29 protein-coding genes and 1 pseudogene (2 of these 30 only partly in view) are annotated in these 57,671 nt (G+C 74.4%); 9 read left to right on the top strand and 21 right to left on the bottom strand.

Annotation, left to right across the window (positions count from 1 at the left end; genetic code table 11):
* Window positions 1-772, top strand: a pseudogene (locus AB0F89_RS15930) (helicase-associated domain-containing protein); its annotated part reaches 818 nt to the left of the window's first position; the annotation flags it as partial.
* Between the two features lie 594 nt (window positions 773-1,366).
* Here the strand turns inward: AB0F89_RS15930 and AB0F89_RS15925 are convergent.
* Genes AB0F89_RS15925 through AB0F89_RS15900 form a run of 6 tightly spaced genes read right to left on the bottom strand, consistent with a single transcriptional unit; the run spans window position 1,367 to window position 28,993 of the window.
* Window positions 1,367-2,914 carry an aspartate aminotransferase family protein gene (locus AB0F89_RS15925; protein WP_367136899.1) on the bottom strand — a complete coding sequence of 516 codons (1,548 nt, stop codon included), beginning with the start codon at window positions 2,912-2,914 and terminating at the stop codon, window positions 1,367-1,369.
* A 27-nt stretch (window positions 2,915-2,941) separates the two neighbouring features.
* Window positions 2,942-3,124, bottom strand: a complete 183-nt coding sequence (locus AB0F89_RS15920) for an acyl-CoA carboxylase epsilon subunit (RefSeq protein WP_367136897.1) — start codon at window positions 3,122-3,124, stop codon at window positions 2,942-2,944.
* Complete coding sequence (locus AB0F89_RS15915) at window positions 3,121-4,695, bottom strand: acyl-CoA carboxylase subunit beta (protein WP_367136895.1); 1,575 nt, start codon at window positions 4,693-4,695, stop codon at window positions 3,121-3,123. The genes AB0F89_RS15920 and AB0F89_RS15915 overlap by 4 nt, the downstream gene beginning before the upstream one ends.
* A gap of 7 nt (window positions 4,696-4,702) precedes the next feature.
* A complete protein-coding gene (locus AB0F89_RS15910) occupies window positions 4,703-10,777 on the bottom strand; it encodes a thioester reductase domain-containing protein (RefSeq protein WP_367136893.1) in 6,075 nt (2,024 codons plus the stop codon).
* A 23-nt stretch (window positions 10,778-10,800) separates the two neighbouring features.
* Complete coding sequence (locus tag AB0F89_RS15905) at window positions 10,801-15,870, bottom strand: SDR family NAD(P)-dependent oxidoreductase (protein ID WP_367136891.1); 5,070 nt, start codon at window positions 15,868-15,870, stop codon at window positions 10,801-10,803.
* A 4-nt stretch (window positions 15,871-15,874) separates the two neighbouring features.
* Window positions 15,875-28,993: an SDR family NAD(P)-dependent oxidoreductase gene (locus tag AB0F89_RS15900; RefSeq protein WP_367136889.1), complete on the bottom strand. Its 13,119-nt coding sequence runs from the start codon at window positions 28,991-28,993 to the stop codon at window positions 15,875-15,877.
* Window positions 28,994-29,415: 422 nt separating this feature from the next.
* On the opposite strand from AB0F89_RS15900, the gene AB0F89_RS15895 reads away from it, so the two are divergent.
* On the top strand, window positions 29,416-29,814 hold the full coding sequence (locus tag AB0F89_RS15895; protein ID WP_367136887.1) for a DUF4440 domain-containing protein: 399 nt from the start codon (window positions 29,416-29,418) through the stop codon (window positions 29,812-29,814).
* A 93-nt stretch (window positions 29,815-29,907) separates the two neighbouring features.
* Window positions 29,908-30,324 carry a nuclear transport factor 2 family protein gene (locus AB0F89_RS15890; RefSeq protein ID WP_367136885.1) on the top strand — a complete coding sequence of 139 codons (417 nt, stop codon included), beginning with the start codon at window positions 29,908-29,910 and terminating at the stop codon, window positions 30,322-30,324.
* A gap of 82 nt (window positions 30,325-30,406) precedes the next feature.
* Here AB0F89_RS15890 and AB0F89_RS15885 read toward each other — a convergent pair whose 3' ends face one another.
* Together AB0F89_RS15885 and AB0F89_RS15880 are read right to left on the bottom strand one after the other, a co-directional pair.
* Window positions 30,407-30,910, bottom strand: coding sequence for a flavin reductase family protein (locus AB0F89_RS15885; protein ID WP_367136883.1), 504 nt, complete (start codon window positions 30,908-30,910; stop codon window positions 30,407-30,409).
* A 63-nt stretch (window positions 30,911-30,973) separates the two neighbouring features.
* On the bottom strand, window positions 30,974-31,648 hold the full coding sequence (locus AB0F89_RS15880) for a TIGR03086 family metal-binding protein (RefSeq protein WP_367136881.1): 675 nt from the start codon (window positions 31,646-31,648) through the stop codon (window positions 30,974-30,976).
* Between the two features lie 166 nt (window positions 31,649-31,814).
* On the opposite strand from AB0F89_RS15880, the gene AB0F89_RS15875 reads away from it, so the two are divergent.
* A complete protein-coding gene (locus AB0F89_RS15875) occupies window positions 31,815-33,404 on the top strand; it encodes an MFS transporter (RefSeq protein ID WP_367136879.1) in 1,590 nt (529 codons plus the stop codon).
* 121 nt (window positions 33,405-33,525) lie between these two features.
* Here the strand turns inward: AB0F89_RS15875 and AB0F89_RS15870 are convergent, their stop codons facing one another.
* Together AB0F89_RS15870 and AB0F89_RS15865 are read right to left on the bottom strand one after the other, a co-directional pair.
* A complete protein-coding gene (locus AB0F89_RS15870; protein ID WP_367136877.1) occupies window positions 33,526-34,959 on the bottom strand; it encodes a flavin monoamine oxidase family protein in 1,434 nt (477 codons plus the stop codon).
* Window positions 34,960-35,013: 54 nt separating this feature from the next.
* Window positions 35,014-36,054 carry a helix-turn-helix domain-containing protein gene (locus AB0F89_RS15865; protein WP_367136876.1) on the bottom strand — a complete coding sequence of 347 codons (1,041 nt, stop codon included), beginning with the start codon at window positions 36,052-36,054 and terminating at the stop codon, window positions 35,014-35,016.
* Between the two features lie 138 nt (window positions 36,055-36,192).
* Here AB0F89_RS15865 and AB0F89_RS15860 point away from each other — a divergent pair, with 138 nt between their 5' ends.
* Window positions 36,193-36,783, top strand: a complete 591-nt coding sequence (locus AB0F89_RS15860; RefSeq protein ID WP_367136875.1) for a maleylpyruvate isomerase N-terminal domain-containing protein — start codon at window positions 36,193-36,195, stop codon at window positions 36,781-36,783.
* A gap of 90 nt (window positions 36,784-36,873) precedes the next feature.
* On the opposite strand, the gene AB0F89_RS15855 is transcribed toward AB0F89_RS15860, so the two are convergent.
* Window positions 36,874-37,086, bottom strand: a complete 213-nt coding sequence (locus AB0F89_RS15855; RefSeq protein ID WP_367136874.1) for a ferredoxin — start codon at window positions 37,084-37,086, stop codon at window positions 36,874-36,876.
* On the bottom strand, window positions 37,083-38,297 hold the full coding sequence (locus tag AB0F89_RS15850; RefSeq protein WP_367136872.1) for a cytochrome P450: 1,215 nt from the start codon (window positions 38,295-38,297) through the stop codon (window positions 37,083-37,085). The genes AB0F89_RS15855 and AB0F89_RS15850 overlap by 4 nt, the downstream gene beginning before the upstream one ends.
* Window positions 38,298-38,610: 313 nt before the next feature.
* Here AB0F89_RS15850 and AB0F89_RS15845 point away from each other — a divergent pair, with 313 nt between their 5' ends.
* A complete protein-coding gene (locus AB0F89_RS15845; RefSeq protein WP_367136870.1) occupies window positions 38,611-39,786 on the top strand; it encodes an acyl-CoA dehydrogenase family protein in 1,176 nt (391 codons plus the stop codon).
* Window positions 39,787-39,890: 104 nt separating this feature from the next.
* Here the strand turns inward: AB0F89_RS15845 and AB0F89_RS15840 are convergent, their stop codons facing one another.
* Window positions 39,891-41,615 carry a BTAD domain-containing putative transcriptional regulator gene (locus tag AB0F89_RS15840; RefSeq protein ID WP_367136868.1) on the bottom strand — a complete coding sequence of 575 codons (1,725 nt, stop codon included), beginning with the start codon at window positions 41,613-41,615 and terminating at the stop codon, window positions 39,891-39,893.
* Window positions 41,616-42,693: 1,078 nt separating this feature from the next.
* Between AB0F89_RS15840 and AB0F89_RS15835 the strand changes: the two genes are divergently transcribed.
* A complete protein-coding gene (locus tag AB0F89_RS15835; RefSeq protein WP_367136866.1) occupies window positions 42,694-43,659 on the top strand; it encodes an RNA polymerase subunit sigma-70 in 966 nt (321 codons plus the stop codon).
* 52 nt (window positions 43,660-43,711) lie between these two features.
* Here the strand turns inward: AB0F89_RS15835 and AB0F89_RS15830 are convergent, their stop codons facing one another.
* From AB0F89_RS15830 to dctA, 4 genes are all read right to left on the bottom strand, one after another.
* A complete protein-coding gene (locus AB0F89_RS15830; RefSeq protein ID WP_367136864.1) occupies window positions 43,712-45,127 on the bottom strand; it encodes a flavin monoamine oxidase family protein in 1,416 nt (471 codons plus the stop codon).
* Between the two features lie 222 nt (window positions 45,128-45,349).
* Window positions 45,350-46,855, bottom strand: coding sequence for a glutamate synthase subunit beta (locus AB0F89_RS15825; protein ID WP_367136862.1), 1,506 nt, complete (start codon window positions 46,853-46,855; stop codon window positions 45,350-45,352).
* Window positions 46,848-51,386, bottom strand: coding sequence for a glutamate synthase large subunit (gltB, locus tag AB0F89_RS15820; protein WP_367136860.1), 4,539 nt, complete (start codon window positions 51,384-51,386; stop codon window positions 46,848-46,850). The genes AB0F89_RS15825 and gltB overlap by 8 nt, the downstream gene beginning before the upstream one ends.
* Before the next feature lie 373 nt (window positions 51,387-51,759).
* Complete coding sequence (gene dctA, locus AB0F89_RS15815) at window positions 51,760-53,130, bottom strand: C4-dicarboxylate transporter DctA (protein ID WP_367136858.1); 1,371 nt, start codon at window positions 53,128-53,130, stop codon at window positions 51,760-51,762.
* Between the two features lie 140 nt (window positions 53,131-53,270).
* Between dctA and AB0F89_RS15810 the strand changes: the two genes are divergently transcribed.
* The gene (locus tag AB0F89_RS15810; protein ID WP_367136856.1) at window positions 53,271-54,203 is read left to right on the top strand and encodes a TAXI family TRAP transporter solute-binding subunit; all 933 of its coding nucleotides are present in this window, start codon (window positions 53,271-53,273) and stop codon (window positions 54,201-54,203) included.
* A gap of 228 nt (window positions 54,204-54,431) precedes the next feature.
* Here AB0F89_RS15810 and AB0F89_RS15805 read toward each other — a convergent pair whose 3' ends face one another.
* Together AB0F89_RS15805 and AB0F89_RS15800 are read right to left on the bottom strand one after the other, a co-directional pair.
* A complete protein-coding gene (locus AB0F89_RS15805) occupies window positions 54,432-54,788 on the bottom strand; it encodes a hypothetical protein (RefSeq protein ID WP_367136854.1) in 357 nt (118 codons plus the stop codon).
* A 106-nt stretch (window positions 54,789-54,894) separates the two neighbouring features.
* Window positions 54,895-56,250 (bottom strand): ATP-binding protein, encoded by a 1,356-nt coding sequence (locus AB0F89_RS15800; protein WP_367136852.1) that lies wholly within the window; start codon window positions 56,248-56,250, stop codon window positions 54,895-54,897.
* Between the two features lie 73 nt (window positions 56,251-56,323).
* Here AB0F89_RS15800 and AB0F89_RS15795 point away from each other — a divergent pair, with 73 nt between their 5' ends.
* Window positions 56,324-56,854, top strand: coding sequence for a hypothetical protein (locus tag AB0F89_RS15795; RefSeq protein WP_367136850.1), 531 nt, complete (start codon window positions 56,324-56,326; stop codon window positions 56,852-56,854).
* Here AB0F89_RS15795 and AB0F89_RS15790 read toward each other — a convergent pair whose 3' ends face one another.
* Complete coding sequence (locus AB0F89_RS15790; RefSeq protein WP_367136848.1) at window positions 56,855-57,529, bottom strand: response regulator transcription factor; 675 nt, start codon at window positions 57,527-57,529, stop codon at window positions 56,855-56,857.
* Window positions 57,530-57,534: 5 nt separating this feature from the next.
* On the bottom strand, window positions 57,535-57,671 hold the final stretch of the coding sequence (gene lgt / locus AB0F89_RS15785; RefSeq protein WP_367138878.1) for a prolipoprotein diacylglyceryl transferase. It continues 883 nt past the right edge of the window; only the last 137 of its 1,020 coding nucleotides appear in the window; its start codon lies off the right edge, out of view — the gene reads right to left on this strand; it ends in the stop codon at window positions 57,535-57,537.

Here is a 57,671-nt window from a genome sequence, read left to right as displayed (position 1 = left end):
GCGGCTGCTCGCGGTGGACGACGGCCGGCTGGTGCCGACCAGCCCGTCGGACGCCTGGCGCGCGTCCTCGCCCGCGGACCGGTTGACCGCGCTGGCGCGGGCGTGGCCGCGGCTGACGTGGACGCCGGGCAGGCAGGGCCCGGCGTCGGCGGAGCCGTCCTCCTCGGACGTGGGCGACCGCACCAGGCGCGGCCTGCTGGAGCGGTACGCGGAGCTGGGTGAGGACGAGGCGTTCGAGCACCGGCACGAGGTGGTGGCGGACCTGGTGTGGGCGCGCCCCGCCGCGCACAGCCGGTCGGCGACCGAGGCGGCCCTGGTGGAGGCCGAGTCGGTCGGGTTGGTGGCGCTGGGCGCGGCGACCGCGCTCGGCCGGGCGGTGCTGGCGGACGACGTGGCCGGGGTGGCGGGCCGGTTCGTGCCGCCGGCGGCGGCGACGGCGCACCTGCGGCCGGACCTGACCGCCGCGGTGGCCGGGCTGCCGAGCCGCGGGCTGAGCGAGGTGCTGGACCTGGCCGCGGACGGCGCGACGGGCGGGTGGCGGTTCAGCGGCGAGAGCGTGCGGCGGGCGCTGGACGCGGGGCACGCGCCGGACGAGCTGCTGGCGCGGCTGGCGTCGGTGGCCGAGCACGGCGTGCCGCCGACCTTGGAGCACCTGGTCCGAGAGGTGGCGCGGCAGCACGGGCGGATCACGGTGACGCCGGTGGCGTGCTGCGTGCGGACCGAGGACCCGGTGCTGCTCGGCGAGATCGCCCGGCACCGGTCGTTGGCGCCGCTGTCGCTGCAGCCGCTGGGTCCGACGGTGCTGGCGTCGGCGAAGCCCGTCGGCGAGACGTTGGCGCTGTTGCGGGCGGCCGGTTACGCGCCGACGACGGCCGGCGCGGACGGCGCGGCGGTGATCGAGCGGGCGCCCCGGCGCCGGGCCGAGCCGCCACCGCCGGTGGTACGGGTGGGCGTCGACGGGTGGAGGGCGCCGCTGACCGGGCAGGAGCTGGCGAAGCTGGCGGCGGCGCTGGTGGAGCGGGAACGGCCGCGGCCGACGTTCGTGCTGCCGCCGGCGGAGTCGCAGCGGGTCGGCGCGGTGCGGCTGCTGCGGGACCAGTCGCTGGTGCTGCGCGACTCGGAGGTCGTGCTGCTGGCGGACGCGCTGGTGAGCCGGACGTCGGTGGAGATCGCGGTGGCGAGCGGCCCGCGGACCACGGTGAAGCACGTCATCACGCCGGTGGACCACGCGGCGGGCAACCTGAAGGCCGACTGCGGGCCGTGCGGCGGGCACCGCGAGTTCCTGGTCAGCCACATCCGCTCGGTGCGGGCGGTGGCCGGGGCCGGGGCCGGCCCCTCCCGGCGCGCGGAAGGGGCCGGGCCGCGGTCAGGACGTCGCGAACCCCCCGTCCGGCTGGGCGCGCAGGATCTCGCACACCGCGCGGAGGGCGGCGTCCAGGCTGCCGATCTCGGCGTCGGTCAGCAGGATCGACGGTTCGAACCGCAGCGTGGTCACGGCGCTCGCGGTCGGGAAGGTGCGGATGTCGTGGGCCTGGAGCAGGTAGCCGGCGATCACGTAGCCGAGCAGGCCCGCGTTCGCGCGGATCGACGGTGACGCCGCCCCGACCTGCGAGTGGAACTCCAGCCCCAGCATCAGGCCCCGGCCGCGCACGTCCTTCACGACGTCCGGGTAGTCCGATCGCACGGCGCGCAGCGCGGCCGTCAGCTTCCCGCCCAGTTCCGCCGCCTGCCGGTAGGCCCGGCCGTCGTCGGCCTCCAGCAGGTCCAGCACCGTCGCCGCGATGTGGCAGGAGAACGCGTCCTTCGCGAACGTCGAGCTGTGCACCAGCTCGAAGTCGGGCCGGTACCGCGATTCGCGCACCAGCAGCACCGACGCCTTCGCCACACCGCCGCCGAGGCTCTTGGCCAGCGCGTAGTAGTCGCCGCGCAGCCCCACCAGCGAACTCGCCAGGAACGCGCCGGACCGGCCCATGCCGCTCTGGATCTCGTCGACCACGACCGGCGCGCCGAGGTCGGCGCACACCTGCTGGATCTCGCCCGCCAGCTCGGCGGACACCACCTTGATGCCGCCCTCGCCCTGGATGGGTTCCACCAGGAACGCGGCGACCACCGGGTAGTCGCGCTCGACCACCCGCGCCTCGCCGCCCTCGACCACGACGTCCAGCACGGTCGCGCGCACCTCGTCCGCGACGGCCTTCGCCGCGCCGGGCCGGTCGAGCGGCACGAACCGCGCCTGCGCCGCGAGCGCCGCGAACGGCGTGCGGTAGTCGGCGTTGTGGGTGAGCTGCACGCTGCCCGCCAGCTTCCCGTGGAACGAGCCCTCCAGCGTCAGGAACACCGGCGGGCGGGCGGTGACCTCGGCGTTGTGCCGGGCGATCGCGGCCAGCAGCCCGGCCCGCCCGGACGCGGGCGTGCTGCCGACCCGCTCGTGCGCGCTCGCCGCGATCGGGCCGGACAACGCCGCCAGGTTGGCCTCGACGTCGGCCATCAGCTCGGCCGCGCGCAGCACGCGGTCCAGCTCGGCGTGCTTGATCGCCGCTTCGACGGCCTCCGCGCCGCTGTTGGCGAAGATCGCCGAGAACGCCTCGTCGTCGTCCAGCTCGCGCCGGATGATCCGGTTGAGCCGGTTGGCCACCTCGTTGGCGTACGGGTGCCGGGAGAACTGGGCGTGGATCGGCGTCCCCGCGGCCAGCAGCTCCCGGGCGCGCGCCACGATCGCGGGGTGGTTGTGCCCGAGCATCAACGAGCCGTAGCCGCCCGCGAAGTCGAGCACCGGCACCTCGCGACCGTCTTCGGCGCGCCGGTAGAGCGTGTTCCCCTCGGCCCGGACGTACTCGACGTCCAGGCCGATGCTCGACAACCACCCGAGCAGGTGCGGTTCGGCGAGTTCACGTTCACTGTGGACGGCGGTCACCGGAGACCTCTTCTCCTGGGAGGGACATCAGTTCCACGCGCCGGGCGCGCGGTAGGGCTTCGCGGTCCACGTGGACGCGGAAGTGGGTGGCGGTGCGGTCTTCTCGGCACGCGACAGGGCGTGCAGGGCGTGCAGGGCGACCGCGACGGCCGCCAGCTCCTCGGGGCTGGGCTCGCCGCGGTCCACCCGCAGGAACGGCGCGCCCGTCACGTCGGCGGGTTCCCGTGCTTGCGGGACGGGAGGTCGACGCGCTTGGCGCGCAGCACGGCCAGCGCGTCGATCAGCGTGGACCGGGTGTGCGCCGGGTCGATGACGTCGTCGACCAGACCGCGCTCGGCCGCGTAGTACGGGTGCACCAGCTCGCGCTGGTACTCCTTGATCCGCTGCGCCCGCGCCACCTCCGGGTCGGGGGCGGTGGCGATCTCGCGGCGGAACACGACGTTCGCCGCGCCCTCGGCGCCCATCACCGCGATCTCGTTGATGGGCCAGGCGAACGACAGGTCGGCGCCGATCGACCGGGAGTCCATCACGATGTACGCGCCGCCGTAAGCCTTACGCAGGATCACCTGGATGCGGGGCACGGTCGCCGCGCAGTACGCGTAGAGCAGCTTCGCGCCGTGCCGGATGATCCCGCCGTGCTCCTGCTCGCGACCCGGCAGGAAGCCGGGCACGTCGACCAGCGTCACCAGCGGGATGCTGAACGAGTCGCACGTCTGCACGAACCGCGCCGCCTTCTCCGAGGCGTGGATGTCGAGCACGCCCGCGAGGGAGGCCGGTTGGTTGGCCACGATGCCGACCACGTGCCCGTCGAGCCGGGCGAGGCCGCAGACGATGTTGGTCGCCCAGTTGGCGTGCACCTCGAACAGGTCGCCGTCGTCCACGACGTCCTCGATCACCGCGCGCATGTCGTAGGCCCGGTTCGGGTCGGCGGGCACGAGGTCGAGCAGCGCGGTGTTCTCCCGGTCGGCCGGGTCGTCCGGCGCCACGACCGGTGGCAGCTCGCGGTTGTTCGCGGGCAGCATCGACACCAGGTGCCGGACGTCGGCCAGGCACTCGACCTCGTCGTCGTAGAGGAACTGCGCCGCGCCCGACACGCCGGCGTGCGCGTCCGCGCCGCCCAGCTGCTCGTGCGTGATGTCCTCGCCGGTCACCGACCGCACCACGTCCGGCCCGGTGATGAACATCTGCGAGATCCCGCGCACCATGAACACGAAGTCGGTCAGCGCGGGCGAGTACGTCGCGCCGCCCGCGCACGGCCCGAGCATCACGCTGATCTGCGGGATCACCCCGGACGCCCGGACGTTGCGGCGGAAGATGCCGCCGTAGCCCGCGAGCGCGGAGACGCCCTCCTGGATGCGCGCGCCCGCGCCGTCGCTGAGGCTGATGATGGGCGCGCCCGCCGACTCGGCGAGGTCCATCACCTTGTGGATCTTCTCGGCGTGCGCCTCGCCGAGCGACCCGCCGAAGATGCGGAAGTCGTGCGCGTAGACGAACGCGGTGCGGCCGTGGACGCGGCCCCAGCCGGTGACCACGCCGTCGGTGTGCGGCCGGCGGTCCTCCAGGCCGAACCCGGTGGCCCGGTGCCGGCGCAGCGGTTCGATCTCGCGGAACGTGCCCTCGTCGAACAGCAGGTCGAGGCGTTCCCGCACGGTCAGCTTGCCGCGGTCGTGCTGCGCCCGCGACGCCTTCGCGAGCGGTCCCGGCTCGACCTGCTCGCGCAACGCGCGCAGTTCGGCGACGCGGGCGCGCAGGTCGCGCGGCGCTTCATCGGTGACAGTCATGGTCCCCTCAATCCAGAGTTCGCGACGGGGCGGGCGGGAGGTACCCGGCGCGCACGAAGAAGTCGACGTACTTGGCGAACAGGTCCTCCCCGACGACCGGGCAGCGCACCCCGGCGGGTTCCAGCGCCGCGTCGGTCTCGGTGGTGTCGATGGGCGGGTAGAAGGCGTCGCTGTCCGCGGCCATCAGCTCGAACGCGTCCAGCAGCGGCAGCAGGGCGTTGTCGCGGTCGGCGCGCACGTGCGCGCGGAAGGCGTCGCGGTCCACCTCGCGCAACGGGTAGCCCAACGTCCTCAGGTGCTCCACGAAGTCGCCGAAGCCCTGGTGGCCGGGGTTGTGGAAGTGGAACGTGCGGCCGTGCTCCCGGCGGGCGAGCGCGGTGATGCCCGCGGAGACGTAGTCGACCGGCACCATGTGCACGGCGCCCTTCAGGCCCGCCGGCACGGCCCGCGCCTGCACCAGGCCCTTCAGCCCGAGCCAGACGAAGTCGCGCGTCTGGCAGGCGCCGTTGTCCTGGTCGCCGGAGATCACGTCCACCCGGTAGACGGAGACCGGCAGGCCGCGGTCGCGGGCGAGGTCGACCACCCGCTCGGCGACCCACTTGGTGCGCAGGTAGTTGCTGGGCAGGGCTTCGGCCGGGCCGGTCGGGTCGCCGACCTTGAGCGGCACGCCCGGTTCGACCACGGCCGGGAACACGCCGACCGTGGACACGTGGTGCACGGGGACCGTGCGGTGCCGCGCGGCCAGCCGCAGCACCTCCTCGGTGCCGCGCACGTTGGGGACCTTCAGCTCGTCGTAGGAGCGCAGCCAGTTGACCGTCGCGCCGGCGTGGAAGACGACGTCGACCGCGGCGGCCAGCCCGTCGAACCGCTCCTCGGTGAGCCCCAGGCGGGGCGCGGCCAGGTCGCCGACGACGACGGACACCCTGGAGCGGTCGACGTCCACCTGGTACCAGCGGAGGTTCGCGTCGAGCTTTTCCCGGGCCTGCTCCTCGCTGTCCGCGCGCACGAGGCAGTGCACGCGGGCGTCGGTGTCGCGGAGGAGGTCGCGCAGCAGGAAGGCGCCCAGGAAGCCGGTCGCGCCGGTGAGGAAGACCTCGCGCGGGTCGACCGCGACCCGGACGACCTCGGCGGCCGGGCGGATGTCGTCGGCCAGCGCGATGTCGGCGGTGTAGTCGACCTCGTCGGCCGCTCCCGCGGGGTCCTCCCCCTCGGCCATCCCCGCGTGCAGGTGGTCGGCGAGCGCGGCCGGCGTGGGGTGGTCGAACACCAGCGTGGCGGGCAGCGCCAGGCCGGTGGCCGCGGCCAGCCGGTTGCGCAGCTCGACCGAGGTGAGCGAGTCGAACCCGAGGTCGGCCAGGTTCCGGTCGGGCTCGATGCCCGCGGTGTGGCCGAGCACCTGCGCCGCCTCGGCGCGCACCACGTCCAGCACGGCCTCCCGGCGCCGGGCCCCGGTCAGGTCGGCCAGGTCGGGGGCGGCGTCCGCCCGGTCGGCGGCCTTCGGCCGCGCGGTGGCGCGGGTGAGGCCGGAGAGGATCGCGGGCGCCCGGTCCGGCCGGGCCCGCAGGGTCGGCACGTCGATCGGCGTGGCGACCACCGCGGGGACGCAACTGGCCAGCGCCGCGTCCAGCAGGCCGGGCCCGGTCTCGGCGGTCACCGGCAGGAACCCGGTGCGGGCGATGCGCTTGAGGTCGGCCTCCTCCAGGTGCCCGCCGAGGCCGCCGACGCCCGCCCACAGGCCCCAGGCGATCGACGTCGCCGGGAGGCCGAGCGCGGCGCGGTGCTCGGCGAGGGCGTCGAGGGCGACGTTCGCGGCGGCGTAGTTGCCCTGCCCCGGCCCGCCGATGACGCCCGCGATGGAGGAGAACAGGACGAACGCGGTGAGGTCGAGGCGCCTGGTCGCCTCGTGCAGGTGCCAGGCCGCGTCGGCCTTGGGCGCGAGCACGGCGGACAGCCGCTCGGGGGTGAGCGAGCCGATGACGGCGTCGTCCAGGACGCCCGCCGTGTGCACGACGCCGGTCAGCGGGTGCTCGGCCGGGATGGCGGCGAGGAGCCCGGTGACGGCGTCGCGGTCGCCGACGTCGCAGGCGACGACGTCGACGTGCGCGCCGAGGGCGGTCAGCTCCGCCCGGAGCCGGGCCGCGCCGGGGCTGTCGGCGCCCCGGCGGCTGGTGAGGAGCAGGCGGGGCACGCCGTGGGCGGTGACCAGGTGGCGGGCGACGAGGGCGCCGAGCGCGCCCGTGCCACCGGTGACCAGGACGGTGCCGCCGGCGTCCCACCGCGGCCCGTCCCCGTCGTCGGTCGGGTCGAGCCGGGTCAGCCTCGGCACCAGCACCTCGCCGTTGCGGACCGCCGCCTGGGCCTGGCCGGAGGCCAGCACCGCGTCCAGCCGGGACGTGCCGGGGTCGGCCAGGTGGTCCACGTCGACCAGCACGATCCGCCCCGGCGCCTCCGCCTGGGCCGACCGGACCAGGCCCCACACCGCCGCGGCGGCCGGGTCGCGCGGCTCACCGGCCGCGGCCACCGCCCGCCGGGTGATCACGACCAGCGCGGTGCCGGCCAGGCCGTCGTCCGCCAGCCAGCGCTGGACGAACGCCAACGCCTCCCGCGTCATCCGGTGCACGGCGGCCGGCGCGTCTTCGGCGCCCGTCGCGAACGGCACCGCGACGGCGTCCACACCGGACACGTCGGCGTCGGCCTGGTCGGGGCCGAGGGTCCGCCACCGCACCGCCGTCGCGGGCTCCGGCGCGACGATCCGCGTCCACTCGGTGCCGAACAGCGAGTCGTGGGGCCGCCCCCGGTCCGGCTCGACCACCGGCCGGGTGCGCACCGCGCCCACCGTCAGCACCGGCGTGCCGCCGGGGGTGACCGCGTCGACCGCGACCCCGTCCGGCGTCCGGGTCCGGCGGACCCGCAGGGCCGTCGCGCCGCCCGCGTGCAGCCGCACCGACCGCCAGTGGTGCGCGAACCCGGGACCGACCGCCGCCTCCAGCAGCGCCGGGTGCAGCTCGTGCCCCGCCGCGTCGGCCACCTCCACCACGTCGCCGGACTCGAACGCGGCCGGAGCGGGACCGCCCAGCGCCAGGTGGCCGACGGCGTGCGTGGTCCACGCGAGGTCGGCGTCCGGGCGGCTGTGGACGGCGACCGGACGGCGTCCGTCCGCTTCCGCCGCCTCCACCACCACCTGCACCTGGAGCGCGCGGTCCACCACCAGGGGCGTCCGGACGGTCAGCTCGTCCACCACCGTGCAGCCGACCTCGTCCGCCGCCCGCAACGCCCACTCCACCAGCACCGCCGGTGACGCCGGGTCGCGGGGCGACAGCCGGCCGGACAGCACGGTCTGCCCGGTGCCCGCGACGTCGACGGCCGTGCCGAGCACCGGGTGGTCGACCCGGCCCAGCCCGAGCCCGGCGGCGTCGGCGGTGGGCGGGGTCAGCCAGTGGCGGTCCCGCTGGAACGGGTAGAACGGCAGGTCGACGCGCCGGGCGCCGGTGCCCTCGTAGAACGCTTCCCAGTCCACGGCCGCACCGCGCACGTGCAGCGCGGCCAGCGCGGTGACCACCGACTCGGGTTCGGGCCGGTCGGCGCGCACCGAGGCCAGCGCGGCGGCGGGCTCGCCGACCCACTGCGCGGCCATCGCGGTCAGCACCGGACCGGGGCCGACCTCCAGCAGCGTGGTGACCCGCTCGGCGAGCAGGGCGTCCACCGCGTCCCGGAAGCGCACCGGCCGGCGGACCTGCTCCACCCAGTAGTCGGGCGAGTGCCACGAACCGGTCCCGGCGACCGTGGAGATGTAGGGGATGCGGGCGGGCTCAAGGGTCGTCTCGCGCACGACGGCGCGGAACGCCTCCAGCATCGGGTCCATGAGCGGTGAGTGGAACGCGTGGCTCACCGCCAACCGCTTCGTCCTGCGCCCGGCCGCGGCCAACCGCGCCGCGACCGCTCCGGCGGCGCGCTCGTCACCGGAGATCACCACCGCGTTCGGCCCGTTCACCGCCGCGAGCGCCAGCCGCAGCTGCCCCTCGACCAGCGGGAGCACTTCGTCCTCGGACGCCTGCACCGCGAACATCGCGCCGCCGGTGGGCAACGCCTGCATCAGCTCCCCGCGCGCCTCGACCACCGCGCAGGCGTCGTCCAACGACCACACACCCGCCGCATAAGCCGCGGCCAGTTCGCCGACCGAATGCCCCACCACGAAATCGGGCCGCACACCCCACGACTCCAACAACCGGAACAGCGCGACCTCGAAAGCGAACAACGCGGGCTGCGCGAAGCCCGTCTCGTCGACACCGGCGCCAGAACCCACAACCTCGCGAACCGAACCCGAGAACCGCGAGCACACGTCCTCGAACACCTCGGCGAACACCGGGAACTCACGCGCCAGCGCCGACCCCATGCCGGCGCGCTGCGCGCCCTGCCCGGTGAACAGCAGCCCGAGCCCGCCCCCGGCCGGGGAGCCGGTCACCACGTCGGGGCCGCCCTCCCCCGCCGCGAACGCCCGCAGCGCCGCCGCGGGGTCGTCCGACACGACGGCCGCCCGGTGCTCCAGCGCGGCCCGGCTCGCGGTCAACGAGTACGCCACGTCCAGCGGCCGACCGCCCACGTCCGCCAGGCGCCCGGCCTGCCGCCGCAGCGCGTCCGGTGTCTTCGCCGAGAACACCCACGGCACCGCGGTGGGCGTCCGGAGCGCCGGGGCGACGGGTTCGGACGCGGGTGGCTGTTCGAGGATCACGTGCGCGTTGGTGCCGCTCACCCCGAACGCCGACACGGCGGCCCGGCGCGGCCGGTCGACCTCCGGCCACGGCCGGGTCGACGTCAGCAGCGACACCGCGCCCGCCGACCAGTCCACCATCGGCGTCGGCTCGTCCACGTGCAGCGTCCTGGGCAGCACGCCGTGCCGGAGGGCCTGCACGACCTTGATCACGCCGCCGACGCCGGCCGCCGCCACCGCGTGCCCGATGTTCGACTTCAGCGACCCCAGCCACAGCGGCTCGCCGGTGCGGCCCTGGCCGTAGGTGGCCAGCAGGGCCCGCGCCTCGATCGGGTCGCCGAGCCTGGTGCCGGTGCCGTGCGCCTCCACGGCGTCCACGTCGGACACGTCGAGCTTGGCGTCGGCCAGCGCCTGCCGGATCACGCGCTCCTGCGCGGGACCGTTGGGCGCGGTGAGGCCGTTGGACGCGCCGTCCTGGTTCACCGCGCTGCCGCGCACCACGGCCAGCACCCGGTGCCCGTGCCGCCGCGCGTCCGACAGCCGCTCGACCAGCAGCAGGCCGACGCCCTCGGACCAGCTCGTGCCGTCCGCCGCCGCGGCGAACGACTTGCACCGGCCGTCCGGCGCGAGCCCGCGCTGGCGGGCGAAGTCGACGAACCCGCCGGGCGTGGCGGTGATCGTGGCGCCGCCCGCGAGGGCCATGGTCGACTCGCCGCGCCGCACCGACTGCACCGCGAGGTGCAGGGCCACCAGGGACGACGAGCACGCGGTGTCGACCGTGACGGCCGGGCCCTCGAACCCGAACGTGTAGGACACCCGGCCGGACGCGACGCTGCCCAGCTTGCCGGTCATCAGGTAGCCCTCGAACTCCTCCGGGCCCTCCAGCGGCAGGTAGGTCTGCTCGACCGCGCCCACGAACACCCCGACCGGGTCGCCGCGCAGCGCGGCCGGGTCGATGCCCGCGTCCTCGAACGCCTCCCAGGCGGTCTCCAGCAGCACCCGCTGCTGGGGGTCCATGGCCAGCGCCTCGCGCGGCGAGATGCCGAAGAAGCCCGCGTCGAACTCGCCCGCCCGATCCAGGAACCCGCTCTCGCGGCTGTAGGACGTGCCGGGCGTGGCCGGGTCCTCGTCGTACAGCCGCTCCAGGTCCCAGCCCCGGTCGTCGGGGAAAGGCGAGATGGCGTCACCGCCGTCGGCGACCAGCCGCCACAGGTCGTCCGGGGTGCGGACCCCGCCGGGGAACCGGCAGGCCATGCCGACGATCGCCACCGGCTCCTCCAGGCCGGATTCGAGCTGCGCGATCCGCTGCCGCGCCTTCTGCAGGTCGGCTGTCACCCATTTGAGGTAGTCGACGAGCTTCTCTTCTTTCGACATGGCTCCTGCTTGCTCCTCGTCGGTCAGCTCGACGCGCGGCCGAGCTGGTTGTCGATGAAGTCGAAGATCTCGTCCGCGGTGGCCGAGGTGATCACCTCCGGGTGGTGGTCCGGCTGCTCGTCCCCCGTCCCGGTCCAGCGGACGAGCAGCGTGCGCAGCCGCGCGGCGACCTCGGCGTGCTCCTTGCCGCGCCGGTCCGCCGCGTCCCGCGCCACGCCGGACAACGCGGCTTCCAGCCGGTCCAGCTCGGTGAGCACCGGCGACTTCCCGGTCGGCGCCGCCTCACCGAGCACGAGGGCGGCCAGCGCGTTCGGCGTCGGGTGGTCGAACACGGCGGTGGCGGGCAGCGCGACACCGGTGGTCGCGCCGAGCCGGTTGCGCAGGTCCACCGCGGTCAGCGAGTCGAACCCGAGCTCCTGGAACGGCCGGTCGGCGGGAACCTGCGCGGTGTCCGGGAAGCCGAGCACGGCGGCGGCCTCGGCGCGGACGAGGTCCAGCACGACCCGCTCCCGCCCGGCCGGGTCCAGCGCCCTGAGCCTGGCCGCGAAGTCGGCCGCGGACTGCCCCGCCGCCACGCGCCGGGCGGTGCGCGGCTTGGCCCGCAGCGGTGTCGCGGTCAGCGCCGGCCGACCGCTCGCCAGCGCGGCGTCGAGCAGGGCCAGGCCCTCCTCGGTGGTGACCGGCCGGAAGCCGTCCCGCGCGAACCGGTTGCGGGCGACCTCGTCCAGCTCCGCGTTGATGCCACCCGGCCGCGCCCACAGCCCCCAGGCGATCGACGTCGCGGGCAGCCCCGCGGCGGCCCGGTGGGCGGCGAGGGCGTCCAGGAACGCGTTCGCGGCGGCGTAGTTGGCCTGCCCCGGTCCGCCGAGGACGCCGACGACCGACGAGAACAGGACGAACGCCCGCACGTCCCCGACGAGTTCGTGCAGGTGCCAGGCGCCGTCGACCTTGGGCCGCAGCACGGCGGCCAGCCGGTCGGCGGTCAGGTCCGGCGCGAGGCCGTTGTCCAGCACGCCCGCCGTGTGGACGACGGCGGTGAGGCGGACGCCGGCGATCACCGCGGCCAGCGCGTCCCGGTCGGCGACGTCGCACGCCTCGATCCGCACGGTCGCGCCCAGCCCGGTGAGCCGCGCGGCCAGGTCGGCCGCCCCCGGCGCCCGATCGCCGCGCCTGCTCACCACCAGCAGGTCGGTGACGCCGTGCGCGGTGACCAGGTGCCGGGCCACCTCCGAGGCCAGCGCGCCGGCGCCGGTGATCAGCACCGTTCCGCCCCACTCGGGCGTGCCTCCGGTCCCGGTCAGCCGCTCCAGCCTGGGCACGGAGGTGACACCGCCCCGGACCTCGGCCTCCGGCTCACCGGTCGCGACCAGGCGGGCGAGCGCGTCGAACGGGATGTCCTCGCCGTCGAGGGCGACGGTGAGCACGCGACCGGGGTTCTCGGACCGCACGGACCGCAGCAGCCCGGTGACCGCCGCGCCCGCCAGGTCGTCCACCCGCGTGAGCACGACGAGCTTGCCCGGGTCCTCCCGCGCCGACCAGCGCCGGACCAGGTCGAGCGCGGCCGCGGCCCGGCGGTGGACGGACGCGACGACGTCGGTGTCGGTGTCGGTGTCGGTGTCGGTGTCGGTGTCGGTGGACCGGAAGTCGGCGAACACCGCGTCCGCGCGGGGGTGCGCGGGGTCCTCGGCCGACGCCCAGCTGACCGCGTGCTCACCGATGTCGTCGGGCAGCGCGACCCAGCGCGTCTCGTGCAGGGGCAGCGAGGTCCCCACCTCCGCCGACCCGATCGCCCGGAGTTCGACGGCCCCGACGCTCAACACGGGGGACCCGGCCGCGTCGACGAGTTCCAGCCCGCCGCCCGGGCCCGCCGCGGCCCACACGACCGCCGCTCCGGTGGCGTGCAGGCGGACGTCGCGCCACACGTGCGCCAGCCGGTCGCCCTCCCCCAGCGCCGCGGCCGACAACGCCGGGTGCAGGCCGTAGCGGGACGCGTCCTCCGGGGCCACCGCGTGCTCGTCCCGCCGGCCGGCCACCGGCGCCGCCGCGCGCTCGTCGGCGGTGAGCGTCCCGGTGGCGTGCAACGTCCAGTCCACCTGGTCGTCCGCCCTGGCGTGGATGGTCACCGCGCGCCGGCCGCCGTCGGCGGCGCCCGCGCGCAGCTGGAGGCGCACCGGCCCGGTCAACGCCACCGGGGCGTGCACGAGCAGTTCCGCCACCGCGGGCGTGCCGAGCTCGCCACCCGCCCGCAGTGCCACCTCCACGAGGGCCGAGCCCGGCAGCACCGGCGTGCCGAACGGCTCCGGCAGCCACGGCAGCCGGTCCGCCGTCACCCGGCCGGTGAACAGCGCCTCGCCGGTGCCCGCCACCGCCACCTGGTCGCCGAGCAGCGGGTGCCCGTCGTCGGAGGTGACCGGGTCCAGCCAGTAGCGCTCGCGCTGGAACGCGTAGGTGGGCAGGTCCACGAACCGGCCACCGCCGAAGAACGCCCGCCAGTCCACCTCGACGCCGACCGCGTGCAGGCGGCCGAGCGCCGTCACGGCGGCGGTCGGTTCGGGGCGGGCGGCGCGCAGCAGCGGCACCGCCGTCACGCCTTCGGGGACCAGCGCCGTCAGCACCGCGTCCGGCCCGAGTTCGAGCGCCGCGGTGACGCCCTGGTCGACCAGCCGGGTGACCGCGTCGTGGAAGCGCACCGGTCGGCGGACCTGGTCCACCCAGTAGTCGGGCGAGGTCCAGGACGCCGCCTCGCCGACCGTCGAGACGTAGGAGGTCCGCGGCTCGGCCAGGGTCACGCCCCGGACGACCTCGCGGAACTCTTCGAGCATCGGGTCCATGTGCGACGAGTGGAACGCGTGGCTCACCGTCAGCCGCTTGGTCTTGCGCCCCAGGGCGGTCAGCGCGGCGGCCACCTGCTCGGTCTCGTCCTCGTCACCGGAGATCACCACCGACGTCGGCCCGTTCACCGCCGCCACCGCCACACCCGGCCGCAGCAGCGGCAGCACCTCGTCCTCAGACGCCTGCACAGCGATCATCGCGCCGCCCACCGGCAACGCCTGCATCAGCTTCCCGCGCGCCTCGACCACCCGGCAGGCGTCCTCCAGCGAGAGCACCCCGGCCACGTGCGCGGCGGCCAGTTCGCCGATCGAGTGCCCGACCACCACGTCCGGCCGCACACCCCACGACTCCACCAGCCGGAACAGGGCCACCTGCAGCGCGAACAGCGCCGGCTGCGCGTACCCGGTCAGGTCCAGGTCGTCCCCGGACCCGATGACCGACCGCAGCGGCCGGTCCGTCGAGAACCGCGCGCACACCTCGTCGAAGACCGCCGCGAACACCGGGAACCCGGCCGCCAGCGCGAGGCCCATGCCCGCGCGCTGCGACCCCTGCCCGGTGAACAGGAACGCCGTCTTCCCGCCACCGCGCACGCCGAGCACCACGTCCGCCGCCGGGGCGTCCGACGCCACCGCCGCCACCCCCCGCAGCAACGACTCCCGGTCCGCGCCCACGACCACCGCGCGGTGGTCCAGCGCGGCGCGCCCGGTCGCCAGCGAGAAGCCGACGTCCGCGGGTGAACCGGCCGCGTCCGCCGACCCGACCGCGGTCAGCAGCCGGTCGGCCTGCTCCCGCAGCGCCTCGGCGGACGCCGCCGACAGCACCCAGGGCACGACGGCCGGGCCGGGCGGTCCGGTGACGGCCTCGTCGGGCGCTCCGGCGACCTCCGGCGCCTGCTCCACGATCACGTGCGCGTTCGTCCCGCCGAAGCCGAACGACGACACCGCCGCCCGCCGGGGCCGGTCGACCGCGGGCCACGGCCGTTCCCGGGTCAGCAGCGACACCGCGCCGGCCGACCAGTCCACGTGCGGCGAGGGCGTGTCGGCGTGCAGGGTGCGCGGCAGCACGCCGTGCCGCATCGCCTCCACCACCTTGATCACGCCGCCGACCCCGGCCGCCGCCTGGGCGTGCCCGATGTTCGACTTCAGCGACCCCAGCCACAGCGGCTCGCCGACGCGGTCCTGGCCGTACGTCGCGAGCAGGGCGTTCGCCTCGATCGGATCGCCCAGCACCGTGCCGGTGCCGTGCGCCTCCACCAGGTCGACGTCCGAAGTGGACAGTCGTGCTCGCGCCAGCGCCTGCCGGATCACCCGCTCCTGCGCGGGACCGTTCGGCGCGGTGAGCCCGTTGGACGCGCCGTCCTGGTTCACCGCGCTGCCGCGCACCACGGCCAGCACCCGGTGCCCGTGCCGCCGCGCGTCCGACAACCGTTCCAGCAGCAGCAGGCCGACGCCCTCGGCCCACCCGGTGCCGTCGGCGCCGGCGCCGAACGACTTGCACCGGCCGTCCGGCGCGAGCCCGCGCAGCCGGGAGAACTCGACGAACGCCACGGGCGTCGACATCACCGTCGCGCCGCCGGCCAGCGCCAGGTCGCACTCGCGGCGTTGCAGCGCCGTCACCGCGAGGTGCAGGGCCACCAGGGACGACGAGCACGCGGTGTCGACCGAGACCGCCGGGCCCTCCAGCCCGAACGCGTAGGCCACCCGGCCGGACGCGACGCTGCCCGCGCTGCCGCTGAACAGGTACCCCTCGAAGTCACGCCCCGGCAGGTGCGCGCGCGACCCGTAGTCGTTGTACATCACGCCGGTGAACACCCCGGTGCGGCTGCCCCGCACCGAGTGCGGGTCGACACCGGCCCGTTCGAACGCCTCCCACGTCGTCTCCATCAGCAGCCGCTGCTGCGGGTCCACGGCCAGCGCCTCGCGCGGCGACATGCCGAAGAACGCGGGGTCGAACCGGTCGGCGTCGTGCAGGAACCCGCCGCGCCGCGAGTAGGACCGGCCGACCCGGTCGGGGTCCGGGTCGTAGAGCCCGTCGGGCCAGCCCCGGTTGTCCGGGAAGTCCGACACCGCGTCGACGCCGTCGGCGACGAGCCGCCACAGGTCTTCCGGCGAGCGCACCCCGCCGGGGTAGCGGCAGGCCGTCGAGACGATCGCGACGGGTTCCTGCTCGCGGTCCTCGACCTCCTTCAACCGGCGGCGGGCGTCCCGGGCGTCGGCGATGGCACGCTTCAGGTAGTCGCGGAGTTTGTCCTCGTCAGCCACGTCATCAGCTCCAGGGTCCGGTGGAGTCCAGGTCGTCGACCAGGGCGAACAGCTCGTCGTCGGACGCGGCCTCCAGGTCTTCGCGGTCGACCGGGTCGGCGGGGTCGCCGCCGGGCCGGTCGTGCGCGTCGAGCAGGGCGCGCAGCCGCTCGGCCGCGCGACCGTCGAGGGGCGCCGAGCGCAGCGCCCGCTCCAGGCGGTCCAGCTCGGCCGACACCGGGTCCGGCGCGGCGGCGGCGACGCGCTCGCCGAGGTGCGCGGCCAGCGCCGCGGGCGTCGGGTGGTCGAACACGAGCGTCGTGGCCAGCCGCAGGCCGGTGGCGGCGTTGAGCTGGTTGCGCAGCTCCACCGCGGTCAGCGAGTCGAAGCCCAGCTCGGTGAACGCCCGGTCGACGTCGACGCCCGCCGGGTCGCCGTGCCCGAGCACGGCCGCGACCTGCGCCCGGACCAGGTCCAGCAGCGCCCGCCCGCGCTCCGCCTCGGGCAGCGCGGCCAGGGCCGGCGGCTCGTGCCCGGCCGCGTCCGCCGCACGTCGCCGCGCGGGCGCCCGGACCAGGCCGCGCAGCACGGCCGGCACGTCGTCGCGACCCGCCAGGGACGCCGCGTCGAACCGCGTCACGGCCAGCACGGCGTCGTCGAGGCCCAGCGCGGTGTCGAACAGCCGCATCGCCTCGGCCGAGTCGAGCGGGCGCAGGCCGGACCGGGCGAGCCTGCGGACGTCCACGTCGGCGAGGTGGCCGCTGATCGCACTGGCCTGCGACCACAGTCCCCACGCCAGCGACGTCGCGGGCAGGCCGAGGTCGCGGCGGTGCTCGGCGAGCGCGTCGAGGAACGCGTTCCCGGCCGCGTAGTTCGCCTGGCCCGCCGTGCCGAGCAACCCCGCGACCGACGAGTACAGGACGAACGCGGACAGGTCGTGCTCGCGGGTCAGCTCGTGCAGGTGCCAGGCGGCGTCCACCTTGGGCCGCAGCACCCGGTCGAGCTGGTCGGGGGTCATGGCGGCGAGCACGCCGTCGTCCAGCACGCCGGCGGTGTGCACGACGGCGGTCAGCCGGCGCCCGACCAGCGCCGAGGCCAGCGCGCCGCGGTCGGTCACGTCGCAGGCGGTCACCGTCACCGACGCGCCCAGCCCGACCAGCTCGTCCCGCAGCTCCACCGCCCCCGGCGCGGCCGGCCCGCGCCTGCTCAACAGCAGCAGGTCGCGCACGCCGTGCGTGGTGACGAGGTGCCGCGCCAGGATCGCACCGAGCGCGCCCGTGGCGCCCGTCACCACCACGGTCCCGTCACCGAACGAGGGCGCGTGCCCGGTCCCGGTCACCCTGGTCAGCCGCGGGGCCGAGACCTCGCCCGCACGGATGCGCAGCTCCGGTTCGCCCGTCGCCACCGCGGCCGGCAGCAGGTGGCGGGACTCCTCGTCGACGTCCACGAGCGCGAACCGGCCCGGGTTCTCGGTGGCGGCCGAGCGCAGCAGGCCCCGCACGCAGGCGGTGACCAGGTCGTCCGCCCCGCCCTCGGTGACCACGACCAGCTTCGGCTCGGTGGACCGCTCGTCGGCCAGCCGGTCCCGCACGACCGCCAGCACCTCCGCGACGACGGTCCGCGCCGCCTCGGGCACGTCGCCGTCCGCACGCGGCACCGGCAGGAACACGGCGGGCACGTCGGCCGTGGGCGGCACCGCCAGCGGAGTCCAGCGCACGCCGTGCAAACCGTCCACATCGGACCGCAAGGTGTCCGCGGTCAACGGCCGCAGCACGAGTTCGTCCACTGTGGCCACCGGGGCGCCGGTGGCGTCCGCGACCGCGAGCGAGACCACGTCCCCTGTGGACAGCCTGACCCGCAGCGCGCCCGCGCCCGACGCGTGCACCCGCACCCCGGACCACGAGAACGGCAGCACCGCGGGCGCGTCCTCGGTCACCACGCCGGGCAGCACCACGTGCAGGGCTGCGTCGAGCAGCGCCGGGTGCAGCAGGAACCCACCGGTCGCGACGTCCGCCGACACCTCCGCGTACACCGCGTCGTCGGTCCGCCACACCCGTCGCAGGCCCTGGAACGCGGGCCCGTACTCGTACTGCCGCGCGGCCAGCCGCTCGTAGGCGCCGGTGAGGTCGACCTCCTCGCCGACCGGCGGCCACTCCGTCAAGGCCTCGCCGCTCGCGCCGCTCGTGCCGCCGAGGCCCAGGGAAGCCGAGGCGTGCGGCACCCACGGCCCGTCGTCGGACCGCGAGTGGACGGTCAGCGCCCGCCTGCCGCCGTCGTCCGCCGCGCCGACGGTCACCTGCACCTGGACGTCGCCGCGCACGACGAGCGGCGCGGACAGGGTCAGCTCCTCCACCACGTCGCAGCCGACCTGTTCGGCGGCCCGCGCGGCCAGCTCCACGAACGCCGTGCCGGGCAGCAGGACCGCGCCCCGCACGCGGTGGTCCTCAAGCCACGGGTGCGTGCGCGGCGAAAGCCGCCCGGTCAGCACCACGGTCCCGCCGTCGGCCAGCTCCACCGCCGCGCCGAGCAGCGGGTGGTCGGTCGCGGCGAGCCCGAACCCGGCCGCGTCGCCGACCCCCGCGTTCCCCTCCAGCCAGTGCCGGTGGCGCGTGAACGCGTAGGTCGGCAGCTCCACCCGCCGCGCGCCGGGGAACACCGCGGCCCAGTCGACCTCGACACCCCTGGTGTGCAGGGTGGCGACGGCGGTGAGCACGGTGTCCGCCTCGGGCCGTCCCGCCCTCAGCACCGGCGTGGCCGAGCCGACGTCGACCGCCTCCCGCGCCAACGCGGTCAGCACGCCGTCCGGGCCGAGTTCCACGTACTCGGTGACGCCTTCGGCCGCCAGCAGCCGCACGCCGTCCAGGAACCGCACGGCCTCGCGGACGTGCCGGGCCCAGTAGTCCGGCGACAGCACCCGGTCGTCGGCCAGGGCGCCGGTCACGTTCGACACGAGCGGGACGCGCGGCGGTCGGAAGTCCAGCCCGGCGATCGCGGCGCGGAACTCGTCCAGCACGTCGTCCATGTGCGGCGAGTGGAACGCGTGGCTCACCGGCAGCCGCTTGGTCTTGCGGCCGCGCTGCCGCCACGCGGCCACGACCTCCTCCACCGCGCCCTCGTCGCCGGAGACCACCGTGGAGCGCGGCCCGTTCAGCCCGGCCACCGCGACCGCGTCGCCGTGCGCCGCGATGGACTCGCGGACCTCGGCCTCGTCGGCCTCGACCGCCGCCATCGCGCCGCCCTCCCGCGCCGCCTGCATCAACCGGCCCCGGGCGGCGACCAGGGCGCACGCGTCGGCGAGGTCGAGCACGCCCGCCACGTGGGCGGCGGTCACCTCGCCGATCGAGTGGCCGAGCAGGTAGTCCGGCACGACGCCCAGCGAGGTGACCAGCCGGGCCAGCGCCACCTCCACGGCGAACAGCGCGGCCTGGGTGAACGCGGTCTGGTCGAGCAGGGCGGAGGACGCCGAGCCCTCCGGCGCGAACAGGACGTCCTTGAGCGGCCGGTCCAGCAGCGGGTCCAGGTGCGCGCAGACCTCGTCGAGGGCGGCGGCGAACACCGGGGACGACGCGTGCAGCTCCCGCCCCATGCCCAGGCGCTGGCTGCCCTGGCCGGTGAACAGGAACGCGACCTTGCCGCGCTTGCCGTCCCCGCCGCGCACCACGGACGGGTGCGGGCGGCCCTCGGCGAGGGCGGCCAGGCCGGGCAGCGGGTCGGCGCCGACCACCACGGCCCGGTGGTCGAGCACCGGCTTGGCGGCGAGGGAGAACCCGATGTCGGCCGGGTTCACGGGGTCGGCGAGGTCGGTCCGGTCGGTCCGGTCGGTGAGGAAGTCCAGCAGCCGCCGGGCCTGGCCGCGCAGCGACGCGTCGCCCTTCGCCGACAGCGGCCACGCCACCGCGCCGACCGAGGAGCCCGCCAGCGGGTCCTGCCGCGCCGGCTCCGGTCGCGGCGCGGGCGGCTGTTCGAGGATCACGTGCGCGTTGGTGCCGCTGATGCCGAACGACGACACGGCGGCCCGGCGCGGCCGGTCGACCTCCGGCCACGGCCGCGAACCGGTGAGCAGCGAGACCGCGCCCGACTCCCAGTCCACGTGCGGCGACGGCTCGTCCACGTGCAGCGTCTTCGGCAGCACGCCGTGCCGGAGGGCCTGCACCATCTTGATCACGCCGCCGACGCCGGCCGCCGCCTGGGCGTGCCCGATGTTGGACTTCAGCGAACCGAGCCACAGCGGCTCGTCCCGCTCGCCGCCGTAGGTCGCCAGCAGCGCCTGCGCCTCGATCGGGTCGCCCAACGTGGTGCCGGTGCCGTGCGCCTCGACGGCGTCCACCTCGGACGGCGCCAGCCCGGCGTTGGCCAGGGCCTGGCGGATCACCCGTTCCTGCGCGGGACCGTTGGGCGCGGTGAGGCCGTTGGAGGCGCCGTCCTGGTTGACCGCGCTGCCGCGCAGCACCGCCAGCACCTCGTGGCCGTTGCGCCGCGCGTCGGACAGCCGCTCCACCAGCAGCAGCCCGACGCCCTCGGACCAGCCGGTGCCGTTCGCGGACGCCGAGAACGACTTGCACCGGCCGTCGGGCGACAGGCCGCGCTGGCGGCTGAACTCGACGAACGTCGACGGGCCGGACATCACGGTGACACCGCCCGCCAGCACCAGGTCGCTCTCCCCGGACCGCAGCGCCTGCGCGGCCAGGTGCAGCGCCACCAGGGAGGAGGAGCACGCCGTGTCGACCGTGACGGCCGGTCCTTGCAGCCCGTAGGTGTAGGCCAGCCGCCCGGAGATGACGCTCGACGTGTTGCCCACCAGGAGGAAACCCTCGAACTCGGTCGGCACCGCGGCCAGCCGGGACGCGTAGTCGTCGTACATCGCGCCGACGAACACGCCGGTGTTGCCGCCCCGCAGGGTCGCCGGGTCGATCGACGCGCTCTCGAACGCCTCCCACGCGGTTTCGAGCAGCAGCCGCTGCTGCGGGTCGGTCGCGGTCGCCTCGCGCGGCGAGATGCCGAAGAACTCCCGGTCGAACAGGTCGGCGTCGTGCAGGAACCCGCCCTCGCGGGCGTAGGAGGTGCCGGTGTGCTCCGGGTCCGGGTGGTAGAGCCCGTCGACGTCCCAGCCCCGGTTCACCGGGAACCCGCTCACCGCGTCCACGCCGTCGGCGACCAGCCGCCAGAGGTCGCGCGGCGACCGCACCCCGCCGGGGTACCGGCACGCCATGCCGATGATCGCGATCGGCTCGTCGGACGCGCGCGTGGTGGCGCGCGCCGCGACGGTCCCGGTCCCGGTGGCCGAGACCAGGTCGGTCACGTGCGCCGCCAGCGCCGCGGGCGACGGGTGGTCGAACACCGCCGTGGACGGCAGCCGCAACCCGGTCGCCGCGGCCAGCCGGTTGCGCAGCTCCACGCCGGCGAGCGAGTCGAAGCCCAGCTCCTTGAACGCCCGGGTCGGGTCGACGTCGTCGGCCGACGCGTGGCCGAGCGCGCTCGCGACGAGCCCGCGGACCACGGCCAGCACGGCGGCCGGCCGTTCGTCGGCGGGCAGGTTCGCGGTGGTCCGCGCCCACGACGAGCCGTCGCCGGTGGCCGCGCTCCGCCGCCTGCGCCCGGTGACCAGGCCGCGCAGCACGGCGGGCGGGTCGCCCTCGACCCGGCTCGGGTCCAGCTCGACGGGCGCGGTCGACACGCCCGCCGCCAGCGCCGCGTCGAACAGCCGCACCCCGCGCTCCGGGGTGAGCGGCACGACGCCCAGTCGCGACCAGCGGGCGCGGTCGGCGTCCCCGAGGCCGCCGCCCATGCCCGTGGAGCCGTCCCACAGGCCCCAGGCCAGCGAGGTCCCGCTGAGGCCCCGCGCCCGGCGGTGGGCGACGAGCGCGTCGAGGTAGGTGTTCGCGGCGGCGTAGTTGGCCTGGCCCGCCATGCCGGTCACCCCGGACACCGAGGAGAACACCACGAACGCGGCCAAGTCGTCCCCGGCCAGCTCGTGCAGGTGCCACGCGGCGTCGACCTTCGGCCGCAGCACGGTGTCCACCTGGTCGGCGGTCAGCGTCTCCACCGTGCCGTCGTCCAGCACGCCCGCCGTGTGCACGATCGCGGTCAGCGGGTGGTCGGCGGGCACGGACGCCAGGAGCAGGGCGGCGGCGTCCCGGTCGGCGACGTCGGCCGCCGCGACCACCACCGACGCGCCGGCCTCCGTCAGCTCGGCCACCAGCTCCCGCGCGCCGGGTGTCGCCGCGCCGCGCCTGCTCGCCAGCACGAGGCGCCGGACGCCGTGCGCGGCCACCAGGCGCCGGGCCACCAGCGCGCCCAGACCACCGGTGCCGCCGGTGACGAGCACGGTGCCCTCCGGGTCGAGCCGGACCGGCTGGTCCGGCCCCGCGAACCTGGTCAACCGCGGCGCCCGCGGCTTCCCGTCGCGCACCGCCACCTGGGGTTCGCCCGACGCGAGCGCCGCCGCCAGGTCGGTGGTGGGCGACTCGACGTCCACCAGCACGAACCGGCCCGGGTGCTCGGACTGCGCGGCCCGCACCAGGCCCCACACCGGGGCGTGGGTCAGGTCCAGCACGTCTTCGCCGGGCAGCGCCACCGCGCGGGTGGTCACCACGGCGAGCGTGCGGTCGTGGTCCTCGGCCACCCACCGCCGCACGACGTCCAGCGCGTTCTTGGTCGCCTGGTGCGCGCTGTCCGGCGTGTGCGCCTCGGAGGAGGAGAGCCGCAGCACCTCCACGTCCACCTCGTCGGTGGAGGCGGTGATCTCCGGCCACTCCACGGTGAACAGCGAGTCCGCTCGCGGGCCGGCGAGCTTGTCCTTGGCGACGGCGCGCAGGGTCAGCTCCGCCACGGTGGCGACCGGCTTGCCGGTCGGGTCCGCCACCGCCAGCGCCACCGAGCCCCCGCCCGTCGGCGAGATCCGCACCCGCAGCTCGGTCGCGCCCGCCGCGTGCAGGGTGAGCCCGCCCCACGCGAACGGCAGCCGGATCTCGCCGGGCCGGGACGGGTCGGCGGCGTCGAGCACCACGGGGTGCAGCACCGCGTCCAGCAGCGCGGGGTGCAGGCCGAACCGCGCGGCCGACTCGTGCTGGTCCTCCGGCAGCCGGACCTCGGCGAACACCTCGGCGCCGCGCCGCCACAGCGCCCGCACGCCCCGGAACACCGGCCCGTAGTCGTAGCCGAGGTCCGCCAGCCGCGGGTAGAGGTCGGCCGCGGACACCGGCTCCGCGCCGGCGGGCGGCCACTGCGCCAGCTCCTCGCCGCGCTCCCCGCCGGGCACCAGGTAGCCGGAGGCGTGCCTGGTCCACGCGCCGTCCAGCCGGGAGTGGACGGTGAACGACCGCGTGCCGGCGGGGTCCGGTGGCGCCACCGCGACCTGCACCCGCGCCGAACCCCGGTCGGGCAGCACCAGGGGCGTCTCCAGGACGAGTTCCGCCACCTGGTCCGCGCCGACCCGGTCGCCCGCCGCCACGGCGAGGTCGAGGAACGCGGTCGCGGGCAGCAGGACGGCGCCGCCGACCCGGTGGTCGGCGAGCCACGGGTGCGCGTCGGCCGACACGCTGCCGGTGAGCACCACGTCGTCCCGGTCGGCCAGGTCGACCGCGGAGCCGAGCAGCGGGTGGCCCACCGGGTCCAGTCCCAGGTCGCGGGCGTCGGACGCGCGGTGCGGGCTGAGCCAGTAGCGGTCGCCGCCGAACGGGTAGGCAGGCAGGTCCACCCGCCGCCCGCCGGGGTGGAACGCGGTCGGGTCGGTGGTCGCGCCCGCCACCGCCGCCGCGGCGACGCCGGTGGCGAACCCGTCCACCTCGGACCGCCCGGCGCGGTTCAGCGCGACGGCCGTGCTGCCGCGGGTGAACGACTCGGCGGCCATCGCGGTGAGCACCGCGTCCGGCCCGACCTCCACGAACAGCCGGGCGCCGCGGTCCTCCAGCGCGGTGACGGCGGCGGCGAACCGGACCGTGCCGCGCAGCTGCCGCACCCAGTAGTCGGGGTCGGCCATGTCGGTCACGTCACCGGTGAGCGTGGAGACGACCGGCAGCGCGGGCGTGCCGAAGTCCAGCGTCCGGGCCACCTCGCGGAACTCGTCCAGCACGTCGTCCATGTGCGGCGAGTGGAACGCGTGGCTGACCTTCAGCGCGCGGGTCCGGCGGCCGCGGGCCCGCCAGTCCTCGGCGATCTCGTGCACGGCGTCGCGGTCGCCCGACAGCACCACGGACGTGGGGCCGTTGACGGCGGCGAGGGCCACGCCGGGGATGAGCGTGATCTCGTCCTCCGCGGCCTGGACGGCGACCATCGCGCCGCCCGCGCGGGCGGACTGCATGAGCCGGCCGCGCGCGGCGACCAGCCGGGCCGCGTCGGGCAGCTCGAACAGGCCCGCGACGTGCGCCGCGGCGATCTCGCCGATCGAGTGGCCGGCCAGCAGGTCCGGGGTGAGGCCGTGGTGCTCGGCCAGCCGGAACAGCGCGACCTCGTGCGCGAACAGCGCCGGCTGGGTGAACTCGGTGCGGTGCAACGCCTCGTCGTCGCCGAGCACCACCCGCGACAGCGGCACTTCGAGGTAGGGGTCGATGGCCTCGAAGACCTCGTCCAGCGCCCGCGCGAACACCTCGTGCGCTTCGCGCAGCTCGCGGCCCATGCCGCCGCGCTGCGCGCCCTGCCCGGTGAACAGGAACGCGGTGCGCCCGGTCGTCGGCGCCCCGGTGACCAGGTTCGGCGCGGTGCGGCCCTCGGCCAGCGCGGTCAGGCCGGCGGTGAAGTCGGGCCCGATCACGGCCGCCCGCCGGGGCAGCGCGGCTCGGGTGGTGGCCAGCGAGAAACCGACGTCCTCCGGCCGGGCGTCGGCCAAGTCGTGGTCGCGGAGCCTGCCGGCCAGCGCCCGCAGCCCGGCTTCGTCGGCGGCCGACAGCAGCCACGGGACCACCCGGTCGGTGTCGGCGCTCGGCGCGGGCTCCCCGACCGGGTCGCCCTGCTCGATCACCACGTGCGCGTTGGTGCCGCTGATGCCGAACGACGAGACCGCCGCCCGACGCGAGCCGGCGCCCGGCCACGGGGTCTCCTCCGTGACCAGCGCGACCTGGCCCGAACCCCACGCCACCTTGGGCGTCGGCTCGGTGACGTGCAGCGTGCGCGGCACCACGCCGTGCCGCATCGCCTGCACCACCTTGATCACGCCGCCGACGCCGGCCGCCGCCTGCGCGTGGCCGATGTTCGACTTGAGCGAGCCCAGCAGCAGCGGCCGGTCGCGGTCCTGGCCGTAGGTGGCGAGGATGGCCTCCGCCTCGATCGGGTCGCCCAGCGCCGTGCCGGTGCCGTGCGCCTCGACCACGTCGACGTCCCGGGCGGTCAGCCCGGCGTTGGCCAGCGCCTGCCGGATCACCCGCTGCTGCGACGGGCCGTTGGGGGCCGTGAGGCCGTTGGACGCGCCGTCGGAGTTGATCGCGCTGCCCCGGATCACCGCGAGGACGGGGTGGCCGTGGCGGCGGGCGTCGGACAGGCGTTCCACGACCAGCAGGCCGACGCCCTCGGACCACGCGGTGCCGTCGGCGTCGGCCGAGAACGACTTGCAGCGCGCGTCGGCGGCCAGGCCGTGCTGGCGGGAGAACTCCAGGAACATGCCCGGCGTGGACATCACCGTGACGCCGCCCGCGATGGCCAGCGACGATTCGCCCTGCCGCAGCGACTGGACCGCGAGGTGCAGCGCGACCAGGGACGACGAGCACGCGGTGTCGACCGTGACGGCCGGGCCGAGCAGCCCGAGCTGATAGGCGATGCGGCCGGACATCACGCTCGGCGCGGCGCCCGTCAGCACGTGGCCCTCGACGCTGTCCGGCGCCTCGTGCATCCGGGGGCCGTAGTCCCCGACGGTCCCGCCGACGAACACGCCGGTCCGGCTGCCCTTGAGCGACGTCGGGTCGAGGCCCGCGCGTTCCACGGCCGTCCAGGCGGTCTCCAGCAGCAGGCGCTGCTGCGGGTCCATCGCCTGCGCCTCACGCGGTGAGATGCCGAAGAACCCGGCGTCGAACCGGCCCGCGTCGCGCAGGAAACCGCCCTCCCGGACGTAGCTGCGCCCGGAGCGCTCGCGGTCGACGTCGAACAGGTCGTCGGCCCAGCCCCGGTCCGCGGGGAACCCGGAGATCGCGTCCTCGCCGCGCAGCACCAGCTGCCACAGGTCCTCGGGCGAGTCGACGCCGCCGGGGTAGCGGCAGGCCATGCCGACGATCGCGATCGGCTCGTCGGCGAACGACGGGCTGAAGTCGTCCTCGGGGTCCTCGACGTCGGACAGGTGGGCGATCAGCGCGGCGGGGGTGGGGTGGTCGAACAGCAGCCCGCTCGCCAGGTCGCGGCCGGTGGCCTCGGCCAGGCGGTCGCGCAGCTCGACGCTCATCAGGGAGTCGAAACCCAGGTCGCGGAACGGGAGCCCCAGTTCGACGGTCCGGTGGGCGGGGTAGTCGAGCACGGCCGCGATGTGCTCGACGACCAGTTCCGACACGGCCCGGTCCGGCGTGGCGCGGGCCTTCGGCGTCGCCGGGGCGGGTTCGCGGGGCTCGGGCGCGCCCCGTCCGGCCGCCCGCCGCCCCGTCGTGTCGATCCAGTGGTGCTCGCGCTGGAAGGCGTAGGTCGGCAGCTCGACCCGCCGAGCACCCGCGTAGAACGCGGTCCAGTCGACCTCGACCCCGCGCGCAAACGCTTGCCCCAGGGCCTGCAGGGCGGTCCGCTCCTCGTCCCTGCCCTTGCGCGCCAGCGGGACGGCCTTCTGCTCGACCCCGCTGCGCGCGACCATCGCCGACAGCACGCCGTCCGGGCCCACCTCCAGCACCGTGCGCACGCCCCGGTCGGCCAGCGCCAGCACCGCGTCGTGGAACCGCACCGGCTCGCGCACCTGGGTGACCCAGTACTCGGGGTCCTGCCACCGCTCGGTCACGCCACCGGTCACCGTGGACACCGGCGTCGCGGAAGGCGCGTGGAAGGTGACCGACTCCAGCACCGCGCGGAAGTCTTCGAGCATCCCGTCCATGTGCGGCGAGTGGAACGCGTGGCTCACCGTCAAGCGCCGCGTCCGCCGCCCGTCCAAAGAGGACTCCAGGGCCAGCACGGCGTCCTCGTCGCCGGAGACCACCACCGCGCTCGGCCCGTTCACCGCCGCGAGCGCGACCCGCGCGGACAGCAGCGGCGTGACCTCCTCCTCCGAAGCCTCCACCGCCAGCATCGCGCCGCCGGTGGGCAGCGCCTGCATCAACCTCCCGCGCGCCTCCACCACCCGGCACGCGTCGTCCAACGACCACACACCCGTCACGTGAGCCGCGGCCAACTCGCCGATCGAGTGACCCACCACGAAATCGGGCCGCACACCCCACGACTCCAGCAGCCGGAACAACGCGACCTCGAAGGCGAACAACGCGGGCTGCGCGAAACCCGTCTCGTCAACAGCGGCACCCGAACCCACGACCTCGCGAACCGGACCCGAGAACCGCGAACGCACCTCCTCGAACACCTCGGCGAAGACCGGGAACGCCTCACGCAGACCAAGGCCCATGTCGGCGTGCTGCGCGCCCTGCCCCGTGAACACCACGCCCAGCGGGGACTTCCCGACCACCTCGGTCACACCGCGACCGGCGGCCAGCGCGTCCAGTCCCTCCAGCAACGCCCCGCGGTCGTCCGCCACGACGACGCCGCGGTGCTCGAACGCCGTGCGCGTGGTCAGGAGCGACCAGCCGACGTCGGCCGGTGACAGCGAGGGGTCGGCCCGCACGAACTCCGCGAGCGCCGCCGCTTGCGCCCGCAACGCCTCCGCGCCGCGGCCCGACACCACCACGGGAGCCGGCCGGGACACCGGGCCGGCGTCGACCGGCTCGGCGTCGACCGCACCGACGGCCGACGGCTCGACGGCCGACGGCTCGACGGCGGGCGGCTCGGCCAGCACGACGTGGCAGTTCGAGCCGCCCATGCCGAACGAGCTGACACCGGCCACCAGCGGTCGGTCCGGGCGCGGCCACGCGCCGTGCCGGGTGCGGACCTCCAGGTTCAGCTCGGCCAGCGGGATCGCCGGGTTCGGCGACTCGAAGTTCAGGCTGCCCGGCAGCTCGCGGCGCCGGATGCTCAACGCCGCCTTGACCAGGCCGACGATGCCCGCCGCGCCCTCCAGGTGGCCGATGTTCGTCTTGACCGAGCCGACGTGCAGGCGGTCCGCGCGACCGGCGAACGCCGCGCCCAGCGCCGCCGCCTCGATCGGGTCACCCACCGGCGTTCCGGTGCCGTGCAGCTCCACGTACTGCACCGCGGCCGGTTCGACACCGGCGCGCCGGTGGGCGCCGCGCACCACGGCTTCCTGCGCGGACCGGCTCGGCACCGTCAACCCGGGCGTCGCGCCGTCGTTGTTGACCGCGCTGCCGCGGATCACCGCGTGCACCCGGTCGCCGTCGGCGAGCGCCGCCGCCAACGGCTTGAGCACCACCACGCCCGCGCCCTCGCCGCGCACGAACCCGTTGGCGCGCGCGTCGAACGCGTAGCAGCGGCCGTCCGGCGACAGCCCGCCGAACCGCTCCTCGGTCACGCCGTGCTCGGGCAGCAGGTTCAGGTTCACGCCCGCCGCGATGGCCACAGTGGACTCGCCGGAGCGCACGCTCTCCGCCGCCAGGTGCACGGCCACCAAGGACGACGACTGCGCCGTGTCCACCGCGAGGCTCGCGCCGCGCAGGCCGAGGAAGTAGGACAGGCGGTTGGCGATGACCGCCCGGCTCAGCCCCGTCATGGTGTGCTGACCGATGGCGTTCGCGCCGTGCTGGTAGGTCAGGTTGGCGTAGTCCTCGCGCAGCGCGCCGACGAACACGCCGGTGCGGCTGCCCGCCAGGTCGCCGGGCACGACGCCCGCGTCCTCCAGCGCCGACCAGGCGACCTCCAGCACCAGCCGCTGCTGCGGGTCCATGACGGCGGCCTCGCGCGGCGAGATGCCGAAGAACGCGGCGTCGAACTCCCCTGGCGCGTCGAGGAATCCGCCCCACCGCGCGCCGTTCGGGCCCGTGCGGTCCGGTGGCGCCTCGGTGATCGCGCTGACGCCGTCGCGCAACAGGTCCCAGAAGGCGGCCAGGTCGTCCGCGCCGGGCACCCGGACCGACATCCCGATGATCGCGACGGCGTCGGCGTTCCCGTCCGCCAGTTCGTCTGCCATGCCGCCAGACCGCCTTCCTCCGAGTCGACCGCACAACGGCGCGGATCACCGCCGCGGCGAGTCTGTCGAGGGCTTTCCACGGACCAGTCACCACCCGGTAACAGCAGCCAGGGCCGGAGGTCCCGTGCCGAAGGCCGAACTTGCGCGACAAGTCCACTGTGGACTCTTTGGTCGGCGTCACGAACCCGTCGCGGCGACGGCCCGCGCCCGGTGGACCCGACCGCCGAGTTCCGCCGAGGTCGCGTCACCCGTACGGCCCAGCGAGCCGCCCCGCGGCCGATCGTGCCGCCAGGGCGTCGCGGCTACGTCGGCGGGCGACCGTGTGCTGCCGATTACCGGTGTGTGGAACACCCGGTGACGTCCCGCCCGAAAGCTGTGCCCCGAGACGCACGGCCACCCGAGCAGACAGGACGGCAGGCCCGATGACCAGCCAGCTTGAAGAATTCGAACTCACCGACGACGCGACCAAGCAGACCGAGCTGTACGTGCGCGCCTTCAACTCCGGCAACGCCGAGTGGGTGAACAGCCTCTACACCGAGGAGGCGGTCGCGGTGTGGGAGCCGGGCCGGCCGCTCACCGGCGAGGCGCACCGCCAGGAGGTCGCGGCGCAGATCGCCCGCGGGGCGACGATGCGGGCCAAGACCAGGAACGCGTACGTCACCGGCGACACCGCCCTGCTGATCGTCGACTGGACCATGGACGCCACCAACGAGCAGGGCGTCGTGGAGCACCTGTCCGGCGTCGGCGTCGACGTCCTGCGGCGCGGCGAGGACGGCAAGTGGCGCTACGCGATCGACGACCCGTACGGCGAGGAGAAGTGACCGGACGGCGGGACGAGCCGATCCACCCGCAGGTCCACCGGTCGGCGGCGCCCCCGCCGGCCACGCACACCCCGCACCCGTGAAGGAGCCAGCATGACCGCCATCCCGCTCGACCACGACAAGCCCGACCTGACCGGCGACACCGAGACGCAGAACGACATCTTCCTCCAGGTGTTCAACTCCGGCGACGGCGCCCTGTTCGACCGGCTCTACCGGGACGACGCCATCTCGAACTTCTCCGGCGAGCCGCTGACCGGCGAGGCGCGGCGCGAGTTCTTCGTCGGGTTCATCGGCGCGAAGCCGACGCTGGAGGCGCGGGTGACGCACTCGTACGTCGCCGGCGACGTGGCCCTGATCGGCGTGGACTTCAAGGTGGAGGGCACCGACCCGGAGGGGAAGCCGTTCACCATCGAGGGCAAGTGCACCGACGTGCTGCGCAAGGTCGAGGACGGCCGGTGGCTGATGGCCGTCGACCGCCCGGTGGCCGCCGGTGGCCTGCTGCCGGAGTGATCCCGGTCCGGACGGACGTGGAGCCCCGACCCGCCGAGCGCGGGTCGGGGCTCCGCTCGTCCGCACCGCCGCGGGCGGCGGGTTACGGCGTCGGCCGGTGGAACTTCCCGCCGAGGTACACCATCGACGTCGCGTCGTCGGCGCCGAACTCCGCGGACACCACCCGTCCCACGAAGATCGAGTGCGTTCCGGCCCGGTAGTCCTGGTCCAGCTCGCACTCCAGCCACGCCAGGGCGCCCTCCAGCAGCGGGGCGCCGGTGACCGGGCCCGGCCGCACCCCCACCGCCGAGAACAGCGCGTCGCCGCGCGGCCTGGAGCTGTCGGCGAACCGGCGGGCCAGGTCCTCCTGCCCGGCGCTGAGCAGCGACACCGCGAACCGCCGCGCGGCGGTGATCGACCGGTGCATGGTGGCGGTGCGCGCCACGCACGCCAGCACCATCGGCGGGTCCAGGGACAGCGACGTGAACGCGTTGGCCGTCATGGCGTTGGCGTGCGCCCCGCCCGAGGTGAGCACGACCACCCCGGTGGCGAAGCGGGACATCACCGCGCGCAGCGGTGGCGCCAAGGCGGTCTCGGTCTCGGGCATGCGGCACTCCTGTCGTGTGCGCCCCGGCGCGGGCCCGGGCGACCTGTTCGGGAGCGGACGCCTCTAGAACGTCTCGCTGAACAGATCCTCACAAGCGCCGGTCATCACCGACCCACCGCCGGTTCCCCGCTTCGGGCACCACGACGCGGGCCGCCTGCCGAGGAACGCCACCAGCCGGTCGCTCGCGCACGCGTCGCCCGGACACGCCACCTCCGGCCCGAACTGCGGGTACCGGGGCAGCGGCACCACCTTCCGGGCCACCGCGAACAGGTCCGCCGCGAGCCCGGCGGGGATCGGCTCCGGCAGGTCGCACGCGCTGGCCACGTCCCACCCGTGCACCGCGATCTCCAGGGCGCCGGTGTTGGCCAGCACCATGCCGTGCACCGGGTACCGGCCGACCGCCACCGTGGTGTCCGCGCCGTAGGCCGCCTCGTCCCAGGACTGGAGCAGCAGGGAGGTCTCCCAGTCGAAGGCGCGCAGCACGTCGTGCACCCCGGCCGGGTCGGGCGACACGGGCTCGGGGAACACGCAGAACTGCTCGATCGCCTCGCGCAGCGCCGCCACCGACTCGTTCACGTGCCACAGCAGCTGCAGCAGGTCCCAGTCCGCGCAGGGCGTGGGCAGCGCGAGCTGGCGCCGGGTGACCTGCGCGGTCACGTGGCGGGCGTACCGGGTCGCGCCTTCCAGCAGACCCCTCCGCCTGCCCAGCAGGACCAGTGGGTCGTCACCGTCGATCACCCCGACGTCGCCTCACCAAGTCCGATTTGCCCGAACCCGACCGCAGTAAGTCCGATTCGTCCAAGTTCGACGTTCCCCCGCCGGTCGTGACCGCTCGGCCCCGGGCCGCCGCACCCGGCCGCACCCGACCTCCCGGCTCGCCCCACCGCGCCTGTGTGGTCGTGGCGTGTCACCGATCCCCCTCCAGTTCGCACGCAGTTCCCGGCCTCACAGAGGTAGACCGGCGCGGCGGCGGAAATTCGTCGCGATCGGACGACGAATTTCCGGCGGGCGCCCGGTCTACCTCCACGTGTCCGAGCAAACGGCCGCTGCGCCAACCGACAAGACGACCACGACCCCCGACCCCCGCCGTTGGCAAGCGCTGGCCTTGCTGTGCACGGCTTACTTCATGATCATCGTCGACTCGCAGATCGTCATCCTGGCACTGCCGGCGATCGAGTCCGACCTGGGCTTCACCACGACCGGATCGCAGTGGGTGATGAGCGCCTACCTGCTGAGCTTCGGCGGCCTCCTGCTGTTCGGCGGCCGGACTGCCGACCTGCTGGGCGGTCGGCGGATGTTCATGGTCGGCACCACCCTGTTCCTCCTCGCGTCCGTGCTCTGCGGGTTCGCCTGGACCGGCGGCGTGCTGATCGCGGCCCGCGTCGTGCAGGGCATCGCGGCGGCCATCATGGCCCCCACCGCGATGGCCGTGCTGATGGCGACCTTCCCCGAGGGCAAGGAGCGCAACCGCGCCATCGGGATCTGGACCGGCATCGGCGCGTTCGGCGCCACCGCCGCGCTGCTCATCGGCGGCACCATCACCGAGGGCCTCGGCTGGGAGTGGATCTTCTTCATCAACATCCCGCTGGCGGGCATCCCGCTGCTGATCGGCCCGAAGCTGCTGCGCGAGACCACCATCCGCGAGGGCAAGAAGTCGTTCGACCCGCTGGGCGCCATCACCATCACCGGTGCGCTGGTCTGCCTGGTGTACGCGGTCGTCGAGGCGCCCGCGGCCGGGTGGGGTTCCGCGCGGACCCTGGGCTTCCTGGGCGGCGCGATCGTGCTGCTGGCGCTGTTCATCGTGATCGAGCGCAGCGTGAAGACCCCGCTGGTCCCGCTGAAGGTGTTCCGGATCGGCTCGCTCGTCAACGGCAACCTGATGATGCTGCTGGTGTCGATGAGCCTCTACGGCGGCGCGCTGATGATGTCCGTCTACGCGCAGCAGGTGCTCGGCTGGTCCGCCGTCCAGTTCGGCCTGAGCACCGCCGTCTACTCGTTCATGTCCGTGGTCGGCTCGAACCTCTCCGGTCCGCTGACGACCAAGTTCGGCTACAAGAAGGTGGCCGTGCTGGGCGGGCTGGCGCTGGCGCTGGGCGCGTTCATGCTGTCCCGCGTGACCCCGGACGGCAACTACTGGGTGGAGCTGTTCCCGGCCATGGTCGTGTTCGGCTGGGGCATCGGCACCACGGTGGTGGCCTCGGCGATCGCGGCCCTGTCCAACGTGCCCGCCGACCAGGCGGGCCTCGCCTCGGGCATCAACAACTCGGTGTTCCAGATCGGCGCCGCGTTCGGCATCGCGCTGTGCAGCACGGTGCTGGTGGCCTACACCGACACCACCGAGGCGATCGCCAAGGTCGGCCTCAACGAGGGCGTCCAGGCCGCGTTCCTGGGCTCGTTCGTCTTCGCGGTGGCCGCCGTGCTCGTCGCGATCGTCCTCAACCTGATGAAGGACCGCTCCGCGGAGCCGACCTCGAAGCCGGTCGTCACGCACTGACGGCCGGGAACCGGCTCGCACGACCCGCGCGGCGACCTCGCCCCCAGTCGTCGTCGCCGCGCACTAAGGGTGGGCAAGACTCGGACCGGTCTTGCCCACCCCACCTTGCGTGCCGCCCTCGTCAGCGGATGGCGAGCGCCTGCGCGGCGGCGCGGTAGCCGGACTCGATGGCGCCGTCGATGAACGCGCCGTTCCAGCCGGAGGCGATGTCACCGGTGGCGAAGGCCACCCGGCCGTGCGGCTGCTCGACGTCCGGCCACAGGCCGATCAGCTGCCCCGGCCTGCGCAGGCCCCACCCGCCCAGCGCGTACGGGTCCGACTCCCACTGGTGGCCCCGGGCGCCGCGGACGGTCGCCCCCGGCAGGATCGTGCGCAGTCGCGATTGGACGCCCGCGACGTCGGCCGGGTTGATGGTGGGGTCGGTGCTGAAGCCGACCAGCAGCAGGTCCCCGTTGTCCAGCCGGGCCTGCGGCATGACCCAGGACATCGTGGAGCCCTCGGTCCCGATCGCCGTCACGTCACCGAGGTCGCCCGCGATCCTGATCATCAGCTTGGTCGCCCTCGGCACGCCCATCGTCTGCGCCGACGCCCGGCGGTGGGCGAGCGGGAGCCCCGGCGAGAAGCTGATGGTGCGCCACGTGTTCACCGGGATCGCGACCACCGCCGACGGCGCCCGGTGCACCGCGCCGGACCTGGTGACGACCGTGACCTCGCCACCGTGGTCGGTGACCGAGACGACCGGGCTGTTCAGGTGCAACCGCGCGTCGGCGTCCACCAGCATCCGGTCGAGCACGCCGCCCATGCCGCCGACCGGGCGGTGGTCCAGCAGCGAGTGCCAGCCGGGCGTCGACCAGCCCGCGAGCGCCCACCACTGGGCCATGGAGGTCAGGCCGCCGAACGCGTTGCTGCCACCCGAGTAGACCGCGGTCATGCCGGTCAGCCACAGCTTGTCCTGCGCGTCGAGGCCGAGGGCGTTGATGCCGTCGCGCAGCGACAGCAGGTCCACCCCGGACAGCAGGTCCCGTCGCCGCAGCGGGTCCTCCGGGTGCGGGAAGTAGTGCCGGGAACCCTGGAACAGCCTCGCTAACAGGCCGTCGCCGTGGGGACCCGCCGTGGCCAGGTCGAACTCCTGCGCCCCGCGCGTCGTCGGGTAGAAGCCCCGGGTCGGCGCGAGACCGCCGGGGACGGTGCCGATGCCGTACCGCCGCAGCTCGGCGAACGCCCTGGTGTGCCGCTCGCTGAGCCACTGGCCGCCGAGCTCGATCGACTGGCCCGCGTAGGTCTCGGTCCAGATCCGACCGCCGATCCGGTCGCGGGCTTCGAGGATGATCGGGCGCAGACCGGCCGCGCGCAGCTCGCGGGCCGCGGTGACACCGGCGTAGCCGGCGCCGATGACGATCACGTCGTCACCGGTGGAGCGGCTGCCGCCGCGGGGTTCCGCTGCCGCTGCGGACGGTGTGGCGGCGCCGATCCCGACGCCGGCCAACGCGGTCGCGCCGAGCGCCTTGAGCGCCGTGCGCCGACCGACCGCGCGGCCCTGGTTCGCGTGGTCCATGTGCTGACTCCGTGGTTGTGCCGAAATGAACGGCACCAGCCAACCGGGGAGCAGTCACCGCCCGACCACTGCGCGGCCACCGCCGGGCGGTCGCGGGGCCGGAACTCCGTTGCCCGGCGCGGAGAACGCGCGGCGGTACGCGGTGGGCGACACCCGGAACCGCGCGGTGAAGTGGCGGCGCAGGTTCGCCGCGCTGCCCAGTCCGCTCAGCTCGCTGATCCGCTCGACCGGCAGGTCGGTCGACTCCAGCAGCGACTGGGCGCGGGACAACCGCTGCTGCAGCAACCAGCGCAGCGGCGTGGTGCCCGTCGCGGCCCGCAACCGGCGGAAGAACGTGCGCGGGCTCATCCCGGCGCGGTAGGCGAGGTCGTCCACGGTGATCGGGTCGCCCAACCGGTCGACCGCCCAGTCGAGGACCGGTCCCAGGCCGTGGCTGTCCGCCGCCGGCACCGCGCTGGCGACGAACTGCGCCTGACCGCCGCCGCGGTGCGCGGGCACCACCATCCGCCGGGCGACCTCGTTGGCCACCCGCGCGCCGAGGTCGAGGCGCACCAGGTGCAGGCACAGGTCCAGCCCCGCGCTCAGCCCCGCGCTGGTCAGCACGTCGCCGCCGTCCACGTACAGCACGGAGTCGTCCACGTCGACCGACGGGTGGCGGCGGGCCAGCTCCGCGGTGTGCAGCCAGTGCGCGGTCGCCCGGCGCCCGTCGAGCAGGCCGGCGGCGGCGAGGGCGAAGGCCCCGTTGCACAGCGACACCACCCGGGCCCCCGACGCCGCCGCCCGGCGCAACGCCGCCACCAGTTCCGGCGGGATCTCCCGGTCCCCGTCCACGCACGCGTCCGGCACCGACGGGACGATCACCGTGTCCGCGCCGACCAGGTCGTCGAAGCCGTACGGGGTGACCAGCGCGAAACCCGGGCCACCGGCCGGCCGGGCGTGCGGGCGCGGTCCGCACAGGCGCAGCTCGTACCACGGATCGGCCAGGTCCGGTTGCGGCACACCGAATATCGCGCAGGCGATGCCCACCTCGTAGAGCTCCAGGGGCGTGATGGCCGTGTCGTCCACCACCGCCACCGCGACCGACCCCGCGCCCATGAGTCCGAGGGTACGGCACGAAACGTGCGCTCGATGTCACTCCCGGTCCTTGTCCGGGAGGCCGGGACCTGCCAGCGTGGGAGGACAAGCCTCGGCCGCATCCGGCCACTTCCACCGCACCGCAAGGAATGACGACTCGTGACGTTCTCGTGGGCCGCTCTGCCGACCTCGGCAGCCGCCGAAGCCATCGCCGTCCTGGAGAAGGGGGCCGACCAGGACTGGAACCGCCCGGCCGGCGACACGCACTGGTCCTGCCGCGGCATCGTCGACCACATCCTGCTCGGTGTCGTCGGGTACGCGGGCCTGCTGATCGCCCAGCCCGCCAACCGCTACATGGCGGTGACCGCCGGGCTCAACCGCCACGCCTCGATCCCGGAGTGCCTGGAAGCCCTCGCCATCGCCAACACCTTCGTGGCGTCGGCGGTGCGGGAGGCCACGCCGGAGGCGCGCGCGTTCCACCCGTACGGCACGTCCGACCGCACCGGGTTCGCCGCCATGGCGGCCCTGGAGACCCTGGTGCACTCGCACGACATCGTGCGGACCCTCGGCTTCGACTGGACCCCGTCGGACGAGCTGAGCGCGCCGGTGGTCGAGCGGCTGTTCCCGGAGGCGCCCACCGGCCACCCGGCGGGCCTGACCCTGCTGTGGGCCACCGGCCGCATCCCGCTGCCCGGCGTGCCGCAGCGGCCGCGCGAGGGTTGGCGCTGGGACGGCTCCGTCCGCGACTGAGCCGAACACCGCCGCCGAGGCCACCACCGGGAACCCGGTGGTGGCCTCTGCGGTCTCCGGGGCCTGCGGCGCCCGGCCGTCCCGCGCCGGTCAGTCGTCGGCGAGCACGGTGAGCCGCACGGCCTCGGTCGGGCAGCAGTCGATGACGTCCTGCGCCATCGCGATGTCGTCCGCGTCCTCCAGCTCCGGTTCGGCCACCACGCCCCGACCGGACGGGTCGGAGCCGAACAGGTCGGGGGCCATCGCGTAGCACAGGCCGGAACCGCGGCAGGTCGCCTGGTCCACCTCCAGCCGCGCCCTCACGCGTTCAACCGCACCGGCATCGAGGCCACCGAGCGGATCAGCCAGGTCGGCACGTACGGCACCTCCTCGTGCGGCACCGCCAGCTCCAGCTTCGGGAACCGGGTGAACAGCGCAGGGACCGCGGTGCCGATCTCCATCCTGGCCAGCGCGGCGCCGAGGCAGTTGTGCAGGCCGTGGCCGAGCCCGATGTGCCGGGCGCCGGTGCGGGTGATGTCGACCCGGTCCGGGTCGGGGAACGCCTCGGGGTCCCGGTTGGCGGACAGGATCGACGCCAGCACCGGCGAGCCCTTGGGGATGTGCGTCCCCTTGAACTCGACGTCCTCCTTGGCGAACCGGATCAACGCGCTCGTGAACGCGCCCTCGTAGCGCAGGAACTCCTCCACCGCGGACGGCGTCAGCTCCGGCCGGGACAGCAGCAGGTCCCGCTGGTCCGGGTGGGTCAGCAGGCCCAGGGTGGCCGAACCGATCAGACCGCGCGAGGTGTCCAGCCCGGCCATGATCATGAGCGCCACCATGGCGACCAGCTCGTCCTCGCTCAGCCGGTCCTCGCCGTCCCTGGCCCGGATGAACGTGCTGGTGAGGTCGTCCGACGGTCGCTTGCGCTTCTCCTCGATCAGCTCGCGGCCGTACTCGCCGATCTCCTCGAACGCCTTCTTCCGGTCCTCGATGAGGTCCGGGTCGGTGCCGAAGGCGCGGTCGATCGCGTGCAGCATGTCGGTGAACCGCTCCAGCGGCATGCCGAGGATCTCGCCCATCACCTCGGCGGGCACGGAGCTCGCGTAGTCCATCACGTCCGGCTCGTCCGCCTCGGCGAGCCGGTCGAGGGCGCGCTCGGAGATCCGCGCCACGGTCTCGCGCCACTGCTCGGTGCGGCGCGGGGTGAACGCGCTCATCGCGAGCTTGCGCACCCTGGTGTGGTCCGGCGGGTCGAGCACGGTGAGGATCGTCTCCACCGCCGTGCCCGCGGCGAACACCATGCCCGCCGCCCTGGCCGCGTCATTGGCGTAGGTCGCCCCCGAGGTGCTGAACCTCGAATCACCCAGGAATTCCTTGACATCCTCGTACCGGGTGAGCATCCACGTCGGCACGTCACCGACCGGGAACCGGAAAGCGTGCACCGGGGAATTCTCCCGCAGCCAACCGAAAGCCGGGTAGGGGTTCTGGTAGAACTCGGCGCTGAACAAACCGGGCGACAATGCAGGGGCAGCCATCAGCCACTCCATTCTGCTTCCATGTTTTTCGCAGGCAGCCGACGGTAGGTCGACCCGGTTTCAGCGAGGTCCACGATGCGGTAAAGATCCGGTAATCCGCCCGGACCGGGCCGGAGGTCATCGGGTTACCGGCCGGTGGAGCAGCGCGGATAGCGTCCGCCGACGTATCCGACCTCCGTCGGCCGACCGGAAGACCACGACCGCCGAAATAATCGGCCGCCCGTCGGCGACAGCCACCGGGAATCAACCGGATCACCACGTCCGCGGCGGCGCCCGACGAGTACCGACCCGATCACCCGCGAGGAGAAACCCGATGTCGACGAGCGAGTCGCTGGCGTCCGTGCTGGACGCCGTGCGAGACCTGGTCCCCACCCTCAGGAACAACGGCGCGGAAGCCGAGCGGAACGGCTGGATACCGGACGAGAACATCGCGCTGCAGGAGAAGGCGGGCGTGTTCCGGATGGCGGTGCCCGCCCGGTTCGGCGGCCTCGACCTGCCCGCCGCGGACAAGGTGCGGGTGCTCACCGAGATCGCCCGGGGCTGCGGTTCGACCGGCTGGGTGTCGATGGTGTGGGTGCACAGCGCCTGGACGGTGACGCTGTTCCCGGACAAGGCGCAGGAGGAGGTGTTCGCGAGCGGGTCGGTGCGCGTGTCCAGCGCGTTCGCCCCCACCGGCAAGCTGACCCGCACCGAGGGCGGCTACCTGCTCAACGGCCGGTGGGCGTTCAACACCGGGATCAAGGGCGCCGACTGGAACCTGGCCGCGGCCATGGTGGAGAACCCGGACGGGTCGCACGGCGAGCTGATGGCGCTCGTCCCCGTCGGCGACCTGTCCATCGTGGACGACTGGGACGTCGTGGCGGCGGGCGGGACCGGCAGCGCGACCTCGGTCGCCGAGGACGTGTTCGTGCCGGAGCACCGGGCGCTGGACTTCGAGCACGCGATGTCCAACACCACGCCGGGCCGCTCCAACGGCGGCGCGGACGGCCGCGACTACGGCCTGATGAGCCTGGTGATGGCAGAGGTGTCGGCCGTGTTCGTCGGCATGGCCCGGGGCGCGTACGAGCTGTTCCTCGAACGGCTGCCCGGTCGCGGCATCACCTACACCTCCTGGACCGACCAGAGCGAGCACCCGCTCACCCACATCCAGGTGGCCACCGCCAAGAACAAGATCGACGCCGCCGAGTCGCTGTCCTCGCTCTGGTTGACCCCGATCCAGGAGCGCGCCGACGCGGGCGAGCAGCTGTCGCTGGACGAGAAGTCGATCGTCCGCGGCCAGACCACCTTCGCGGCCCAGCTCGCCAAGGAGGCGGTCGAGCTGCTGCACACCGCCAGCGGCGCGTCGGTGATCCGGCGCTCGGTGCCGTTCCAGCGGTTCCACCGCGACATCCAGGGGATGTCGCTGCACGCGCTGGTCCAGTTCAACGCCAACATGGAGCTCCAGGGCCGGGTGCTGCTCGGCAAGGACCCCGACACCGTGTTCATCTGATCCCCCGAGCGGTCCGACGACCGCGACGCGACGAGCCGGGACCCGCCGATCGGGTCCCGGCTCGTCGCGGTCCGCACGGGCGCCCGGAGGTCCCGGCCCGCCCGTCAGATGGCGAAGATCAGGCGCGGGTTGTCCTCGTCCAGGCCCGTCGCGCACTTGGGCCCCACCCCGACCCCGGTGGCGCGGTACGGCAGCGCGCTCTCCACCAGCAGCGTGGTGGTGTTCGGGCGCAGGCTCCAGTCCGGTTTGGCGGCCAGCAGGTCCGGGTGGGCCGCGACGACCACCAGGACCGGCACCGAGCGGGACATGTCGGCCAGGCCGGCGACGAAGTCCAGCAGCGCTTCGTCACCCCGGTGCAGGTCTTCCGCCACCACGACCAGCGGCGCGTCGAGGGTCAGCCGGTCCAGGAACAGCCGCCACACCTCGGCGGCGCCGTGCGGCGGCGTCGAGTCGGGGTCCAGCAGCGGCAGCAGCCCGTCGACCAGGCGGCGGACCTCGCCGTCGGACGTGGCCGCGCACCGGACCATCGACTCCAACCTGCCGCGCACGGTCAGCGAGGTGTCGTTCGGCCCGACGCCGCAGACCTCGGCCAGGATCCGCGCGCGCGACGCGTGCACCGCGTGCGCGCCCCGGGCCGGGCCGACCTTGATCAACCGCGGCCGGGGGTCCCCGCCCGCGCCGACCACCTGCTCGAACCGGGACAGGATGGTGGGCTCGCCCTCGCTCAGCATGGTCACCAGGTGCGGCCGGTTGCGGTGCCGCACCACGCCGAGCAGGCCGAGCAGCAGCCTCAGCTCGCACTCGCTCGGGTCGGCGTCGGCCTCGGCGCCGTGGTCGACGCCGGTCAGCTCGGCCGCGCACAGCTCCCAGCCGACCAGCGAGGCCCCGCTGACCCGGCGGTAGGCGACCACCGAGGCGGTGCAGTGCCGGGTGTGGTCGCACGCCCAGACCGCGCCCGCGGCCGCGTTCGCCAGCAGCGCCTCGCAACTGCCCAGCAGGGCCCCGTTCACCTCGAACGGCTCGGCGCCCGGGCGGCCGGGTCCGGTGACGACCGCCGCGCGGACGGTGGTCTCGCCGGCCGGGTCGTGCAAGGCGTCCCGGATCGCCGCCGCGGCGCGGACCGCGCGCAGGGCGCTGTTCTGGCGGTCGGCGCCCGAGGCGAACAGCGCCAGCGTGACCGAGCCGATCGAGCCGGTCACCACGCCGCCCAGGGCGCCCGCCTTCTCCCGGATCGTGGCGGCCACCCGTTCGAAGGTCTCCTCGCGCCGGTCGGCCGGGAACGGCACCTTCACCATGAGCACGCTGATCTGGGCCTGCCCGGTCGCGCGCGCGGGCGGCGGGGGCGGCGCGGACCGCTCGGCCCGCGGCGTCGGGACGGCCAGGACGGGGTCGTGCGCGAGGATCGCGCGCTGGAGGGACTGGAGCTCCTTGCCCGGTTCGAGCCCGAGCCCGCCCGCCAGCGCGGTCCGCACCCTGGAGTACGTGCGCAGGGCGTCCGCCTGCCTGCCGCTGCGGTACTGGGCCACCATGAGCTGGCCGCACAGGCGCTCGCGCAGCGGTTCGGTCTCCACCAGCAGTTCCAGCTCGTCGACCGCCGTGTAGTGGCGCCCGCACGCCAGCTCCGCCTCGAACCAGTCCTCCATGGCGTCGAGCCGGGCGTTCTGCAGCGCGGTCAGCTCCGGCCACGACGTGCCGGTCTCCACCAGGTCGGCCAGCGCGGGGCCCCGCCAGAGGGCCAGCGCCTCCCGCAACAACCTGCTCGCGACTTCCGGGGAACCGGCGGCCAATTCGGCCCTGCCCTGTTTGGCCAACCGGTGGAACCGGTGCACGTCGATATCGTCGGGATCGATCCTCAACATATATCCGGGAGCCTTGGTCAACAAGGCGGGAGCCTCTTCGCCCTCCCCTTGCGCGGAATGCGCGGACAGGACTCCGCGCAACCCCCAGATCGCGTTTTGGAGTATCTTACGGGCAGACTTCGGGGCGTCTTCCATCCATAACGTGTCCAGCAACTGGCTGGTGGCCACCACCCGATTGGCCCTTAACAGCAGGAATGCCAGCACCGCCCGTCTCGTCGCCCCTCCGACCGCGACCGGCTGACCACGTTCGACCACTTCGAGTGGACCCAACATCCGAAAGTGCACTGTGACCCCCCAGTGAATGCACGAATGCTCAAGAACGCGCGGGCCATCTCCCCCGCCACACGTTAACCAACCCCCATCGACACTACCAGTTAAGCAGAAGTCCGCTCATCGCCCATCCGGGGTAACGCACCAGGTCAGCGAATTGCGAACCGAGGGCGATCGCGCTTTAGCATTTAGCCGGTCATTGTCAGTCCGGTCCCACCGCCCCGGCACGAGACCCGATCAAGACCGAACTCGGCGCCGAACCGACGGCCAATCGCGCCGATCCGGCTGCGGACCCCCGAACCGGGAGCGACCCGCGCACCGCGATTCGCGGAGCCGTGCGCTCCAGGGAACCGAGGCGGTCGCGGAGTGGTCGGGGCCGGGCGGGACCGGTCAGCAGCCGCCCGACCGCTCGGCGGGTCAGGCGCGGGACACCGGCCACCCACCGCAGCGCGGCGGGGACGCGGTCGCCACCCACACTACCCAGCGGGGCCGGGTGACCGGTGAGACGTCCGCCACCGCCGAGACCCCGGACCAGGGTCGGCAGGTCGAGGACGAGCACCGCGCAGGCCACCGGGAGCAGGGTGGGCGCGGTCCACCGGGACGGGTCCCGGGGGTGGGTTCCGCCGCCCCCCGTCGGGGTTCCGGCTGCCTTCGGCTCGGTCACGTTGGAGAAGACCGGCGGGCGAGGGGAAATTCGCCGCCGATCCGCGACGAATTTCGGGTGGGAGCCCGGTCTACAGACGTGGCAGAGTTATGCATGTCCCGAGGGGGGAGCGACATGACGTCGACCGAGCTGAGCGCGCACCCGGGCGCCGGGGGCAGACCCGGTGGCGAGGACTTCGCCCGGCTGACCGACCCGTACCGCCACGAACTGCTCGCGCACTGCCACCGCATGCTCGGGTCGGTGCACGACGCCGAGGACCAGGTGCAGGAGACGATGCTGCGCGCGTGGCGGTCGTACCAGGACTTCGAGGGGCGTTCGTCGTTGCGCAGCTGGCTCTACCGGATCGCCACCAATGTCTGCCTGACCGCGCTGGAGAGCCGGAGCCGCAACCCGCTGCCGTCCGGGCTGCCCGCCGACGACCGGCACGACGCCGACGGCACGCCCGCCGTCGAGCCGGACGCCGACCCGGCCGCGATCGTCTCGTCCCGGGAGAACATGCGCCTGGCCCTGGCCGTGGCCTGGCAGCACCTGGCGCCGCAGCAGCGGGCCGTGCTGATCCTGCGGGACGTGCTCGGCTGGCGGGCCAACGAGGTCGCCGCGGTGCTCGGCACCTCCGGCGCGGCCGTGCACAGCATGCTGCGCCGGGCCCGCGCGCAGCTCGCCCAGGCCGCGCCCACCGCGGCCACCGTCGAACCGGAGCGGCGCCACCTGCTCGACCGGTACGCCGCGGCGTTCGAGGACGGCGACATCACCGCCCTGGTCAACCTGCTGACCTCGGACGTCGTGTGCTCGGTGTCGACCGCCGCGGAACCCCTGACGGGCCGCGAGGCCATCGGCCGGTACCTCGCGCACTGCCCCGCGCTCGGCGACTGCCGGATGATCCCGATCACCGTGCACGAGCGGCACGGCTTCGCGGTGTACCGACCGGGTCCGGACGGCGTGCACCGCGCCTACTCCATCGAGGTGCTGACCGAGACCGCGTCCGGCATCGAGCGGATCGACGTCGTCGAGGACCCGGCCCTGTTCACCACGTTCGGGTTGCCGAAAACCCACCCCGGCGCGGAGGCCGCCGTCCGGTGACGGACGCCGGCGGCGCGGGCCCCGGGAGCCGGGGCCCGCGCCTCGACACCGGTCAGACGAGGGCCAGCGCCTGCCGCGCGCCGAGCACGCCCGCCTCGATCGCGCCCTCGATGTAGCCGTGCCACGCGGCGGGCACGTCGCCCGAGGCGAACACGACCCGGCCGTGCGGCCGGTGGATCGCGGGCACCTGCCGGAGCAGCTGGCCCGGCCGGCGCATCGCCCAGCCGCCCATCGCCCACCGGTCCCGCCCCCACGACCAGGCCCGGCAGTCCCGGACCGTCGCGCCCGGCAGGATCGTGCGCAGCTTCGCCTGCACGTCCGGCAGGTTGGTCGGGTCGAGGGCGGGGTCGACGCTGAAGGCGACCACCAGCTGGTCGCCGTCGGGCAGTTCCGCCTGCGGCACGACCTGCGACATCGGCGAGCCCTCCGGGCCCAGGGCGAACGGCAGGCGGTGGTCGCCGCGCAGTCGGAGCAGCAGCTTGGTCACGTTCGGCACCCCGACGCCCTGCCGGGTGGCCTGCGCGTGCACCGCGGGCAGCCCCGGCGAGAACGAGATCGTCCGCCACACGTTCACCGGCACCGCCACCACCACGGCCGGCGCGGTGTAGCGCGCGCCGGCCCACGTGGTGACCACCACGCGTCCGGGCTCCTCGGCCACCGCGGCGACCGGCGAGTTCAGCCGCAGGTCCGCCCGCGCGTCGGCGAGCACCGCGGTCAGCAGCGCGCCGGTGCCGCCTTGGACCAGGTGCTCGTTGAGCTCGTTCCAGCCCTGCCCGGTGTGCCCGCCGCCCGCCCACGACTGCGCCAGCGCGGTGAGCCCGCCGAGCGCGCTCGACCCGCCGGAGAACACGCTCGTCACGCCGCCGAGCCACAGCCCGTCCTCCTCGGGCAGGGCCAACCGGTCCAGCCGGTCCCGCAGCGAGAGCGGGTCGTGGCGGGCCAGGACATCCGCCGCGAACAGCGGGTCGCGGGGGCGCGGGAAGTAGTCCCGCGACCCCTCGAACAACCGGGCCAGCAACGAGTTCAGCCGGTCGTTCGCCTCGGCGAAGTCGACTTCCCGCTGCCCACCCGCCGCGGCCGGGAAGAACGCGCGCAGCGGCGTGGGCCCGCCGGACCTCGTCCCGATCCCGTAGCGCCGCAGCTCGGCCATGACGTTGGTGTGCGCGTCGCTGACCCACTGGCCGCCGTACTCGATCACCTGCCCCTCGTAATCGGCGGTGCGGGTGCGACCGCCGATCCGGTCGCGAGCCTCCAGCAGCACCGGCCGCAGGCCCGCGGACCGCAGCTCGCGGGCCGCGGTGACGCCCGCGAAGCCCGCCCCGACGACGATCACGTCGGCCGACCGGCCGCCGCCCGCGCGGGCTCCCGGCGCGCCCGCGATCCCCACCGCCCCCGCCAGCGCCGCGCCGCCCGCTCCCCTGAGCACCGCGCGTCGCCCGATCAACCGCTCCTGCCCACCGCTGGTCATCGCCTGTCGCCCCCTGGCTCGAATGACATCGTCGAGAGTCCTTCTCCCGCAACGGAAACGCTGTTCGTGGACTGCGTCGCCTGTCTATCGGGGAGGGGGCACGGCGCGGCAACCGCCGGATAACCGGGCGAAGCGCCGGCGCGGGTCCCGCGAAACGCGAAAGGCCGCTCCGACGCCGTTGTCGGAGCGGCCGGGCACCCGGCTGCGGTTCGCGCAGCCGAACTACACCACGGCGAGCGGAAGCATGTTGGGGATCACCGGGGACGGCAGGTCGGACGAGCCGGTCAGGTACCGGTCCACCGCGTTGGCCACCGAGCGGCCCTCCGCGATCGCCCACACGACCAGGGACGCGCCCCGGTGCGCGTCACCGCACACGAACACGCCGGGCGACTGGGTCTGCCAGTCCGAGCCGCACGAGATGGTGCCGCGCGAGGTGAGCCGGATGCCGAGCCCGTCCAGCAGCGGCAGGTGCTCGACGCCCTCGAAGCCGATGGCCAGCAGCACCAGGTCCGCCGGCAGCACCTCGACCTCCTCGGACGTCGGCACGACCTGCCGCCGACCGGAGGCGTCCTTCTCCACCCGCACCTTGCGCAGCCGGATCTGCCGCACGTGGCCGTCCTCGTCGCCGACGAACTCCTCCACCGCGACCGCGAACCTCCGCTCCCCCGCCTCCTCGTGCGCGGGGTACGTGCGCAGGATCCACGGCCACACCGGCCACGGCGAGCGCTCGCCGTCCCGGGTGGACGGCGGCATCGGGTACTGGTCCAGCTGCAGCACCGAGGCCGCGCCCTGCCGGGACGCCGTCCCGTAGCAGTCCGCGCCGGTGTCGCCGCCGCCGATGACGACGACGTGCTTGCCGGCCGCGTCGACGGCGGTCGGCCCGTCGCCCTCGCAGGCCCGGTTCGCGGGCACCAGGTGCTCCATCGCCAGGTGGATGCCCCGCAGCGAGCGGCCGGGGGTGGTCGTGTCGTCACGGCCGCGCAGCGCGCCCACCGCGAGCACCACGGCGTCGTGCTCCGACCGCAGCTCCTCGACGCTCAGGTCCACGCCGACCTCGCAGCCGGTGACGAACTTCGTGCCCTCCTTGCGGAGCTGCGCGAGCCGCCGGTCCAGGACCTTCTTCTCCATCTTGAACTCGGGGATGCCGTAGCGGAGCAGCCCGCCGAGCCGGTCGTCGCGCTCGTACACGGTGACCTCGTGCCCGGCGCGGGTGAGCTGCTGCGCCGCCGCGAGCCCGGCCGGTCCCGAGCCCACGACCGCGACCTTCTTGCCCGACGACACGTGCGACTGCGTGGGCCGCACGAGCCCCTGGTCCCAGGACACGTCGGCGATGGCCTGCTCGACCCGCTTGATGGCGACCGCGCCGCCGGCGTCGTGGCTGATCGCCAGCACGCACGCCGCCTCGCACGGCGCGGGGCACAGCCTGCCGGTGAACTCGGGGAAGTTGTTCGTCGCGTGCAGCCGCTCCGACGCGGACTCCCAGTCGCCCCGGCGCACCAGGTCGTTCCACTCCGGGATCAGGTTGCCCAGCGGGCAGCCCGCCGACCCCGAGTGGCAGAACGGGATGCCGCAGTCCATGCACCGCGTCGCCTGCGTGCGCACCTCGGCGTCGCGCTGCTCGGCGGGCAGGTCCTGGTAGACCTCGCTCCAGTCGCCGAGCCGGTCGGCGGCGGGGCGCTTCTTCGGCTCGGAGCGGGAGTGCTTGAGGAAACCGTACGGGTCAGCCACGGGAAGCCTCCATGATCGCCTGGTCGACGTCCCTGCCTTCCGCGCGGGCGAGCCTCATCGCTTCGAGCACGCGCTGGTAGTCACCGGGCATGACCTTGGTGAACGACGCGGAACGCCGGGGCCAGTCGCCGAGCAGCGACGCGGCCACCGCCGAACCGGTGAGCTGGTGGTGGCGCTCCACCACCTCGCGCAGCCAGCGCAGGTCCTCCACGCCGGGCCGCTGCAGCTCGACCATGGCGGTGTTGACCGCCGCCGGGTCGAGCTCCAGCACGTACGCGATGCCGCCGGACATGCCCGCGGCCAGGTTGCGGCCGGTCGGCCCGAGCACCACGGCCCGGCCACCGGTCATGTACTCGAACGCGTGGTCGCCGACGCCCTCGGCGACGGCCAGCGCGCCCGAGTTGCGCACGCAGAACCGCTCGCCGACCCGGCCGCGCAGGAAGACCTCGCCGGACGTCGCGCCGTAGCAGATGACGTTGCCCGCGATGACCTGCCGCTCGGCCGCGAACGGCGCGTCGGGGTGCGGGCGGACCACGATCCGGCCGCCGGACAGGCCCTTGCCGACGTAGTCGTTGGCGTCGCCGATCATCTCCAGCGTGATGCCGCGCGGGATGAACGCGCCCAGCGACTGGCCGGCCGAGCCGGTGAACGTCACGTGGATCGTGTCGTCGGGCAGGCCGTCGCCGCCGAACCGGCGGGTCACCTCGGCGCCGAGCAGCGTGCCGACGGTCCGGTTGACGTTGCGCAGCGGCAGTTCCAGCCGCACCGGCCGGGCGTCGTTCAACGCCGCGTCGGCGAGCTGGAGCAGCGTGCGGTCCAACGCCTGCGCCAGGCCGTGGTCCTGGTCGCGGACCTTGCGCTTGGCCGTGCGGTAGGGCGTCTCGGGCACCGCGAACACCGGCGTCAGGTCCAGCCCGGCCGCCTTCCAGTGCTCGACCGCCTCGTCGGTCTTCAGCAGCTCGGCGTGGCCGACGGCCTCGTCGACCGTGCGGAAGCCCAGCGACGCCAGCAGCTCGCGGACCTCCTGCGCGATGAAGTGGAAGAAGTTCACCACGTGGTCGACCTGGCCGGTGAAGCGCTTGCGCAGCTCCGGGTTCTGGGTGGCGATGCCGACCGGGCAGGTGTCGAGGTGGCAGACGCGCATCATGACGCAGCCCTCCACGATCAGCGGCGCGGTCGCGAAGCCGAACTCCTCCGCGCCGAGCAGCGCCGCCACGACCACGTCCCGGCCGGTGCGCATCGCGCCGTCGACCTGGACCGTGATCCGGTCGCGCAGACCGTTGAGCAGCAGCGTCTGCTGGGTCTCGGCAAGGCCGATCTCCCACGGCGTGCCCGCGTGCTTGAGCGAGTTGAGCGGCGACGCGCCGGTGCCGCCGTCGTGACCGGAGATCAGCACCACGTCCGCGTGCGCCTTCGCCACGCCCGCCGCGACCGTGCCGACGCCGACCTCGCTGACCAGCTTCACGTGCACGCGGGCCTGCTCGTTGGCGTTCTTCAGGTCGTGGATCAGCTGGGCCAGGTCCTCGATCGAGTAGATGTCGTGGTGCGGCGGCGGCGAGATCAGGCCGACGCCCGGCGTCGAGTGCCGGGTCCGCGCGATCCACGGGTACACCTTGTAGGCGGGCAGCTGGCCACCCTCGCCCGGCTTCGCGCCCTGCGCCATCTTGATCTGGATGTCACTGGCGTTGACCAGGTACTCGCTGGTGACGCCGAACCGGCCGGACGCGACCTGCTTGACCGCGCTGCGCCGCTCCGGGTCGTACAGCCGCTCCGGGTCCTCGCCGCCCTCGCCGCTGTTGGACCGGCCGCCGAGCCGGTTCATCGCGATGGCCAGCGTCTCGTGCGCCTCGGCCGAGATCGACCCGTAGGACATGGCGCCGGTGTTGAACCGCTTGACGATCGAGGAGACCGGCTCGACCTCGTCGATCGGGACCGGCGTGCGGCCCTCCGAGCGGAACGAGAACAGCCCGCGCAGCAGGCCGCCCTGGCGGGCCAGCCGCTCCACCTCGTCGGTGTAGCGCCGGTAGACGTCCTCGCGGCCGGTCTTGGTGGCGTGCTGGAGCAGGAACACCGTCTCCGGCGTGAACAGGTGCAGCTCGCCCTCGCGGCGGTAGGCGTACTCGCCGCCCACCTCCAGCCTGCGGTGCACCCGGTCGGTCGGGTTGTCCGGGTGGGCGCGGCGGTGGCGCAACGCCACCTCCTCGGCCAGCACGTCCAGCCCGGCGCCGCCGAGCTTGGACACGGTGCCGGTGAAGTACTCGTCCAGCAGCTCGCCGGACAGGCCGACGGCCTCGAACACCTGCGCCGCCGTGTACGCGCCCACGGTCGAGACACCCATCTTCGACATGATCTTCAACGTGCCCTTGACCAGGGCCGTCACGTAGTTCCGGACGGCCTTGCGCGGCTCGATGCCGGTCACCGCGCCGGTGTTGATCATGTCTTCGATGGTCTCGAACGCCAGGTACGGGTTCACCGCGGCGGCGCCGTAGCCCAGCAGCGCGGCGACGTGGTGCACCTCGCGGGCGTCACCGGTCTCCACGACCAGCGCCACCCGCAGCCGCTCCTTGGTGCGCACCAGGTGGTGGTGCACCGCGGAGACCAGCAGCAGCGACGGGATCGGGGCCATCCGGTGGTCGGAGTCCCGGTCGGACAGCACCAGCGTGCGGGCGCCGTTCGCGATCGCCTCGGACGCCTCGCGGCGCACCCGCTCGACCGCCGCCGCCAGCGCCGCGCCGCCACCGTCCACTTCGTACAGTCCGGACAGGACGGTGCAGGCGAAGCCCGGCAGGTCGCCGTCGTCGTTGATGTGGATGAGCTTGGCCAGCTCGTCGTTGTCGATCACCGGGTAGGTCAGCTTGATGTGCCGGCAGCTGACCGGGCCCGGCTCCAGCAGGTTCTGCTCCGGGCCCATCACCCGGGACACGCTGGTGACGATCTCCTCGCGGATCGCGTCCAGCGGCGGGTTGGTGACCTGGGCGAAGTTCTGCACGAAGTAGTCGTAGAGCAGCCGGGACCGCTGCGACAGCGCCGCCACCGGGGTGTCGGTGCCCATCGAGCCGAGCGGTTCCGCGCCCGCCGTGGACATCGGCGCGAGCAGGACCCGCAGCTCCTCCTCGGTGTAGCCGAACGTCAGCTGCCGGCGCATCACCGACTCGTGGCTCTGCACGACGTGCTCGCGGTCGGACAGGTCCGCCAGCTCCAGCAGGCCCGCGTGCAGCCACTCGTCGTAGGGCAGCTCCCCGGCCAGCTCCGACTTGACCTCGTCGTCCGCGACCAGGCGACCCTCGACCGTGTCCACCAGGAACATCCGACCGGGCTGCAACCGGCCCTTGGCCACCACCCGGTCCGGCGGGACGTCCAGCACGCCGGTCTCCGAGGCCAGCACCACCCGGCCGTCCGCGGTCTGCCACCAGCGGGCCGGGCGCAGGCCGTTGCGGTCGAGCACCGCGCCGACCAGCGAGCCGTCGGTGAACGTCACGCAGGCCGGGCCGTCCCACGGCTCCATCAGGCTCGCGTGGAACTCGTAGAACGCGCGGCGCTTCGGGTCCATCGAGGTGTGGTTCTCCCACGCCTCCGGGATCATCATCAGCACCGCGTGCGGCAGGCTCCGGCCGCCCAGGTGCAGCAGCTCCAGCACCTCGTCGAAGCTCGCCGAGTCCGAGCCCTCCGGGTGGCAGATCGGGAACAGCCTGGTCAGGTCGCCCGGGATCAGCTCGGAGGCCAGCAGCGCCTCGCGGGCCCGCATCCGGTTCCGGTTGCCGCGCACGGTGTTGATCTCGCCGTTGTGCGCGACGTACCGGAACGGGTGCGCCAGCGGCCACGACGGGAACGTGTTGGTGGAGAAGCGGGAGTGCACCAGGGCGATGGCGCTGGCCAGCCGCTCGTCGCGCAGGTCCGGGAAGAACGCGGGCAGCTGGCCGGTGGTCAGCATGCCCTTGTAGACGATCGTCCGGGACGACAGCGACGGGAAGTAGGCGCCGACGTCCGCCGCCGCGCTCTCGTGCTCGACCCGCTTGCGCAGGGCGAACGTGAGGCGGTCCAGCTCGACGTCGCGCCGATCGGTCTCGCCGCGGACCAGCAGCATGGCGAAGTGCGGCATCACCGACCGGGCGGTCGGGCCGACGCCCGCGTGGTCGGGCGCGGTCGGCACGTCGCGCCAGCCGAGGACTTCCAGGCCCTCCTCGACGGCGATCCGCTCGGCCAGCTCGACCGCCTTCGCGCGGTCCTCCTCGTCGGCGGGCAGGAACGCGATGCCCGCCGCGTACGCGCCCGCCTCCGGCAGCTCGAAGTCCAGCACGTCGCGCAGGAAGGCGTCCGGCAGCTGCAGCAGGATCCCGGCGCCGTCGCCGCTGGTCGGCTCGGCGCCCGCGGCCCCGCGGTGCTCCAGGTTGGCCAGCGCGGTGAGCGCGTCGACGACGATGCCGTGCGAGCGCCGGCCCTTGATGTCGGCGACCATCGCCACACCGCAGGCGTCACGTTCCGCGGTGGGGTCGTAGAGCCCCTGCGGGGACGGGATGGCGGAGAAGATCACTGCGCAGACCTCCTTCGTCGTCCTTGGGAAAAGAACGAGTCCTCGTGTCCAGGTCCTGGAATCCGGGTGCTGGGCACGGGACGACGATGGCCCGCGTGTTGACGCGACTTTAACAGTCGCGAAACCGAACCACACCATCCTTCGGGTGATCTCGGTCGCCGACGCGTAACGATTTTGCCCACCCGTGCGATACCCCGGCCAGCTTGTTACGCGTTGTTAAGCATAACCGAGCGACGGCCTCCCCGCGCGTCGGTGAGAGCTTGCCGACACGCGCCCCGGCGACCGCGCTCGCGGAGAACTCGCAGGTGAGCCCCCGTGCCGTCGCCCGACTGGGACGACGGCTGCCCGGGGGCTCACGATCAGGTGATCGCGATCAGCGCGTGCCGGACGCCGCGGGTTCACGCTCCGTGACGTCGTCGTCGGCGTGCTGGCGCTCCAGGAGCGCGTCCGCGTCGACCACCGAGGGGTCGTCCAGCACCTCGCGCAGCCGCTCGCGGTCCAGCTGGCCCTGCCAGCGGGCCACCGCCAGGGTGCCGACGCCGTTGCCGATGACGTTGGTGATCGCCCGCGCCTCCGACATGAACCGGTCGATGCCCACGATCAGCGCGATGCCGACCGCCGGGATCGCGCTGTTGCCCTCGAACGCGCTCAGCGACGCCGCCAGCGTGACCAGGCCCGCGCCCGTCACCCCCGCCGCGCCCTTGCTGGCCAGCAGCATGAACAGCAGCAGCCCGACCTGCGTGCCCAGCCCCACCTCCGTGCCGGTCGCCTGGGCGATGAAGATCGCGCCCATGGTCAGGTAGATGCAGGTGCCGTCCAGGTTGAACGAGTAGCCCGTCGGGATGGTCAGGCCGACCACCGACTTGTCCGCGCCCGCCGCCTCCAGCTTCACCAGCATCCGCGGCAGCACCGTCTCCGACGACGACGTGCCGAGCACGATCAGCAGCTCGTCCTTGATGTAGCGGAGGAACTTGAAGATCGAGAACCCGGCGTACAGCCCCACGCCGCCCAGCACCACCAGGACGAACAGCAGGCACGTCGCGTAGAACGAGCCCATCAGCCAGGCCAGCTTGCCCAGGATCGAGCCGCCGAACTTGCCGATCGTGTAGGCGATGCCGCCGAACGCGCCGATCGGCGCCGCGTACATGACGATCTTGATGACGCCGAACATGACCTTCGCGACCGTGTCGAGCGCCTGCACCACCCGCTCGCCGCGCTTGCCCATGCCCGCCACGGCCACCGCGACCAGGATCGCCACCACCAGCACCTGGATCAGCTGGCCGTCGGTGAACGCGCCCAGGAACGACTTCGGCACCAGGCCGAGGATGAACCCGGTGACCCCCGTCTCGGCCGTCTTGGCGTCGGCCAGCGTCTTGTCGGCCGCGCCGTCGCTGATCGGGATGGACGCGCCGTGGTGGCCCGGCTGGACCAGGTTGACGACCAGCAGGCCGATCGCCAGCGCCACCGTCGTCATCGCGGTGAAGTACAGGATGGTCCGCAGCGCCAGGCCGCCCGCCTTGGCCAGGTTGCCCAGGCCCGCGATGCCGACCACCACGGTGCAGAAGATCGTCGGCGCGATGACGACCTTGACCAGCGCGATGAAGAAGTCGGCCAGCCACTTCATGCCCGACGCCTGGGCCGGGAAGGCGTACCCGACGACCACGCCGAGCACGATCGACACCAGCACCCAGAAGTAGAGGTGCTTGTAGATCGGTTTGCGCTCACGTGCCTGCGCGCTGACCACGTCTCCTCCAAGGGGGGACCATTGGGTTTGGTCAGTGATCCTGAGCACAGGCCGGCGGCGCGACAAGGACGGCGGCGGAAACTTCAGATCCCTCTGACGTAACACCTCGGTCACCCGGTGGCGGCGTTAGTCTGCGAGGCGTGCAGGTGTCCCGGCGCTCGGTGCTGCTGACCGCGCTGGCCGCGGCCGTCCCCGGTTGCGCGCCCACGCCGACGCCCGAGCTGGACGAGCTGGTCCTGGCCACCGGCCCGGACGGCGCGGTGTTCCGGGAGATCGGCGGCGCGCTGGCGGCGGCGCTGGCCGCGGAACTGCCCGCGACGCGGGTGGTGGAGCGGCGGACCGGCGCGTCGGTGGAGAACGTGCGGCTGCTGCGCGAGGGCCGGGTCCACCTTGGACTGTCTTCATTGGACCCGCTGGTGGACGGCGCGCTGCTGAGCGCCGAGGACCCCGGCGGGATCAGCGCGGTCGGCCGGCTGTACGACAGCTTCATGCAGGTCGCGGTGCCGGTCGACTCGCCGGTGCGCGCGTTGGCCGACCTGGCCGGGCGGCCGGTGTCGTTCGGCCCGTCCGAGTCCGGGACCGAGTTCACCGCGACCAGGCTGCTGTCGCTGCTGGGGGTGCCCGTCGAGGCCCGCCGGATGGAGCACGCCGAGGCGGCCCGGCAGCTGGTGGCCGGTTCGCTGGACGCGGTGCTCGCGCTGACCGGCATCCCGACGCCCGCCATCGCGGACGCGCTGCCGACGTTCCCGGTGCGGCTGCTCGACCTGCCGGACGAGGCGGAGGCCCTGGCGACGGCCTACCCGGGCCCGTACGTGCCGGCCACCATCCCGGCCACGACCTACGGCGACCTGGGCCCGTGCCGCACGTTCGCCGTGCCGAACCTGCTGCTGGCCAGGGCCTCCCTCGACGCGGACGTGGTGGAGGTCGTGACGCGCACCGTGTTCACCCAGTCGGAGCGGATCGCCGCCGGCCACCCGGAGGCCAGCCGGATCAACGTGCGGACCGGCATCGCCACGGGCCAGGTGCCGCTGCACAAGGGCGCCGAGCGCTGGTTCCGCGCCACCAAGCGCTGACCTGCGGCCGTGCCCCCGGCCGCCCACGCCCATCGCCCGGCTGCTGCTTGCTGACCTGCGGCCGTGCGCAAGCTGCCCACGCCTCGTCGCCTGGCGACTGCGCGTTGTCGGCGGCCGTGCGCGGCTGCCCACGCCTCGTCGCCCGGCGATTGCGCATCGATCGGCGGCTGTGCGCCGGCTGCCCGCGCCCGCCGCCCGGCTACGGCGCGTCGATCGGCGGCCGTGCGGTCAGCACAGCGCGACGGGGTCGGTCTCGCTGATGATCGTCCCGTCCGAGACCCAGCCCCCTCCCTCGGCCTCCAACCAGCGCGTCTTGTGCGGCCCGCTCCCGTGCCAACCGCCCTCGGTCCGGCAGTGGAACCGGCTGCTGTCGCCGGAGAGCGCGCCGATGACGTCCGAGTTCCGGTCCGGGGCCGCGTGGACGCGCGCGTCCACGTAGTGCCGGCACACCCACCACGCGTCCCACGTCTCGGTGCAGCCGGGCGCGGCGGCGGGCCCGGCGGCGGCTGAGGCGGGTCCGGCGGTGGCGAAGAGCAGTGCGGCGGCGAGAACGCCTGCGGCGGCTGTCCGGGAGTGCTGTCGCATGGAGATCCCTGACCTGTGCGGGGTGCGGTTCGGGTTCCAGGGTCGCGGCACGGCGCGGCGGGGACAACGGGTCTCACCCGGAAGTGGACCGGGCGGTGCGGTGGGCTCAGGCGCCGAGGCGGACCACGGCGTCCAGGCCGTGCGGCTCGACCGGCAGCAGGAGCAGTTCGCCCCCGGCCGACTCGATCAGCTCGGCGCAGATCGCGAGCCCCAGCCCGGTGCCCGCGACGTTCTGGTGGCGCGGCGCCCGCCAGAACCGGCTCAGCGCGTCGACCCGCTCCCCCTCCGCCAGACCGGCGCCGTCGTCGGTCACGTGCAGCTCCACCCGACCGCCCACCGCCTCGCCCCAGACCCGCACCCGCGTCCCACCGGACAGCCGGATCGCGTTGCCGACCAGCTCGTCCAGCACGCTGCCCAGGCCGCCGGGCGGTTCGAGGACCCGCAGGCCCGGCGGGACGTCGACCACCAGGCGCAGGTCGCCCGCCAGCGCCCGCCACCCGGGGACGTGGGTGGCCAGCAGGTTGTCCACGTCCACCGGCTCGGCGGCGGACGCGCTGTCCAGCCTGGTCGCGGCCAGCAGCGCGTCCAGCACGCGGCCCATCTCCTCGGCCTCGTCCACCGCGATCCGCTGCGCCTCCCGGCCCGCCTCGTCGGCGACGTGCGGCACCAGGTTGTCCACCGCCAGGCGGAGGCTGGCCAGCGGGTTGCGCAGCTGGTGGGAGGCGTCGGCGACGAAGGCCCGCTGCCGGCGCAGCGCGCGCCCGACCACGTCGACCATGGCGTTGAAGCTGGCCGCCAGCCTGCGCAGCTCCGGCGGACCGCCCACCTCGTCGGCGCGGGCGTCGAGCCGGCCGCCCGCCACGGCGGCGGTGGCCTCGTCCAGCTTGCGGACCGGGCGCAGCACCCAGCGCGACATCGGCCACGCCACCGCCACCACGCCGAGCATCGGGACCAGGCCGATCAGCGCCAGCACGCCCCACTGGCGCAGGATCGCCGACCTGAGGCCGTCGGTCGGCGAGATCGTCACGACCGCCGCCACGACCTCGCTGTCCCGGCCGACCGGTTCGACCACGACCAGGTCCACCCGCTCCCACGGCCAGGTCGACTGGTCGGTCTCGCCCCGGTAGCCGCCGAACGCCGCCGCCAGGCCGACCTCGACGTTCGGGTCGGTGAGCGGGAACGGCCGGCGCGACGACTCCAGGACCGTGCCGTCGGTGCCCACCAGCCCCGCCGCGATGCCGTAGAGGCGGTCGTAGCGGACCAGCTCCTCGCGCAACGCGGTCAGCCGGCCGGACGCGAGGGCGTTCTCGGCCAGCGACGCGAACCGGCTGGCGTCACCCAGCCGGTCGAGGTAGGTCTCCTGGCTCTCCCGCTGCACGACGGCGAACGCGAGCGGCACGCCCAGGGCCGCCACCAGGGCTACCAGCAGCGGCACGATGAGGACCAGCAGGCGGCGCAGCACGCGCGGGCAACCTCTCGGTGGTGACGTGCGTCATGTGGTCGGTGGGAAACGCCCGCCGGAAGGGGGAACCAGCATGCTACGCAAGGTCGCGCTCTTGATAGCGGCGGTGACGGCGTTCGCGGTGGTCACGCCGGTGGTGGGGTCCGCCGCGCCCGTCGCGTGCGCGCCGGTCGACTGGGGCTCGGGGGCGAAGCACGCGGCGCAGACCACGACCGGGTCGCTGACGAACATCCGGGCGGGTCAGCAGGAGTGCTACGACCGGCTGGTGTTCGACTTCGCCGGCGCCAACGACGGTTACACGGTGCAGTACGTGCCCGAGGTGACGCACGAGGGCTCGGGCAAGCCGGTGCCGCTGCGCGGTGGCGCCAAGTTGCAGATCACGGTCAACTCGCCCGCGTACGACGAGGACGGCAACCTCACCTACCCGTTCGTGAACGGGTCCGAGCTGGTCGACGTCACCGGCTACCAGACGTTCCGGCAGGTCGCGTGGGCCGGTTCGTTCGAGGGGCAGACGACGGTCGGCCTCGGCGTGCGCGCCGTGCTGCCGTTCCGGGTGTTCACGCTGCCCGGTCGGGTCGTGGTGGACGTCGCCCACGTGTGGTGATCAGTCGTCCGGGGTGTGGGCCGCCACCCGGTAGCCCACGCCCCGGATCGTCTCGATGCGCAGGGCGTGGCCGAGCTTGCCGCGCAGGGCGGCGATGTGGGTGTCCAGCGTGCGCGACGGCGCTTCCCAGTGCGCCTGCCACACCTGGTCCACGATCAGGTCCCGGCTGACGACCGCGCCCGCCCGGCCGACCAGCAGGGCGAGCAGGTCGAACTCCTTGCGGGTGAGCGGCACGGGTTCGCCGTCGACCCTGGCCTCCCGGCCGGCCGGGTCCAGGGTGAGGGGGCCGAGCGTGACCTCGTGCTCGCGCTCGGCGGCCCGGGCGGCGCGGGTGCGGCGCAGCACCGCCTCGATCCGGGCCAGCAGCTCGGCGGTGCCGAACGGCTTGACCACGTAGTCGTCCGCGCCGAGGCGCAGGCCCAGCACGCGTTCGCGCTCCTCGCCGCGCGCGGTGACGGTGATGACGGCGGTGCCGGCGCGGCGCCGGAGTTCGCGCAGCACGTCCAGGCCGTCGCCGTCGGGCAGGCCGAGGTCGAGCAGCACGACGTCCGCCGCCGGCGCGGTGAGCGCCGCGGCGGCCGTGCCGACCCGGTGGACCTCGTAGCCCGCGTGCCGGAGCGCGGTGAGCAGTCCGCGCGCCACCCGGTCGTCGTCTTCGACGACGAGGATGCGCACGGCGGCTACTCGCCCGGCTTCCCGCCGGTGTCCGCGGGGCGGTCGGGCGCCGACTTCGTGCCGGGCACGGTCGCCCCCTCGCCCTCGGCGCTCCCCGCCGCGGCCACGCCATCGTCCGAGTCCGAGTCCGAGTCCGAGGACG

Source organism: Saccharothrix sp. HUAS TT1, from assembly GCF_040744945.1.
Taxonomy (GTDB): domain Bacteria; phylum Actinomycetota; class Actinomycetes; order Mycobacteriales; family Pseudonocardiaceae; genus Actinosynnema.
Note: the sequence above shows the minus strand (reverse complement) of the source record. Positions and strands in the feature narration are given on the sequence as shown.

What these genes read in the sequence shown, in the direction of transcription:
- AB0F89_RS15915 (WP_367136895.1), bottom strand. Translation starts at nt 4,695, where the DNA reads ATGACTGTCACCGATGAAGCGCCGCGCGACCTGCGCGCCCGCGTCGCC.
- AB0F89_RS15795 (WP_367136850.1), top strand. Translation starts at nt 56,324, where the DNA reads ATGCTACGCAAGGTCGCGCTCTTGATAGCGGCGGTGACGGCGTTCGCG.
- AB0F89_RS15890 (WP_367136885.1), top strand. Translation starts at nt 29,908, where the DNA reads ATGACCGCCATCCCGCTCGACCACGACAAGCCCGACCTGACCGGCGAC.
- AB0F89_RS15865 (WP_367136876.1), bottom strand. Translation starts at nt 36,054, where the DNA reads ATGGGCGCGGGGTCGGTCGCGGTGGCGGTGGTGGACGACACGGCCATC.
- AB0F89_RS15830 (WP_367136864.1), bottom strand. Translation starts at nt 45,127, where the DNA reads ATGACCAGCGGTGGGCAGGAGCGGTTGATCGGGCGACGCGCGGTGCTC.
- AB0F89_RS15870 (WP_367136877.1), bottom strand. Translation starts at nt 34,959, where the DNA reads ATGGACCACGCGAACCAGGGCCGCGCGGTCGGTCGGCGCACGGCGCTC.
- AB0F89_RS15845 (WP_367136870.1), top strand. Translation starts at nt 38,611, where the DNA reads ATGTCGACGAGCGAGTCGCTGGCGTCCGTGCTGGACGCCGTGCGAGAC.
- AB0F89_RS15895 (WP_367136887.1), top strand. Translation starts at nt 29,416, where the DNA reads ATGACCAGCCAGCTTGAAGAATTCGAACTCACCGACGACGCGACCAAG.
- AB0F89_RS15850 (WP_367136872.1), bottom strand. Translation starts at nt 38,297, where the DNA reads ATGGCTGCCCCTGCATTGTCGCCCGGTTTGTTCAGCGCCGAGTTCTAC.
- AB0F89_RS15910 (WP_367136893.1), bottom strand. Translation starts at nt 10,777, where the DNA reads ATGTCGAAAGAAGAGAAGCTCGTCGACTACCTCAAATGGGTGACAGCC.
- AB0F89_RS15835 (WP_367136866.1), top strand. Translation starts at nt 42,694, where the DNA reads ATGACGTCGACCGAGCTGAGCGCGCACCCGGGCGCCGGGGGCAGACCC.
- AB0F89_RS15805 (WP_367136854.1), bottom strand. Translation starts at nt 54,788, where the DNA reads ATGCGACAGCACTCCCGGACAGCCGCCGCAGGCGTTCTCGCCGCCGCA.
- AB0F89_RS15900 (WP_367136889.1), bottom strand. Translation starts at nt 28,993, where the DNA reads ATGGCAGACGAACTGGCGGACGGGAACGCCGACGCCGTCGCGATCATC.
- AB0F89_RS15885 (WP_367136883.1), bottom strand. Translation starts at nt 30,910, where the DNA reads ATGCCCGAGACCGAGACCGCCTTGGCGCCACCGCTGCGCGCGGTGATG.